This is a genomic window from Klebsiella sp. GG_Kp173, from assembly GCF_040062415.1.
Classification (GTDB): domain Bacteria; phylum Pseudomonadota; class Gammaproteobacteria; order Enterobacterales; family Enterobacteriaceae; genus Klebsiella; species Klebsiella quasipneumoniae.
On sequence record NZ_JBEAFZ010000001.1, the window covers coordinates 1 to 56,860 of the forward strand.

Genomic DNA, 56,860 nt, shown 5'->3' on the forward strand with positions numbered 1-56,860 from the left:
GATGGTAGTGTGGGGTCTCCCCATGTGAGAGTAGGGAACTGCCAGGCATCAAATTGCAGTAAGCCGGGGTGACAACCGGTGGTCATAAAGCGAAAAAATTCGGTGGAGCGGTAGTTCAGTCGGTTAGAATACCTGCCTGTCACGCAGGGGGTCGCGGGTTCGAGTCCCGTCCGTTCCGCCACTTATTAAGAGCCCTGAGCATTTGCTCAGGGCTTTTTTGTTTCATATGTTCCCGATTATTGCTAAATCAGCAAAAATCCTCTGCATTAATCGCTCTTTTTCCCCTCCACACCATCCGCCATAATTTCATCCGTTAACCGAAATGAACAAATAACGAGGAAAAACATGGCAATCCCTGCATTTGGTCTTGGCACCTTCCGTCTGAAAGAAGATGTTGTTATCGCATCCGTAAAAACCGCGCTGGAGCTGGGCTATCGTACTATCGACACCGCGCAAATCTATGACAACGAAGCCGCGGTGGGTCAGGCTATCGCTGAGAGCGGCGTGCCGCGTGATGAGTTGTTCATCACGACCAAAATCTGGATCGAGAACCTGAGCAAAGACAAACTCATCGCCAGCCTGCAAGAGAGCCTGCAGAAGCTGCGCACTGACTATGTTGATCTGACGCTGATCCACTGGCCGTCACCGAACGATGCGGTGGCTGTTGAAGAGTTTATGGCCGCTCTGATGGAAGCGAAGACGCTCGGCCTGACCCGTCAGATCGGTATCTCCAACTTCACTATTCCACTGATGGAGCGCGCGATTGCCGCCGTTGGCGCTGAAAACATTGCTACCAATCAGATTGAACTCTCGCCGTATCTGCAAAACCGTAAAGTCGTCGATTGGGCGCGTGAGCACGGTATCCATATCACCTCTTATATGACCCTGGCCTACGGTAAAGCACTGAAAGATGAGGTGATTGCCCGTATCGCGGCGAAACATAACGCGACTCCGGCGCAGGTTATCCTGGCATGGGCGATGGGCGAGGGGTACGCGGTAATCCCGTCCTCGACGAAGCGTGAGAACCTGGCCAGCAACCTGAAGGCGTTGGATCTGCAGCTGGATGATGAAGATCGCCAGGCGATCGCTGCGCTGGATTGCAACGATCGGCTGGTGAGCCCGGAAGGTCTGGCGCCGCAGTGGGATTAATCTCCCGCTTCCGGCATGCCTATCAGAGGGTACTACGACAGCTCCTTCGGGAGCTGTTTTACGTGTTCGCTTAGAAAATCAATAAACGCCCTGATACGTGTACTGACGGCTCTGTCGCTGTAGTACACCGCACTGAAGGGCATCTCCACCGGCAAGCGTTTGTCGGCCAGTAGTTCAACAAACTCACCGCTGGCTATCTCTTTATCCACCATATAATCCGACAGACAGGCAATACCGTTGCCGGTCAGACACAGTTGTTTGAGGGTTTCCCCACTGTTTGATGACACCGCCGCCTCAATCTCTAACAACTGACCATCGCAACAGGAGACTGGCCAGGTGTTCAGAGAGACGGGTTCAGTGAAGCCCAGACACTGATGTTGTTTCAGATCTGACGGATGCTGCGGCACACCGTAGCGCGAGACATACGCTGGCGAGGCGACGATCTTACGATAGCTGGTGAACAGCGGTCGGGCGCGCAGGCTGGAATCCGTTAAGGTTCCGGCCCGTATCGCTACATCCACTTTCCGTTCAATCAGGTTAATAAACGTCTCTGAAGAGACGAGCGACAGCGTCATTTCCGGGTAACGCTCGCGAAACGGCTTCACCAGCGGCATGAGAAAATGCAGCATCACCGGCGTCGCGGCATCCACCCGCAGCAAGCCCCGCGGCGTCGTGCGCGTTTCCAGCAAGTCATTTTCTGCCGCCGCCATCTCCTGCAATACCACCTGCATCCGCCGAAAATAGCGCTCGCCTTCCTCTGTCAGACTGAGCTGGCGGGTGGTCCGATTAAGCAGGCTGACACCAAGCTTTGATTCGAGCTTTTTGACTGCCCGGCTGACGGCAGAGTTGGCCTGACCCAGCTGTTCGGCTGCCCGGCTGAAACTCCCGCTTTCCACTACCGCCACAAAGATGGCGATCTCCTCGGATGTGGCTCTCATTATTGCACCTGTAGCAAAATTCTATTGATACTTTGATAGTTTTTGTTATTTATACAACCCTTCATACTACGTGTCATCTTAATCCTGATGCTACGGAGTAAATTATGCCACTGGCGCTATTTGCCTTAACCATCGGTGCCTTTGCAATTGGCACCACTGAATTCGTGATTGTCGGCCTGGTCCCGACGATTGCCCAACAACTCTCTATCTCTCTACCTTCTGCGGGACTGCTGGTCTCTATCTACGCGCTGGGCGTGGCGATCGGCGCCCCGGTGCTGACGGCATTAACCGGGCGTATGCCGCGTAAACAGCTGCTGCTGGCGTTGATGGTCCTGTTTACGGCGGGTAATGTGCTGGCCTGGCAGGCTCCAGGCTATGAAACGCTGATCCTGGCGCGCCTGCTGACCGGCCTGGCGCACGGCGTGTTCTTCTCTATTGGCTCGACAATCGCCACCAGCCTGGTGGCAAAAGAGAAGGCAGCCTCGGCCATCGCCATTATGTTCGGCGGCCTGACGGTCGCGCTGGTGACCGGCGTTCCCTTTGGCACCTTTATTGGTCAGCATTTTGGCTGGCGGGAAACCTTCCTCGCGGTATCGATTCTGGGTGTAATTGCGCTTGTCAGCAGTCTGATTCTGGTGCCGAATAATATTCCGGGCCGCGCCAGCGCCAGCCTGCGCGATCAGCTGAAAGTCTTAACCCATCCGCGCCTGCTGATGATCTATGCCATTACCGCGCTGGGCTATGGCGGCGTGTTTACCGCTTTTACCTTCCTTGCGCCGATGATGCAGGAGCTGGCCGGCTTCAGCCCCTCAGCGGTGAGCTGGATCCTGCTGGGCTATGGCGTCTCGGTGGCTATCGGCAACGTATGGGGCGGCAAACTGGCCGATAAGCATGGCGCCGTCTCCGCGCTGAAGTTTATCTTCGCCGCGCTGGTTGTGCTGCTGCTGGTGTTCCAGCTGACCGCCAGCGTTCACTATGCCGCGCTGGCAACGGTGCTGGTGATGGGCGTTTTCGCCTTCGGCAACGTGCCGGGTCTGCAGGTCTATGTGGTGCAAAAAGCAGAGCAGTATACCCCGGGGGCTGTCGACATCGCTTCCGGTCTGAATATCGCCGCCTTCAACGTCGGCATCGCGCTGGGATCGATCGTCGGCGGACAGACGGTTGAGCGGTACGGTCTGGCGCAGACGCCGTGGATTGGCGCGGTGATTGTGCTGGTCGCTTTGCTGTTGGTGGTCCTGAGCGGGCGTTTAGATAAATTGCCGCGCCGTTCGGCAGCGCTTTCTCCCGAAGGCTAAGGGTTTCTCGCAAATTGCATTGAAAGTGTATGGGAAAATCCCTATAACAGAAGAACCAGTCGTCGTCGGGCTGGTTTCTGTTATCGAGGATTAATGCCCAAATTGCGAAAGAACACCTACGCCATGCGCTATGTCGCCGGACAACCTGCGGAGAGAATATTGCCTCCGGGGGCGTTTGCGGGCGTGAGTCCGGTTTATCCCGCCGGCACGCCGTTAAGCAGCGATGAGAAGATCCGCGTGCTGGTGTGGAATATCTTCAAACAGCAGCGAGCAGAGTGGCAGTCGGTCCTTAAGAATTTTGGCAAAGACGCGCATTTGGTCCTGTTACAGGAGGCGCAGACGACGCCGGAGCTGGTCAGGTTCGCGACCACCAACTATCTGGCCGCCGATCAGGTGCCTGCGCTGGTGCTGCCCCAGCATCCTTCCGGCGTGATGACGCTGGCTTCCGCCCATCCTATCTATTGCTGCCCATTGCGCGAGCGTGAACCAATTTTGCGTCTGCCTAAATCAGCATTAGTGACCGTTTATCCGCTGCCCGATGCGCGGTTGTTAATGGTGGTCAATATCCATGCCGTCAACTTCAGCCTTGGCGTCGACGTCTACAGCAAACAGCTGCTGCCGATTGGCGATCAGATTGCCCATCACAGCGGGCCGGTGATTATGGCCGGGGACTTCAATGCCTGGAGCCGGCCGCGAATGAACGCGCTGTACCGCTTTGCACGCGAGATGTCGCTGCGTGAAGTTCGTTTCTCTGACGACCAGCGCCGTCGCGCGTTTGGTCGCCCGCTCGATTTTGTGTTCTACCGTGGGTTAAGCGTGCACGATGCTTCCGTGCTGGTAACCCGCGCCTCCGACCACAACCCGCTACTAGTCGAATTCAGTCCCGGCAAGCCTGATTAATTTAAGGTTGGTCAGGCCTGCCATGGGGCAGGCCTGTGCATGCATAGTGCTGCCTTTTATTACTCAAAAAACCGTAAGGACAAGACAACATGACAACACGCTCTCACCATGACAACGTTGAAAAGCAGTTCGGCTCCCAGGCCAGCGCCTATCTGACCAGCGCCGTACACGCCTCTGGTCGCGATCTGCAGCGGCTGGCGGAACGTCTGGCTGATTTTCCGCAGGCGAAAGTGCTGGATATGGGCTGCGGGGCAGGGCACGCCAGCTTTACCGCGGCGGGACAGGTTGCCGAGGTTACCGCCTATGATTTATCGAGCCAGATGCTGGAGGTCGTTGCCGCCGCGGCAAAGGAAAAAGGTTTTAGCAATATCGTGACCCAGCAGGGGTATGCCGAAACGCTGCCGTTCGCTGATGCCAGCTTTGATATCGTTATCAGCCGCTATTCCGCTCATCACTGGCATGACGTTGGCCAGGCACTGCGCGAGGTGAAGCGTGTTCTCAAGCCGGGTGGGGTGATGATCGTGATGGACGTGATGTCGCCGGGCCATGCGGTGCGTGATGTCTGGCTGCAGACCGTGGAAGCCCTGCGCGATACCTCGCACGTGCGTAATTATTCCAGCGGCGAGTGGCTGACGCTGGCGACGGAGGCGGGGCTGGTGATTAATCGGCTGTTGACCGATCGCCTGCCGCTGGAGTTCAGTTCGTGGGTGGCGCGGATGCGTACCCCTGAGCCGCTGGTGGAGGCGATTCGTTTATACCAGCAGAGCGCCTCGGCGGAGGTGAAAGCCTACTTTGAGTTACAGCAGGATGGTTCCTTTACCAGCGATACCATCATGTTTGAAGCGCATAAAGCGGTTTAATACGGACAACAAAAAAGGCACCGGGGGAAGTCGGTGCCTTTTTATCGAACCCTGACGTATCAGGACTCTGGTCGATCGCTGTTTTTCACAAACAGGGTTAGCTGATCGCCAGGCCGCAGATTGTCGGTATCGCTGTTCCAGCGCATGACGTCGCGAATATTAACGCCATGACGTTTGGCGATGCTCGACAGCGAGTCACCTTTGCGAACGCGATAGGTGATGCTATCGCTGTTATTCGCCAGACGCTGCGCGCTGCTGCCGGCGCCGATAACCAGGTTCTGTCCAACCTTCAACCCAGAGCCGCGCAGGTTATTCCACTGCTGCAGATCGCGGGTTGTCACACCGAGACGGGAAGCAATCCCGGAAATGGTGTCGCCGGAACGCACCTTATAGCTTCGGCTGGTCAGCGGCGTATTATCCGCGAGCTGCGTCGGCTGTACGGCGGCAATGTCGCCAGAGGCCAGCGATTCACGCAGTTGGGCTGCGTGCTTCTGCGGCACCATGACGTACTTTGGCCCGCTAGCGCCCAGCGTTGACCCCTTTACGCCGGCGTTGAAGGTCTTCAGCTTGCTGACCGGCATACCGGCCATATCCGCGAGCTGAGAAATCTCAACCGGACTGTCGAGGCGAACGCGCGCCAGCGCACGGCTTTCATCAGCCGTAGGCAACTTTACGCCGTAACGTTTGCTGTTTTTGAGGATGTCGCTCAATGCCAGCATTTTCGGTACGTAGACTTTCGTTTCATGCGGCAGAGACAGCGACCAGAAATCGGTGGGTTTGCCACGCGAACGGTTCGCTTTTACTGCCTTCAGGACCCGACCTTCGCCGCTGTTATATGCCGCGACCGTTAACAACCAGTCGCCGTCGAACATTTTGTTCAGACGTTGCATCATGTCCAGCGCCGCGGTTGTCGATGCGACAACGTCACGACGCGCATCGTAACTGCGGGTCTGTTTTAAACCATAATTGCGCCCTGTGCTCGGAATGATCTGCCAGATGCCTGCGGCATTGGCGCCAGACGTCGCGTGTGGGTCAAAAGCGCTCTCCACTATGGGTAGTAATACCAGTTCCATTGGCATGTTACGTTTCTTAACCTGCCCGGCTATCCAGTACATATACGGCTCTGCCCGTAAAGTTACATCGTGGAGATAGCTCTTATTTCTTAAGTACTTCTGTTTTTGCTCGCGAATCCGGGGGTTATCCGGTATTCCCATCTTTAGCTCGTCGCCTATGGAAGTCCACAGATCCTGGTCTTGCGCGTAGAAGGTTCCATCATCTAACCAGCGCGCTTGACTTGTGAACTTGCCTGCTTCCCCTTGACCAGCCGCAGAAAGGCTCTGTGCTCGCTGTTCGACGGTGCCATCGTGCTTAGACGCCTGGCACCCCACCAGCAGGACAGAGGCGAATAATATCGCTCGTGCCTTCATGTGTGTGTCAATAGTTGCTTAAAAGACGACCAAGGATAACGGCGAAGTTAGCCGATGACAAGAATTAAATGTCAGAATTCGTCTTTCTTTGACCTTAACCACGCAAATCGCGCCACAGAGTGTTGCAATTTTGTTTCTTTGTTAATTTTATCAATTAAATCAACATCATTTACGCGTAAAAATAAATTTATACGCCGCTCGTTTTTCAGAATTACGGGTAGTGTCTTTTGTTTTTTTGCACGTAACTCATTAACTTTATGATAGTAATCGTTTATGTCCCTATCATCAGGCAGGATACTCAACGCAAACTTCATATTCGCTAACGTATATTCATGTGCGCAACATATAATGGTTTCTGCAGGAAGGGCGTTAATTTTCATAAATGATTGATACATTTGCTCTGCGGTGCCTTCGAACAGCCTTCCGCAGCCGCCGGAGAACATTGTGTCGCCGCAAAACAGATAAGGTTCGCTGTAGTAACAGATATGTCCTAATGTGTGACCTGGCGTGGAGAAAATGGAAAAATCGTGACCCAGAATTGACAACCGATCGCCATCGTCTACTACCTGAGTAACCCCCTTATCCTGGGTTTCTGCCGGCCCGTAAACCACCAGAGAGGGGAATTTTTCACGTAATTGTTTTACGCCGCCGACGTGATCCTGATGGTGATGGGTCAGTAAAATGGCCTCGGGCTGCCAATGGTTTTCCTCGATTGCCGCCAGAATCGGCGCGGCCTCGCCCGGGTCAACGATGATGCAGCGGCCGTGATTCTCAATGAGAACCCAGATGTAGTTGTCCTGAAACGCGGGAATACTGATAAGATTCATAAATTACCTCTAAAGCGTAGCGGAAGGTGGCAATGAAGCCGGCAAGGATACCTCATACAGTGACAGCGCCTGAGCATTGGTCCAGTATGCCGTGGGGCGAATACTATCGCGAAACGCTTGAACAGCAGATGAAGCCATGGCTGGCTAAATTATATGGCTTTCATCTGCTTAAGATTGGCAATCTGAGCGCGGAAATCAATACCGAAGCTTGCGCCATCTCGCACCAGGTGAATGTCTCGCTGGCGGGAAACCCAATGCAGGTCCGGGCCGACCCGCTGCATTTGCCCTTTGCCGAAAAGTCCGTCGACGCCTGCCTGCTGGCGCATACCCTGCCGTGGTGCAGCGATCCGCATCGCCTGCTGCGGGAGGCCGATCGCGTCCTGATCGATGATGGCTGGATGATCCTGACCGGGTTTAATCCGGTGAGCCTGATGGGGTTGCGTAAACTGGTGCCGGTCCTGCGCAAAGGCACGCCGTACAACAGCCGTATGTTTACGCTGATGCGCCAGCTGGACTGGCTGTCGCTGCTCAACTTTGAAGTGCTGCATTATGGGCGTTATCAGGTTTTACCCTGGTCGCGGCATGGCGGCAAACTGCTGAGCACCCATCTGCCGGCGCTGGGCTGTTTGCAATTGATTGTCGCTCGCAAACGGACCATACCGCTCACCCTTAATCCGATGAAGTCAGGGAAAGCGAAAACCCAGCTGCGGCCAGCAGTAGGCGCCACCCGGCAGTGGCGCAAGGGGCAGAATTAGCTCTCCGGCTGGTAGCCGATGTCGTCCTGAGTGGGATGGGAGGCCGCCGCGCGGGCCAGCTCGTCGCAGCGTTCGTTTTCTGGATGGCCGGCGTGGCCCTTCACCCATTCCCATTTGATCTTATGCTGGCCAAGCGCGGCGTCCAGCCGCTGCCAGAGGTCGACATTCTTTACCGGTTTTTTCTCTGCCGTTTTCCAGCCGCGCTTTTTCCAGTTGTGGATCCACTGGGTGATCCCCTGGCGGACATACTGGCTGTCGGTGCTGAGCACCACTTCGCAATGCTCTTTTAACGCTTCGAGAGCGACGATCGCCGCCATCAGTTCCATGCGGTTATTGGTGGTCAGACGGTAGCCGGCGCTGAAGGTCTTTTCGTGCTGGCGGTAGCGCATGATGGCGCCGTAACCGCCGGGTCCTGGATTTCCCAGGCAAGAGCCGTCGGTGAAAATTTCTACCTGTTTGAGCATCTCTGGTAGACTTCCTGTAATTGAAATCGATTTGTAAACGATAAGTCTGACATAAATGACCGCTATGAGCACTGCAATTACGCGCCAGATTGTTCTCGATACCGAAACCACCGGTATGAACCAGATCGGGGCGCACTACGAAGGACACAAGATCATTGAGATCGGCGCCGTGGAGGTGATCAACCGCCGCCTGACCGGTAACAATTTCCACGTCTATCTGAAGCCCGATCGGCTGGTGGATCCGGAGGCGTTCGGCGTGCACGGGATCGCCGATGAATTCCTGCTGGATAAACCCACCTTTGCCGATGTTGCCGATGAATTTATGGATTACATCCGCGGCGCGGAGCTGGTGATCCATAACGCCTCGTTCGATATCGGCTTTATGGATTATGAGTTCGGTAAGCTGAACCGCGGCATTGGAAAAACCGAGACCTTTTGTAAAATCACCGACAGTCTGGCACTGGCGCGGAAAATGTTCCCCGGCAAGCGCAACAGTCTGGATGCGTTATGTTCGCGCTACGAAATAGATAACAGCAAGCGTACGCTGCACGGGGCATTACTCGATGCCCAGATCCTCGCCGATGTCTATTTGATGATGACCGGCGGCCAGACGTCGATGGCGTTCTCTATGGAAGGCGAAAGCCAGCAGCAGGCGGGAGAGATGGGCATTCAGCGCGTCGTCCGCGCCGCCAGCCAGTTACGGGTAGTTTATGCCTCTGATGAAGAACTGGTGAACCATGAATCCCGCCTCGATCTGGTACAAAAGAAAGGCGGAAGCTGCCTGTGGCGTGCCTGATAACCACTCAAATGGATTAAAAGTAGGCGGTTGGGCGATTTTTGCAGCAAACGATTCAAAACGGTAGAAAAAGCGTTGACGGGGTAGAGGGGAATCCGTAATATTCGCCTCGTTCCCAACGGAACAAAAACGCGGAGCGGTAGTTCAGTCGGTTAGAATACCTGCCTGTCACGCAGGGGGTCGCGGGTTCGAGTCCCGTCCGTTCCGCCACTATTCAGAAAGCCTGAATCAGCAATGATTCAGGCTTTCGTCGTTTTCGTCGCCGAATTTCAGCGCGCCTCTTGTTCCTCCTGCATACACTGCATGAATACCCGCATCGCAGGACTGATTGCTTTCCCGGCGTGATGGGCGCAGAGCGCATGGATCGTCAGCGGCGTCTCGCTGAACGGCAGCTCGACCAGCGTCCCGCGTTTGAGTTCCTCCTCTACCGCAAAGCGCGGCAGGAAGCTCACCCCAAGATTGCCCGCCACGCACTGTTTGATGCTTTCAATACTCCACAGTTCGATGGTGTTCTCCATGGTAATGCCGCGCTGGCGCAGGGTACTTTCAAAAATCTGCCGGAACACGCACTGGGGCTCGTTGATGATAAAGCTCAATGGGATATGCTGCCGCGGGCGCAGGAAGTCGACCGGCGCCTGATCGACTGACGCGACCAGCGCCAGCGGCTGCGGGCCAAGTTCCATCATGGTGAGCGCATCATCGTTGCCAACCCGGTAAAACACCCCCAGGTCGACTTCGTCAGCGAGCAGCGCATCACGGATGCTATAGCAATTGAGCGACTGCAGTGACAGGCGGACCTTCGGGGCGCGTTGCTTAAAACGCTGCAGCACCGGCGGCATTTTGTACGCCAGCAGGGTTTCACCAGTGGCGACGCGAAGTTCGCCGCCGGGTTCATCGTCCTGGCGCGCCGCCTGGCGAATCGACGCCATCACTTTGGTCAGATCGTAGACGTGCGGCAGGACATTCTTACCCGCGGCGGTGAGACACATCCGCCGGCCAATTTTCTCAAACAGCGGGATAGCAAGCTCCTGCTCAAGCTGCTGGATATGAAAGGTTACGGTGGACTGGGTGCAGCACAGTTTCTGCGAGGCGCGCAGAAAGGATCCTTCTTCGACAACCGTTTTGAAGGTGATAAAGCGTCGCAGATCCATATTTCCTCTTTATATCGACATTCTCGAATTCAGAATGAAAAAACATTCATTTTTTTAAATTATCAGCTTCGGGTACTGTCTGCCAGTCAAGAGGAGAAAACACGTGACACCTACCCTGATTAGCGCCTTTTTAACTTACACCCTGATCACCGCCCTGACGCCCGGGCCGAATAATATTCTGGCGCTGAGCAGCGTCACCGCGCACGGCTTTCGACGGAGCATGCGGGTTCTGGCCGGCATGAGCCTGGGGTTTGTGATCATCATGCTGATTTGTGCCGGGCTGACGTTCACTCTCGTTACCCTGGATGAGGGGATAACCTCCCTGCTACGCTGGGTCGGCGCGGGGTATATCCTGTGGCTGGCCTGGCACATTGCCCGCAGCGACCCGGCCAGCGGTGGGCAGGAGGAGCGGCCTGTCAGCTTCTGGGCCAGCCTGGGGCTGCAGTTTGTGAATGTAAAAATTATCCTGTACGGCATCACGGCCCTGTCGACCTTTGTTCTCCCGGTGACTCGCGAGCCATTCTGGATGGTGATGATAAGCCTGTTGCTATCAGTAATAGGCGTTGCCGGCAATCTTTGCTGGGCGCTGGCCGGTCAGCTGTTTCAGCCGGTGTTCGAACGCCATGGAAGAGGGTTAAATCTGCTGCTGGCGCTGCTGCTGGTCTGGTGCGCGGTACGAATGTTTATGGAATGAATTAAGGGAGCGTAACGCTCCCCTGCGGTTATTTATCCTGCGGCAGGGCGGGTTGCCCTTCATTTACCCAGGTCATGAAGATTCGGTAGCCGATGGCCAGCAGGGTGGCGCCGAGGAACATACCGAGAATGCCGTTAGAGGCCATTCCGCCGAGGGCGCCCAGCAGGACTACCGGCATTGGCGCGTCGACTCCGCGCCCCAGCAGCAGAGGTTTGAGCACGTTATCGGCCATACCGGCGACGATCAGCAGGATGGTGTAGAAGATATCCATTCCGGTACTGTGGGTGCCGAGACTCCACATTAGCGCAATGGCCGGGGCCGTCACCAGGATCACCGGCACCTGGGCAATGCCGAGGATCAGGGCCAGAATAAAGAAGATCCCGACGGCGGGAATGCTGGCCATCAGCATGATCACGCCGACCAGCAGCGCCTGGATCAATGCCACCCCGATGACGCCCTGGGCGACCGCGCGGATGGTGCTGGTACACAGGCGGGTGAGGGTCACGCCTTTATTTTCATCGGTAATACGGATGGCAATACGCTGGGCGCTGATGGCGCCCGCTGCGCCCCAGGCCATCATAATGCCCGAGACGATAAACGAAATAATAAAGCCAATCAGTCCGCCGCCCATGCTGGCTAATATGCTGAGGAACTGTTTGGCAATATCGCCGATTTGCGAACGGTAATTGCTGAGCAGTCCCGGGAGATCCACGGAAGCCCGCATCCACAGGGCGCTAAGCCGCTCGCCAACGATCGGTAAAGAGGCAATTCGTGAAGAGGGCGGGGGAATGGTAAAGCTCTGGCTGCCCATCTTGTCAATCATGGCGCTGGCGCTTTCCGCCAGCGAGGTGATCATTAGCACCGTGGGGATAACAATCAGTAAAATACCTAACAGCACCAGCGCCACCGACGCCAGTCCCTGTTTGCCCGCTAACAGTCTGGCAAAATACTGATGTAAAGGATAGAGCGCCACGGCCAGAATCAACGCCCAGAGCATCATATTGACGAAGGGAGAAAAGACGGTAAAACAGAATGAGGCCAGCGCCAGAATAAGACCGAACCGAATAAACATATCGAGAAAGCGGGTGACCAGCCGTTTTTCTATTAACTGAAGATTATTATTATCCATTTTCCATTACGCTCATTAAATATTCATACGCCAACGCTCAGCCGGGTTCAACAAAACAAGCTGGCAATAGAAAACTCATGATTTACAAAGCAGAAGTGAATTGAAAATGATCTCCGCCCGTTTGGTTGTGGGGTCTTTTAATGAGTGTAGAACAGAAATGAAAGGCGCCCTGTAAATATTCTGTTGGGCGCTGCAAGAGGAAATTCCGCTTTCTTTTCCCGCAGAAGGGGGGGAAGAAAGCGGAGGGGGATTAATCCAGAGTAAAAGGATCGGCATCGCGCCAGGCGGGAAATTTTTCACGATATTCCTGGAGGGCGCTCAGCGACAGTTCGGCGTCAAGACGAGTGGCCTGATGCGGATCGGCGGTGGCGACAATCTCCCCCTGGGGACTGATAACCCGGCTATCACCGCGGTAATGATGACCGTTGCCGTCGGTGCCGACCCGGTTACAGCCGGCGACGTAGGCCTGGTTTTCAATCGCGCGGGCGACCAGCAGCGACTGCCAGTGCAGGGAGCGCGGCGCCGGCCAGTTGGCAACATACAGCGCCAAATCATAGTCGTTCAGATTACGCGACCATACCGGAAAGCGCAGGTCGTAACAGACCAGCGGCAGGATACGCCATCCGCGCCATTCAAAGACCACGCGTCGGTCACCAGCCTCATAATGATGGTGTTCATCGGCCATACGGAACAGGTGCCGTTTATCATAATGGTGCACCGTACCGTCGGGCTCGACCAGCAGGAAGCGGTTAACAGCGCCGTGTTCGGTTTGCAGCGCTGCGCTGCCGGCAATCAGCGCCTGGGTTTGCGCGGCCCGGGCATGCATCCACTCCACCACCTCGGCCTCGGGTAAAGACTGTTTTGCCGCTTCCATCGCAAAGCCGGTGGTAAACATCTCAGGTAAAACAATGATATCACGCCCGACAATCCCTTCCAGTTGGCGATCAAAATGGCGCAGGTTGGCAGGGCCGTCCATCCAGACCAGCGGTTGTTGCAACAGCGTAATTTTCAGGCCAGGCACAATGGTCAACTCCATTCTCATGAGGGGGTTAGGTTAACTGTAACACCATATCAGCCTCGCGGCGGTCAGCGGAATATTTTGTTAAAAAAATGCTACTGACAGAAGCCACGGAGGAGGGGGGGACGAAAAAAAGGCGGGGAAAATTCCCCGCCCGGCGTGTGATGTGGTGATTGTTTTATTATGCGGCTTCAACGTTGCGAACTTTTTCCGGCAGCTTTACCGGCTTTGTCGCCAGCTCCTCTGGCGCAAAGTCGTCGACGTTAATGCTGCGCAAGCGACTGTGCTCTGCGCGGGTCAGAATAGCGGCTTCTTCCTGATTTATTAATCCTTTGGCCAGCGCGTTGTGTGCCAGCTCATCCAGACGGGTGAACGGCAGGTTTTTACCCAACTCTTTGCAGATCCGCTGATGGATAGGATCGGCCGCCATCACTTCCAGCAGGGCCTCTTCCAGCAGACCAACCGGGTTATGCTCGCTCGGCGTCAGGTACTGACCGCGACCGATGCGGGAGCGGGTGGCGCTGGGCACCTGCAGAATTTTAGCGACTTTATGGTCCAGCTTATCCGACGGCGCATGATGATGACGACCGGTCGGGAAGATGACCAGCCGCATTGCGCCAGCCACCAGACGGTTGGGGAAGTTTTTCAGCAGATCGTCGATGGCCTGCTCGGCCTGATGCAGCGCATCCTGCACCCCCCAGTGAACCAGCGGCAGATCGGCTTCATTGCGTCCTTCATCGTCATAGCGTTTCAGCACCGCCGAGGCCAGGTACAGCTGGCTTAACACATCCCCCAGACGCGCGGAGATACGTTCGCGACGCTTGAGACTGCCGCCCAGCACCGCCATCGACACGTCTGACAGCAGCGCGAGGTTGGCACTCAGACGGTTCATTTGCTGATAGTAACGACGGGTGGCGTCACGGGTCGGCGCGCTGCTGGTGCGTCCGCCGGTCAGGCCCAGCCAGAAACTCCGTACTTTGTTACTACCGACGTGGCCGATATGTTTGAACAGCAGCTTGTCATAGGCGTTCAGGTCGTTGTTCTGCGCGGCAGCCATCTCCTCCAGCACGTATGGATGGCAGCGGATCGCACCCTGACCGAAGATCATCATGCTGCGGGTCAGAATGTTCGCCCCTTCCACGGTGATGGCGATAGGCGCGCCCTGATAGGCCCGGGCGAGGAAGTTGCCTTCGCCCAGCATAATGCCTTTCCCGCCGGTAATATCCATTGCGTCGATAATGGAGCGCTGGCCGCGGTGGGTGCAGTGATATTTCACGATCGCGGAGAGCACCGCCGGTTTCTCGCCGAGCATAATGCCGTAGGTGATAAGCGACGCCGCAGCGTCCATTACATAAGCATTACCGGCAATGCGCGCCAGCGCCTCTTCAATCCCTTCCATTTTACCGATCGAGATTTTGAACTGGCGGCGAATATGGGCGTAAGCCCCGGTAGCCATAGCCACCGATTTCAGGCCGCCGGTGGAGTTGGACGGCAGAGTAATACCGCGTCCCACCGACAGACATTCAACCAGCATGCGCCAGCCCTGACCGGCCATCCCCGGCCCACCAATGATGTAATCGATCGGCACGAAGATATCTTTGCCGCGGGTTGGGCCGTTCTGGAACGGGACGTTAAGCGGGAAGTGGCGACGGCCAATTTCCACGCCCGGGGTGGAGGTCGGGATCAGCGCGCAGGTGATGCCCAGCTCTTCTTCTCCCCCCAGCAGACGATCCGGGTCAGAAAGTTTAAACGCCAGTCCCAGCACGGTGGCGATAGGCGCCAGCGTAATGTAGCGTTTGTTCCATGTCAGGCGCATACCCAGCACCTGCTGGCCCTGCCAGTCACCCATGCAGACCACGCCGGTATCCGGGATGGCGCCGGCGTCAGAGCCCGCTTCCGGGCTAGTGAGAGCGAAGCAGGGGATCTCCTGCCCGCGCGCCAGACGCGGCAGATAATGGTTTTTCTGCTCTTCGGTACCGTAATGCTGCAGCAGCTCGCCCGGCCCCAGTGAGTTCGGGACGCCGACGGTGATCGCCAGAATGCCGGAGACGCCAGAGAGCTTCTGCAGCACCCGCGACTGGGCATAAGCGGAGAACTCAAGCCCGCCATACTCTTTCTTAATGATCATCGCGAAGAAGCGATGCTCTTTCAGATACGCCCACAGCTCCGGCGGCAGATCGGCCATTTCGTGGGTGATGGCGAAGTCGTTGGCCATCCGGCAGGCTTCTTCCACCGGGCCGTCGAGGAAGGCTTGCTCTTCGGCGGTCAGACGCGGCTGCGGATAGTTATGCAGCTTGTGCCAGTCAGGGTTGCCGCGAAACAGATCCCCTTCCCACCAGGTGGTCCCGGCGTCGATGGCTTCTTTTTCAGTACGCGACATCGGCGGCATCACCTTGCGGAAAGCGCGAAACGCCGGTGCGGAAATCATGGATTTACGCATAGGCGCAAAGTTAAACGGTAACAGAATGATCGCCAGCGGCAGCAGCAGCCAGATATTCCACAGACCGGCCGCGCCGAGCGCTGCGGTCCAGGCGAGCAAGATCACGCTGCTGAGCAGCAGGCTGACCCGGTGATAGAAGAGCGCACCGAGTAAAACAACGGTTGCAACAATACTCAAAATCATCATAGAGAAATGCTCCCTGTGCTTGTAGGAGGTCTGACCACTTGTGATGTATTGGTTGTAGTGCATGCTTTTTTATTTAGCAATGTGTTTACAAAATAATTACAACCTTGCTCACATTGTTGTATGCAAAAGCGGCACATAAAATCAAAAGGGCGGGGGATAACGCTGCCTGCTGCTTCTCGCTTCGGCGGCTATCCGGTACACTGCCAGGGTTATTCCACTCATACTGAAGGATTATCCTCATGTACCAGGATCTTATTCGTAACGAACTGAACGAAGCCGCGGAAACGCTGGCTAACTTTCTGCAGGACGAAGCCAATATCCATGCTATCCAGCGTGCCGCTGTCCTGCTGGCGGATAGCTTTAAGGCGGGTGGTAAAGTGCTGTCCTGCGGTAACGGCGGTTCCCATTGCGATGCGATGCATTTTGCGGAAGAGCTGACCGGACGTTATCGCGAAAACCGCCCGGGTTATCCTGCCATTGCGATCTCCGACGTCAGCCATCTCTCCTGTGTGAGCAATGATTTTGGCTATGAGTATGTATTCTCCCGCTACGTTGAATCCGTCGGCCGCGCGGGCGATGTGCTGCTTGGCATCTCCACCTCCGGCAACTCCGGCAACGTTATCAAGGCCATTGAAGCCGCGCGGGCGCAGGGGATGAAAGTGATCACCCTGACCGGTAAAGACGGCGGTAAAATGGCCGGTAGCGCCGATGTTGAAATTCGCGTGCCGCACTTTGGCTACGCCGACCGCATTCAGGAGATCCACATCAAAGTGATCCATATCCTGATTATGCTGATCGAAAAAGAGATGGCGAAAGGCTAACAGGCAGGTGAGTGTGTACTGTTGACGGCGGCCTCGCTTTGGCGCCGTCGTGATTTGTGATGGTGAGGTGATCTATGTGCGAACTGCTCGGGATGAGCGCCAATGTGCCAACAGATATCTGTTTTAGCTTTACCGGGCTGGTACAGCGCGGAGGCGGGACGGGGCCGCATAAAGACGGCTGGGGCATCACCTTCTATGAAGGCAAAGGCTGTCGCACATTCAAAGATCCGCAGCCGAGCTTTCAGTCGCCGATCGCGAAACTGGTCCAGGATTACCCGATTAAGTCCTGTTCCGTCGTCGCGCATATTCGTCAGGCCAACCGCGGGATGGTGGCCCTGGAGAATACGCATCCGTTCACCCGCGAGCTGTGGGGGCGCAACTGGACCTACGCGCACAACGGGCAGCTCAAAGGCTATAAATCGCTGAAAACCGGCAATTTCCACCCGGTAGGTGAAACCGACAGTGAAAAGGCCTTCTGCTGGCTGCTGCACCGCTTAACCGAGCGCTACCCGCGTACGCCGGGCAATATGCTGGGCGTATTTAAGTATATCGCCACCCTGGCGGGGGAGCTGCGTGAGAAAGGGGTGTTCAATATGCTGCTGTCGGACGGACGCTATGTGATGGCGTTCTGCTCGACCAACCTGCACTGGATCACCCGGCGGGCGCCGTTCGGCGTGGCAAAACTGCTGGACCAGGATGTGGAGATCGACTTTCAACGCGAGACCACACCCAACGATGTGGTCACGGTTATCGCCACGCAGCCGCTGACGGCCAATGAAACCTGGCATAAGATCATGCCAGGCGAGTGGGCGTTATTTTGTCTCGGGGAGCGTATAGTTTGAGGCCAGCTGCGGCTGGACAACCTCGTGGCTGAGCGGCTTGCTCACCACATAGCGGCCGTCGGTCACTGATACGATCGGCGGTTTGTGGGTCTGCTGGAAATAATCATAGCCAGGCTTTAGCTGTTTCCAGAAATCCGCATAGTAGGAGTATTTGTGGCGTTCCATATTGGCGTTGGTCATGCGGAACGGATAGATACTCACCTGCACGCTTGGCTGACCGAAGACTAAGGCGCCGGTCACGAACTGGAAGATCTCATCGATCCCGCGGTCGGTCATGGCGTAGCAGCCGATAGAGACGCAGTCGCCGTGGATCATCAGGTATTTCCCTTCATAACCATGGGCGCGATCGTAGGCGTTCGGGAAGCCGATATTAATCGCTTTATAGAAGCGGCTGTCGGGTTTGAGCTGGCTGCGGGTGACGTTATAGAACCCTTCCGGGCTCTTGAAATCGCCCTGGCGCTGTTTCGGGCCCAGGCCACCGGAGTAGTTGCAGATCCGATAGCTGTCGAGGAGCTGGTAGGTCTCACCCATTTTGACGTAAAGGTCGAGCATGCGCTCTTCTTTAAAGATCTCAATGTAAACCGGTGAACCCATTAATTGCTGCTTATATTCTTTGCTAACCGGCGTCGTCGGGCTGTTGCTGCTGAGCAGCCCGGCAAATGACACGCACGGCAGCAGAAGCATCGCAATAAATAATGCGATTTTGCGCATACTGCTTGTTCCTTGATAAAACAAAATAGCCACATTGCCAGGACGGCAAGAGAGACCCGAAATCAGAGTTTTCTGGATTTAGAGCGCTCACATTAGCATCACGGCATTTTTTCGCAAGGGCGACGTGGCGGCGTTTACAATTCCGCCTCACTTTATACCCTGACGGCGACGAAAACACAGTGAGAACTTTGCGCAATAGCTCGCATTTTAGAAGCACTTATCGCCCCTTGCGCTACAGCCGCCGCTCACGAAATGTTACACTTGCGCCGGTTCATCACCAGAGTAAGAAAGGATGCTTCTCTTCCGTCCTGAGCGCTACTGGCGCCGTTTTGCCCTTTCTTCTCTACCATTCTGTCAATAAGCTGGCCCCGGCCTGCGTCGGGGTTGAGGTTACGGATACCTGCTAACGATATGATTAAAATCACGAAGGGGCTGGATTTGCCCATAGCTGGCATGCCATTACAGCAGATTTCTTCCGCGCCAGCGGTGAAGCGCGTCGCGCTACTCGGCGAAGAGTACGTCGGCATGCGTCCCGCCATGGCGGTCAAAGAAGGCGATCGGGTCAAAAAAGGTCAGATCCTGTTCGAAGATAAAAAGATCCCCGGCGTCTGCTTTACCGCCCCGGCGAGCGGGGTCGTCAGCGCGATCCACCGCGGTGAACGGCGCGTGTTGCAGTCGGTGGTGATTGATATCGAGGGCAATGACGCGGTGGCGTTTACCCGTTACGCCGCGGACGCGCTGGCTGAACTGCCGCGCGACACCGTGCAGCAGCAGCTGTTGGCGTCGGGCCTGTGGACGGCGCTGCGCACACGGCCGTTCAGTAAAACGCCGCAGCCGGGCAGCGTGCCGGCCGCTATCTTTGTTAACGCCATGGATACCAATCCGCTGGCGGCGGAGCCGCAGCCGATTATTCTGGCCGAACGGGCCGCTTTCGACGCCGGCCTTACCGTGCTGACGCGTCTGACCGACGGGAAAGTCCACGTCTGCCAGCCCAGCGGCGGTAAGCTCGGCGGTCATCCAGCCGGCCAGGTCTGTTTTAACCAGTTCACCGGGCCGCACCCGGCGGGGCTGCCGGGAACGCATATTCACTTTCTGGAGCCGGTGAGCCTGAATAAGCAGGTCTGGCACCTCAATTATCAGGATGCGATCGCCATTGGTAAGCTTTTCCTTGAAGGTGAGCTGAACTGCGAGCGGGTGATTGCGCTCGGCGGCCCGCAGGTGAAGTCGCCGCGGCTGGTCAAAACGACGCTGGGCGCCAGTCTGGACGATCTGCTGGCGGGCGAGCTGGAGGAGGGGGAAAACCGCGTCATTTCCGGCTCGGTACTTAGCGGTACCCGCGCCCACGGCCCCCACGCCTTCCTCGGGCGTTTCCATCTGCAGGTGAGCGTAGTTCGCGAAGGTCGGGAAAAAGAGCTGTTTGGCTGGGTGATGCCGGGCAAAGAGAAGTTCTCGATTACCCGCACTACGCTAGGCCATTTCTTCAGGCGCAAGCGCTTTCATTTCTCCACCGATACCCACGGCGGCGAGCGGGCGATGGTGCCGATCGGCAACTACGAACGGGTGATGCCGCTGGATATCCTGCCGACCATACTGCTGCGCGATTTGCTGGCCGGGGACACCGACAGCGCTCAGGCGCTGGGCTGTCTGGAGCTGGATGAAGAAGATCTGGCGCTCTGCACCTACGTCTGCCCCGGGAAGTATGAATATGGCCCGGCGCTGCGCAGCGTATTAACCCGGATTGAGCAGGAAGGATAAGAGATGGGCTTAAAGCATCTGATTGAAAAACTTGAGCCGCATTTCACGCACGGCGGCAAGCTGGAAAAATATTACCCGCTGTATGAGGCGGCGGCGACCATCTTCTACACTCCAGGCCAGGTCACCCGCGGCGCGGCGCACGTGCGCGACGCCATCGACCTCAAGCGGATGATGATCCTCGTGTGGTTTGCCGTATTCCCGGCGATGTTCTGGGGGATGTACAACGTCGGGCTGCAGACCATTCCGGCGCTACATAAGCTTTACGGCGCCGAACAACTGCAGCAGGCGATCGCCAACAACTGGCACTATAGCGTCGCCCAGTGGTTAGGGGTGAGCTTCAGCGCCGACGCCGGCTGGCTGAGCATGATGACCTTAGGCGCGGTCTTCTTCCTGCCTATCTATATCACTGTCTTTATCGTCGGCGGCTTCTGGGAAGTGCTGTTCGCTATCGTGCGCAAGCATGAGATCAACGAAGGCTTCTTTGTCACCTCGATTCTGTTTGCGCTGATCGTCCCGCCCACGCTGCCGCTATGGCAGGCGGCGCTGGGGATCTCCTTCGGGGTGGTGATCGCTAAGGAGATTTTCGGCGGCACCGGGCGCAACTTCCTCAACCCGGCGCTGGCGGGGCGCGCGTTCCTGTTCTTCGCCTATCCGGCGCAGATCTCCGGCGACCTGGTGTGGACGGCAGCGGACGGTTTCTCCGGCGCGACGCCGCTCTCTCAGTGGGCCAGCGGCGGCGGTGAAGCGCTGGTTAACGTCGCTACCGGCATCCCGGTGAGCTGGATGGACGCCTTCCTCGGCAATATTCCGGGCTCGATTGGCGAAGTTTCAACGCTGATGATCCTGATTGGCGGAGCGATCATCCTCTTTAGCCGCGTCGCGTCCTGGCGCATCGTCGCCGGGGTAATGATCGGCATGATCGCCACCGCCACCCTGTTTAACGTTATCGGCTCCGACACCAACCCGATGTTCGCTATGCCATGGTACTGGCATCTGGTGCTCGGCGGCTTTGCCTTCGGCATGATGTTTATGGCGACGGACCCGGTATCCGCCTCGTTTACTGATAAAGGGAAATGGAGTTACGGCGTGCTGATCGGCGTGATGTGCGTGCTGATCCGCGTGGTGAACCCGGCTTATCCGGAAGGGATGATGTTGGCGATCCTCTTCGCCAACCTCTTCGCACCGCTGTTCGACTACCTGGTGGTGCAGGCCAATATTAAGCGGAGGAAGTCGCGTGGCTGAGAAGAAAAGTAACGATAGCATCGGCAAAACGCTGCTGGTGGTGCTGGTGCTTTGTCTGGTCTGCTCCATTGTAGTAGCGGGCTCGGCCGTGGGGCTGAAATCCCGCCAGCAGGTGCAACGGGCGCTGGATAAGCAGCGTAATATCCTGGCGGTGTCCGGCCTGATGCAGCCCGGCATGGATGCTGATGCGGTCGCCGACACCTTCGCGGCGCGCATTTCGCCGCGACTGGTGAATCTGGCGACCGGTGAGCTGCTGGAGAAAGACCCGTCAAAATTCAATCAGGCCCAGGCGCTGAAGGATCCGCAACAGAGTATGGCGCTGGACGCCAGCCAGGATCCGGCCGGGATAAAACGCCGCAGCAACCTGGCGGAAATCTACCTGGTGCGTGACGCGCAGCAGAAGATTGAGCAGGTGGTGTTGCCCATTTATGGCAATGGCCTGTGGTCGATGATGTACGCCTTCGTAGCGCTGGATGTCGATGGCCGCACGGTGAAAGGCATTACCTACTATGACCAGGGGGAGACTCCGGGGCTGGGCGGCGAAGTGGAGAACCCGAACTGGCGCCAGCAGTTTGTCGGCAAGCAGGTGCTGGATGACAACGGCATGCCGGCGCTGAGAGTGGTCAAAGGCGGCGCGCGCGCTGGTGACCTGCATGCGGTTGATGGCTTATCGGGCGCCACGCTGACGTCAAATGGCGTACAGCACAGCTTCGATTTCTGGATGGGTGAACTGGGCTTTGGTCCGTTCCTGAAAAAGGTGCGTGAAGGAGGGCTGAACAATGGCTGAACAGAGCGATATGAAAGAGGTGAAGCGCGTGCTGGTGGGCCCGCTCATTGCCAATAACCCCATCGCCCTGCAGGTGCTGGGCGTCTGTTCCGCGCTGGCGGTCACCACTAAACTGGAAACCGCCTTCGTGATGACCATTGCGGTAACCCTGGTGACGGCGTTCTCCAGCATGTTTATCTCGATGATCCGCCACCACATTCCCAACAGCGTGCGCATCATCGTGCAGATGGCGATCATCGCCTCGCTGGTTATCGTGGTGGATCAGCTACTGCGGGCTTTCGCCTATGAGACTTCCAAGCAGCTGTCGGTATTCGTCGGGCTTATCATCACCAACTGCATCGTGATGGGCCGCGCCGAAGCTTACGCTATGAAGTCGCCGCCGCTGGCCAGCTTTATGGACGGTATCGGCAACGGTCTCGGCTACGGCGCGATCCTGATTATCGTCGGCTTCCTGCGCGAGCTTATCGGCAGCGGCAAGCTGTTCGGGATCACGGTGCTGGAGACGGTGCAGAACGGCGGCTGGTATCAGCCGAACGGCCTGTTCCTGCTGGCGCCGAGCGCGTTCTTCATTATCGGTTTACTGATTTGGGCTCTGCGTAGCTGGAAGCCTGAACAGCAGGAAAAGGAGTAATCGATGATGGCTCATTACATTAGCCTGTTTGTCCGCGCGGTGTTCGTTGAAAACATGGCGCTGGCCTTCTTCCTCGGGATGTGTACCTTCCTCGCGGTGTCGAAAAAGGTCTCCACCGCCTTCGGCCTCGGCGTTGCGGTGACGGTGGTGCTGGGTCTTGCCGTACCGATCAACAACCTGGTGTATAACCTGGTGCTGCGCGACGGCGCGCTGGTGGAAGGGGTGGACCTCAGCTTCCTGAACTTCATCACCTTTATCGGGGTGATCGCCGCGCTGGTGCAGATCCTCGAGATGATCCTCGATAAGTACTTCCCGGCGCTATACAACGCGCTGGGGATCTTCCTGCCGCTGATTGCAGTTAACTGCGCGATATTTGGCGGTGTGTCGTTCATGGTGCAGCGTGATTACAACTTCCCGGAATCCATCGTCTACGGCTTCGGCTCCGGCATCGGCTGGATGCTGGCGATCGTGGCGATGGCGGGGATCCGCGAAAAGATGAAGTACGCCAACGTGCCTGCCGGCTTGCGCGGGTTAGGGATCACCTTTATCACCACCGGGTTGATGGCGCTGGGCTTTATGTCCTTCTCCGGCGTGCAGCTATAAGGGCGAATAAGTATGGAAATTATTCTTGGCGTCGTGATGTTCACGCTGATTGTGCTGGTGCTATCGGGGCTTATCCTGGCAGCGCGCTCAAAGCTGGTGAACGCGGGCGACGTGGTTATTGAGATCAATAACGAAGCGGATAAGCAGATCCGCACCCCGGCGGGGGATAAGCTGCTGAACACACTGTCGAGCAACGGGATTTTTGTCTCCTCCGCCTGCGGCGGCGGCGGCTCCTGCGGCCAGTGTCGGGTGACTATTAAAGAGGGTGGCGGCGATATCCTGCCGACCGAGCTTTCGCATATTACCAAACGTGAAGCCAAAGCCGGCTGCCGTCTGGCCTGCCAGGTCGCGGTGAAGCAGAACATGAAGATTGAGCTACCGGAGGAAATCTTCGGTGTGAAAAAATGGGAGTGTGAAGTTATCTCCAATGATAACAAAGCCACTTTCATTAAAGAGCTCAAGCTGCGGATCCCGGAGGGGGAGGTGGTGCCGTTCCGCGCGGGGGGCTATATTCAGATCGAATGCCCGCCGCATAAAGTGGCCTATGCTGACTTCGATGTTCCGGATGAATACCGCTCGGACTGGGACAAGTTCAACCTGTTCCGCTACGTCTCCGAGGTGAAAGAGCCGACCCTGCGCGCCTACTCGATGGCTAACTATCCGGAAGAGAAGGGTATCATTATGCTCAACGTGCGCATTGCGACGCCGCCGCCGAAGGTGCCGGATGCCCCGCCGGGGATCATGTCGTCCTATATCTGGTCGCTGAAGCCGGGTGATAAGGTGACGATTTCCGGGCCGTTCGGCGAGTTCTTTGCCAAAGAAACCGACGCCGAGATGGTGTTTATCGGCGGCGGCGCCGGGATGGCGCCGATGCGTTCGCATATTTTCGACCAGCTCAAGCGCCTGCACAGCACACGCAAAATCAGCTTCTGGTACGGAGCGCGCTCGCTGCGCGAGATGTTCTACGATGATGAGTTTGAACAGCTGGCGCGGGATAACCCGAACTTTACCTTCCACGTCGCGCTCTCCGATCCCCTGCCGGAAGATAACTGGACGGGGCATACCGGCTTTATCCATAACGTTCTGTACGAGAACTATCTGCGCGATCACCCGGCGCCGGAAGACTGCGAGTTCTACATGTGCGGGCCGCCGGTAATGAATGCCGCGGTGATTAAGATGCTGAAGGATCTGGGCGTCGAGGACGAGAATATTCTGCTCGACGACTTTGGAGGCTGACGATGCTGACGGTGTTTGTCGCAACCTTTGTGATTTTTGCGCTGGTGATCCTCGGGATGTCGCTGGGCTACCTGGTGAAGCGCAAGAGCATTCAGGGAAGCTGCGGCGGGATCTCCTCGCTGGGGCTGGAGAAAGTCTGCGACTGTCCTGAGCCCTGCGACGCGCGTAAGAAACGTCTCGCCCGAGAGGCGCAGCGCCAGCAGCGGCGCATTTTGTAATCTTTGGCCATTTTGGCCCGGAGGCGCTGCGCTTGCCGGGCCTGCTGCTTCGGTTTTGTAGGCCGGGAAAGGCGTCAGCCGCCACCCGGCAACAACATGCCAGCAACGTGAGGCCGCTTTCGCGGCCTTTTTTCTCCCTTTGCGCCCTTACTGCCAGCTTTTCGCCTGCGCCGGGGAATCAACCATCACGCCGTCAGCGCCCAGCGCCTTCGCCGTACGGTAATCTTCCGCACTGTTGATGCCGAAGAAGATAATGTGCGCTTTGCCCTGCGAGCGGAAGCAATCCATCGCCTCTTTATCCCAGGTGAGCGTCGCCGGGGAGATCCCTTCCCCAAGGGTGAATTTCTCCACCACCTCTACCTTGCGCTTCAGCTCCAGCCCATACCACTGTTCGCCTTCGCGCTGGCTGGCAGGCTGGCACTGATGGCTGAGCGAAATACTGGCGAGCCTGGTGCGGGTTTCGCTACGGGTGACGAAGCGGGGAATAGCCGGCGGCAGCGCGGCGATATAGCGGTCTTCGGTGGAATAGACCCGTACGCGATTGAGGCTGTGCGTGGCTTTTAACACCGCAAGCAGGCGCTCGCCCATCACGGTCGGGTCGGCATCCGGAGATTTAATGTCGATGTAGAAAAACGTGTGCGGCCATTGCTGCAAAACGGCTTGCAGCGTGGGAATGGTGGCCTGCTTGCCGCGCCAGGGGTGGCTGTCATCACCCCATTTCCAGCCGGCATCGACTTTCGCCAGCTCGGCGGCGGTCAAACTGGAAACTTTGCCCTTGCTATTGGTCAATGTGGAAAGATCGCTTGACCGGTAGAGCACCGGCACGCCGTCGCGGCTTAACTGCACGGTGACCCAAATGGCCTCAGCGTTATTCTCCAGCGCCAGCTTGATCGCTGGCAGGGTATTTTCCGGCGCATCGCCGGTGCCGCCGCGGTGGGCAATCAGCTGTGGGTCTGCCCAGGCGCTGGCGGTGGCCAGCAGGCAAAGTGCGGTAAGTATTTTCTTCATGATTACACCTTCCAGACTCATCGGTTAACTTTATGAAAATAAACATAATTCATTGCATTTTTATGTTTTTACCGCTTTTTTAGCCGATGAAATAAAAAAAGCATCAAATTCGCAGCGAGTTTTGCTATGCTGTATGGGTATACAGTGTTGAGTCTGACGATGCGTAAAATTATCCATGTCGATATGGACTGTTTCTTTGCGGCGGTGGAGATGCGCGACAACCCGGCGTTGCGCGATATCCCCCTCGCAATAGGCGGCAGTCGGGTACAGCGTGGCGTGATTAGTACCGCGAACTATCCTGCGCGCAAGTTTGGCGTGCGCAGCGCTATGCCGACGGCGACAGCGCTCAAGCTGTGCCCGCATCTCACACTGCTTCCCGGCCGCTTCGATGCCTACAAAGAAGCCTCGAACCATATCCGCGAAATTTTCTCCCGCTACACCTCGCGCATTGAGCCGCTGTCGCTGGATGAAGCCTATCTTGACGTCAGCGACAGCGTGCATTGTCACGGGTCGGCCACCCTGATAGCCCAGGAGATCCGCGAAACCATTGAACGGGAGCTGCGCCTCACCGCCTCGGCGGGGGTCGCGCCGGTAAAGTTTCTTGCCAAAATCGCCTCTGACATGAATAAACCCAACGGCCAGTTCGTTATCGCTCCCCATCAGGTGGCTGAGTTTGTGCGGGCGCTGCCGCTGGCGAAAATACCCGGCGTCGGGAAGGTATCGGCAGCGAAGCTGGAAAATATGGGCCTGCGTACCTGTGGCGATGTGCAGAACAGCGATCTGGCCATGCTGCTTAAGCGCTTCGGTAAATTTGGCCGTATTTTGTGGGAGCGCAGCCACGGGATTGATGAGCGGGAAATCCATAACGACCGGCAGCGCAAGTCGGTGGGCGTGGAGCGCACCCTGGCGGAAGATATTCACGAATGGCCGGAGTGCGAAGCGATAATCGAAAACCTCTACCCGGAGCTGGAGCGCCGGCTGGCGAAGGTTAAACCGGACCTGCTGATCGCCCGTCAGGGGATTAAACTGAAATTCAATGACTTCCAGCTGACCACCCAGGAGCACGTCTGGCCGCGGCTGAACAAAGCGGATCTGATTGCCACCGCGCACAAGGCCTGGGATGAGCGCCGTGGCGGACGTGGCGTGCGTCTGGTTGGGCTCCACGTAACGCTGCTCGATCCGCAGCTGGAAAGACAGCTTTTATTAGGGATTTAACCATGCACATTCGCCCTTACCGCGACAGCGATTTGCCACTGCTCTGCCAGATCTTTCTGCGCGCGGTGCGGGAAACGGCCAGCCGGGACTATACCCCGGCGCAGATTGCGGCCTGGGCGCAGGTGGATGAGACGCGCTGGCGGCAAAAGCTGGCTGATTCAATCGGGCTGGTGGCGGAAGTAGAGCATCAACCGGTTGGCTTTATCACCGCCATCGGGACGCATATCGATTTACTCTTCGTCTCGCCGGATCATGGCCGGCAGGGTATTGGCGGCGCGCTTATCGAGGCGCTCTGCGCTCAGTATCCTGCGCAAATCCTGACGGTGGACGCCAGCATTACGGCGAAACCCTGTTTTACAGCCCATGGCTTTAAGGTGGTGGCTGAGCAGCGGGTAGCGGCGCGCGGAGAGTGGTTTATTAACTACCGGATGGAAAGCGCGGGTCGCTAAGGTGAGGCGGGTGAAAAACCGGCGGCGGACTGCCGCCGGTGGTAGTGCTTATTTAGCCGGAATGGCTTTCAGCAGCTCGGTCAGCAGCGTCCAGTACTGGCCGACGCTTTCGATATGTACCTGCTCATCCGGAGAGTGTGGACCAGTAATGGTCGGCCCGATGGAGACCATGTCCATTTCCGGATACGGTTTTTTGAACAGGCCGCATTCCAGACCGGCGTGGATGATCTGGATGTTCGGCGTCTTGTTGAACAGACGCTGATAGGTCTCGCGCACCAGGTGCATCACCGGCGAATTGGCGTCCGGTTGCCAGCCAGGGTAAGCGCCTTTGGCTTCGGTTTTCGCCCCCGCCAGCTTACCCAGAGAATCCAGCATGCTGACCACGTAGTCTTTGCCGCTGTCGATCAGCGAGCGGATCAGGCAGTGGATCTGTACGTTGTCATCGGTCATGGTGACGACGCCGACGTTCAGCGAAGTTTCCACTACGCCTTTCGCCACGTCAGAGTTGCGGATAACCCCGTTCGGCGTGGCGTTCAGCAGACGGATGAAAGTGTCGCGGGAAGCCTGAGTCAGCGCCGCTTTGTCGTTATCGACCGCTTCCAGGAGCACCACCAGGTTCTTCTCTTTGGCCTCCAGCTCGTTTTTCAGCAGCGCCTGGTAAGTATTCACCAGCGCTTTCAGCGCATCGGCTTTATCCGCGGCGACGGCGACAGTAGCGTAAGCTTCACGCGGGATGGCGTTGCGCAACGTGCCGCCGTTGAAATCGACCAGACGCAGATCCAGCTCATCGGCGTGGCCGGCGAGGAAGCGCGACAGCAGCTTGTTGGCGTTACCCAGACCAAGGTGAATATCACCGCCGGAGTGGCCGCCTTTCAGCCCTTTTAAGGTGACTTTAAAGCTCTGGAACCCGGCCGGAATCGCTTCGCGGGTCAGCGCCAGGTTAGAGGTGAAATCGATCCCGCCGGCGCAACCCATGTAGATTTCGCCTTCTTCTTCGGAGTCGGTGTTGATCAGGATATCGGCCTGCAGCCAGTTGGCCTGCAGACCGAAGGCACCGTCCATGCCGGCTTCTTCGGTCATGGTCAGCAGCACTTCCAGCGGGCCGTGAGCGACGCTGTCGTCGGCCAGTACCGCCAGTGCGGACGCCATCCCGATACCGTTGTCCGCGCCCAGCGTGGTGCCGCGCGCTTTCACCCATTCGCCGTCAATGTACGGCTGAATCGGATCTTTGGCGAAGTCGTGGATGGTGTCGTTATTTTTCTGCGGCACCATATCGAGGTGCGCCTGCAGCGCTACCGGCTTACGGTTTTCCATACCGGCAGTCGCGCCTTTACGAATCAGAATGTTGCCAACCTGGTCGCGTTCCGCATGTAAGCCTTTTTCTTTTGCCCAACCCATAATGTGCTCGGCGAGCTGTTCTTCGTGATAGGACGGGTGCGGGATGGAGCAAATCTTGGCAAAAATATCCCAAAGCGGCTGCGGGGATAGTTGAGACAGTTCAGACACGGTAAGTCTCCTTACAGACTCCTGCATACAGCGGTTGCAGGACGAGGGTTAGCGTTAAAATACACAACAAGCCCGGGCTTGCGCGATGGGGTTGAGAATACCACTTTCCACCGCCGCAGGTAGTGTAAACAACGCAAAAAGCGTTGCGCAAACCGCTTAACACTGGTTTTTAGTGCGTCAGATCTCTATAATCTCGCGCAACCATTTTCCCCCTCGAACATTATTTAAGCCGTATTACACAGGCTGGGACACTTCACATGAGCGAAAAATACGTCGTCACCTGGGACATGTTGCAGATTCACGCCCGCAAACTGGCCAGCCGTCTGCTGCCGGTTGAGCAATGGAAAGGCATTATTGCCGTTAGCCGCGGCGGACTGGTACCGGGAGCGTTACTGGCGCGTGAACTGGGCATTCGTCATGTTGATACCGTATGCATCTCCAGCTACGACCATGATAACCAGCGCGAGCTGAAAGTGCTGAAACGTGCGGAAGGCGATGGCGAAGGCTTTATTGTTATCGACGATCTGGTGGATACCGGCGGGACCGCTGTGGCGATCCGCGAAATGTATCCCAAAGCGCACTTTGTCACCATTTTCGCCAAACCGGCAGGCCGTCCGCTGGTTGATGATTACGTGGTTGATATTCCGCAGGATACCTGGATTGAACAGCCGTGGGATATGGGCGTGGTGTTTGTACCGCCTATCGCAGGTCGTTAATTCTTCAGGACAGTGCTATTTACCACGCCCGGCTTGCCGGGCGTGGTTTTTTTTATCCTTTAGCAGGTTACAATATCCGGAGTGGCACTACGACGGAGACTGCACATGTCACAGGCTAACCTTAGCGAAACGCTGTTTAAACCTCGCTTCAAACATCCAGAAACCTCTACGCTGGTGCGCCGGTTTTCTGCCGGAAAACCCCAGGCGATGCAGTCAGCGCTGAGCGGCAATCACGTCGATCACTGGTACCGTCTGATCAATCGCTTAATGTGGATCTGGCGCGGCGTAACCCCGCAGGAGATCCTCGATGTGCAAGCGCGCATTGTGATGAGCGAGGCCGAACGAACCGATCCCGAGCTGTTCGATACCGTTATCGGCTATCGCGGCGGCAACTGGATTTTTGAGTGGGCGAAAGAAGCCATGCAGTGGCAGCAAAAGGCCGGGCAGGAAGCCGATCCTTTGCTGAGCGGCCGCCACTGGCTGCATGCTTCGAACTTGTACAGCATTGCCGCTTATCCGCATATCAAAGGCGATGAGCTGGCGGAACAGGCGCAGGCTTTAGCCAACCGGGCGTATGAAGAGGCCGCCCAGCGACTGCCTGGCGCCCTGCGCGAGCTGGAGTTTACTATCCCTGGCGGCTCGCCGATAACCGGCTTTTTGCATATGCCGAAAGGCGAGGGGCCGTTTCCGACGGTGCTGATGTGCGGGGGGCTGGACTCGCTGCAGACCGATTATTACAACCTGTATGAAAACTACTTCTCACCGCTCGGCATTGCCATGCTGACCCTTGATATGCCCTCCATCGGCTTCTCATCAAAATGGACGCTGAATCAGGACACCAGCCTGCTGCATCAGCACGCGCTGCGCCATCTGGAAAATGTGCCGTGGATTGACCATACCCGAGTCGCCGCCTTCGGCTTCCGCTTTGGCGCCAATATCGCGGTGCGTCTCGGTTACCTGGAGCCGCAGCGGCTGAAGGCCGTAGCCTGTCTGGGGCCGGTGGTCCACGGTCTGCTGGTGGATCCCCTGCATCAGGGGCGCGTGCCGGAGATGTATCTCGACGTGCTGGCCTCGCGGCTGGGCATGCATGACGCATCCGATGAAGCGCTGCGCGTGGAGCTCAATCGCTATTCGCTCAAAACCCAGGGACTGCTGGGGCGCCGTTGCCCGACGCCGATGCTCTCCGGCTTCTGGAAGGATGATCCGTTCAGCCCTGAAGAGGAGTCGCGGTTAATCACCTCGTCATCTGCCGATGGCAAACTGCTGGAGATCCCGTTTAACCCGGTGTATCGCAATTTTGATCACGCATTGCGACAGATCGCCCGCTGGATCAATCATAGATTTGGTTAATTTATTGCTAAATTCTATTGGTTTGGTAAAACAGTTGCATCACTAAAGGAGATCGCAATGACGTTACCGAGTGGACACCTGAAAAGTAAGTTGATCAAGAAATTCACGGCGCTAGGGCCTTACATTCGCGAAGAGCAGTGCCATGACAACCGTTTCTTTTTCGATTGCCTGGCAGTTTGCGTCAATGTTAAGCCCGCGCCGGAGAAGCGTGAATTCTGGGGCTGGTGGATGGAAATGGAAGCACAAGAGTCACGTTTCACCTATAGCTACCAGTTTGGTCTGTTCAATAAAGAAGGGTCATGGCAGGCGGTCGACATTGACGACCCGGAAGTGAGCGACAGACTGGAAAAAACGCTGCGCGAATTTCACGAGCGCGCGGCAGCGCTGCTGACCACGTTTAATCTGAAGCTGGAACCGGCCGACGATTTCAGCGAGCCGGTTCGTCTGCGGGCTTGATTGATCTACGGATACGATTTCTCCACGCCCGTGCGGCGTGGAGGAGCGTGACGAAGACGTTGCCGCCATACCCCTACGCTCAACCCCGCCATCTGACTCACACTACCTGCGGCTGCAGCTTGCCGGCCATCGCCTGCTGAATAATCGGGATCGGAGTCAGTAAGTGCTCGCGCATCAGCGCGCTGGCCTGTTCAGCGTCGCGCGCCAGAATAGCGTCCACCAGAGTCTGATGCTGGACATGCTTATCTTCCAGCATCTCCACCGACAGCACAGTGGTGCGCAGCCAGATGAAGCGGTAGCGGGCCGCCAGGTCGAACAGCCGTTCGCGCATCTGCAGCAGATACTGCGAACCGCAGCCGGCGACGATGGCGGTGTGAAATGCCTGATGGCGCTGGTCCCATTCATCGAGTAAGTGCTCACTCGCTTCGCACGACTCCAGCTTGTTGAGCAGATGGGCGCGAGCCAGCAGCTCGGCTTCCCACTCATCGCCGCCGCGCTCAATGGCGAGGCGCACCAGCATGGCTTCCATGTTGGCGCGCGCGTCGAAGATATCGAGAAGCTCCTGTTCCGACATGGGCGCTACCCGATAGCCTTTCTGATTGACCACCGTCACCAGCCGCTCGGCCACCAGCTGCGAAAGCGCCTCGCGCAGCGGACCGACCCCCAGGGCATAGCGCGAGGTCAACAGGCTCATCCGCAGCTTCTCATCGGGTTGGTAGACCCCGCGGATGATGTCGTTTTTTAACCAACGGTATCCGTCAATGGCCGTCGCTTGGGGAATGGCGGTCATGTTCTTACTCCTGAATACTCTTCCCGGCGGGCGCCGGGAAGAGGGTTAACGCGTATTTTGCAGCGGCAGTTTTTGCCACAATACCAGCTTTTTCCAGCGCGACATAATCGGTACCGTACAAATAATTCCCAATGCTAACAGGCCGGTAGAGAGCACCTCCAGCTGCTGCGCCGGACGGAACAGCATCACCACCAACACGAAGGTGATAAAGGCGATCACCAGCCAGGTCAGGTACGGATAGAGCCACATTCTGAGACGGATCTCGCCACCTTGCGCCTGAAGGATTTTACGCATCCGCAGTTGCGAAACGGCGATCACCAGATAGACCAGCAGAGCGATGGCGCCGGAGCTGTCGATGAGGAATTTAAACACCTTGGCAGGCGCGTAGTAGTTCACCACCACGGTGAGGAATGCCGCGCCGGTGGAGAGGAGCACCGCCACGTACGGCGTTTTGCTGCGGTTGGTCCGGCCCATGATGGCCGGCGCATCGCCGCGGCGGCTCAGGGAGTAGAGCATCCGCGAAGCGGTATACAGCGCCGAGTTCAGACAGCTGGTGACCGACAGGAGGATCACGCCGTCCATAATCAGCTTGGCATAGGGAATATGCAGCAGCTCGAGCACCGAGCGGTAGGAGCCGATGCTCTTCAGCCCCGGCATATTCCACGGGATGAGGGCGACGACGATAAAGATCGAGCACAGATAAAAAATAGAGATACGCCAGATCACCGAGTTGGTGGCGCGCACGATATGTTTATCCGGAGTATCTGATTCGGCGGCGGCAATGGTGACAATCTCCGCGCCCATAAACGAGAACATGGTGATCAGCATCGCGCTGAGCACCGCGCCGAAGCCGTTGGGCATAAAGCCGCCGTGATCCCACAGCCGCGAAATGCCGCTCACCTCGGCATAGGGATAAAAACCGGTAATGGCGACCGCGCCCAGTACGATAAACGCCAGAATAGCGACCACTTTGCACAGCGCCAGCCAGAACTCGAATTCGCCGTAGTTTTTGACGCTCAGCAGGTTACTGCCGGTGAGGGCGAGGGTGATGACCAGGGAGAACAACCACACCGGGACGCCCGGCACCCATGAATGCAAAATAATCGCCGCGATATTGGCTTCCAGCGGAATAACCAGGACCCAAAACCACCAGTACAGCCAGCCGATGGTATACCCCGCCCAGCGGCCGATGGCTTTATCAGCATAGGTGGAAAAGGAGCCGGTATCCGGCGTGGCGACCGCCATTTCGGCCAGCATACGCATAATCATCACCACCAGCAGCCCGGCAAACAGATAGGCCAGCAGCACCGCCGGGCCCGCCTCGGCAATGGCGACGCTGGATCCGACAAATAAACTCGCGCCGATCACCCCGGCGATAGATAACATTGTGACGTGGCGCGACTTCAGTCCCGCCCCTAAATCCTGTGATTGCGACAGTTGCCCCATCATTTACCCTCTCGAAGTGTGTCACCTGGGAGAGCGCCCCGACATTCCCGCGCCGGGGCACGCGTATAATTATTGTTTTGCAGGTCTCGTCTTCATTCCCTTACTAACGTACTTCGTGTCCGCATATCTGTTGTTTTATGCCTGTTTCGCCTCGGTAAAGCAGTCGGCGATGATCTTCAGCCCCTGCTCGATCTGCGCCTCTTCGATGGTCAGTGGCACCAGGATGCGCAGTACGTTGTAGTACGGCCCGCAGGAGAGCAGGATCAGGCCTTTGTCGCGCGCGCGGGCGACGATATCCGCCGTGAGTCTTGCATTCGGTCTGCTGTGGTCGCCCTCTTCAAACAGCTCGATGGCGATCATCGCTCCCAGACCGCGGACATCGCCGATCTCCGGATGATTTTCAGCGATCGCCAGCAGGCCCTGGCGCAGGGTATCGCCGAGCTGGTTGGCTTTTTCCAGCAGGTTTTCCTGCTCGAAAATCTGCAATACCGCCAGGGCGGCGGCGCAGGCGATGGGGTTGCCAGCGTAGGTGCCGCCCAGTCCGCCGGGGGCGATGGCGTCCATCACTTCCGCGCGGCCGGTGACGCCCGCCAGCGGGAAACCGCCGGCGATGGATTTGGCGAAGGTGGTGATATCCGCCGCGACGCCCATCTGCTCCATGGCGAACAGGGTACCGGTGCGGCCCGCGCCGCTCTGAACCTCATCGGCGATGAGCATAATGCCGTGCTCGTCGCACAGGGCGCGCAGGCGCTGCATAAAGGCCGGGGAGGCGGCATAGAATCCGCCTTCACCCTGCACCGGCTCGATAATGATGGCGGCGATATCTTCCGGCGCGGCATCGTTTTTGAAGATGCGATGGATGCTGGCGATCGCCTCGTCATCGCTGACGCCGTGCAGCGCGCACGGGTAGAGGGCGCGATAGACGTGGCCCGGCATTAAGCCCATACCGGCGGAGTAAGGATTCACTTTACCGGTCAGCGACAGGGTGTAGTGGGTACGGCCGTGATAGGCGCCGGTGAAGGCGATAGCGCCGCTGCGCCCGGTTGCCGCGCGGGCGATCTTCACCGCGTTCTCCACCGCTTCCGACCCGGTGGTGACCAGCAGGGTTTTCTTGGCGAAATCACCTGGCACCTTCTGGTTCATCTTTTCGCACAGCGCCAGGTAGGGCTCGTAGGCCAGCACCTGGAAGCAGGTATGGGACAGCTTTTTCAGCTGGTCCTCCACGGCGGCGACAATCTGCGGATGCAGGTGGCCGGTATTGAGCACCGCGATACCGCCGGCAAAATCGAGATATTCCCGCCCTTCGACGTCCCACACCCGGCAGTTCTCCGCGCGCTCGGCGAAGATAGGATGGATCTGGCCGACGCCGCGCGGGACCGCGTCGCTGCGACGCGCCATTAATGCTTTATTGCTGTTCATCCGACACTCCTGTTAAAGGCCAATACACATGTATTTGATTTCTAAGTAGTCTTCGATACCGTACTTCGACCCTTCGCGGCCGAGGCCGGAGGCCTTAACGCCGCCGAACGGAGCGACTTCGGTGGAGATAATGCCGGTATTGATGCCGATGATGCCGTACTCCAGCGCTTCGCCGACGCGGAAAACGCGGCTCAGATCGCGGGCGTAGAAATAGGCGGCGAGGCCGAACTCGGTATCGTTGGCCTGGGCAATGACGTCGGCTTCATCTTTAAAGCGGAACAGCGGGGCCAGCGGGCCGAAGGTCTCCTCTTTCGCCACTTTGGCGCTGTCGGGAACGTTGACCAGGATGGTCGGCTGGAAGAAGTTGCCGCCCAGGGCGTGCGGTTTGCCGCCGGTGACCACCTTCGCGCCTTTGGCGATGGCGTCGGCAATGTGTTCTTCAACTTTGGCGACGGCTTTCTCGTCGATCAGCGGGCCGGTGGTGACCCCGTCCTGCAGGCCGTCGCCAATGCGCAGTTTTTCCACCGCCTGCTGCAGCTTCTCGGCGAAACGTTCATATACCCCGTCCTGGACGTACAGGCGGTTGGCGCAAACGCAGGTCTGCCCGGCGTTGCGGAACTTCGACGCCAGCGCCCCCTCGACGGCTTTGTCGAGGTCGGCATCGTCGAAGACGATAAACGGCGCGTTGCCGCCCAGCTCCAGGGAGACTTTTTTGATGTCTTTCGCGCACTGCTCCATCAGCTGGCGGCCAATCTCGGTCGAGCCGGTAAAGGAGAGCTTGCGCACCAGCGGGTTACTGGTCAGTTCGCCGCCGACCGCGCCGGCTGAGCCGGTGACCACGTTGAACACCCCGGCGGGGATCCCGGCGCGATTCGCCAGTTCGGCCAGCGCCAGCGCAGAAAACGGCGTCTGGCTGGCCGGTTTCAGGACCATGGTGCAGCCCGCAGCCAGCGCCGGGCCCGCTTTGCGGGTGATCATCGCCGCCGGGAAGTTCCACGGGGTGATGGCGGCGGTAACGCCGATGGGCTGCTTAATCACCAGCAGGCGCTTGTCGGCCTGGTGGCCAGGAATGGTGTCGCCGTAAATGCGCTTACCTTCTTCGGCGAACCACTCAATAAAGGAGGCGGCGTAGCTGATTTCACCTTTGGCTTCCGCCAGCGGTTTCCCCTGCTCGAGGGTCATCAGACGAGCGAGATCGTCCTGATTCTCCATCATAAGATCGAACCAGCGGCGCAGAATGTTCGCCCGCTCTTTGGCGGTGAGGGCACGCCAGGCGGGAAGGGCGCGGTTAGCGGCCTCGATCGCTTGTCGGGTTTCGTCGGCGCCCATTTTCGGCACGCTGCCGAGCTGCTCGCCGTTGGCCGGGTTGGTCACCGCAATCACGTCGCCGTTGGGCGCATCGCGCCACTGACCATCAATCAGCGCCTGCTGGCGAAACAGAGTCATATCGTTGAGTTGCATAATCGCTTCCTGTCTTCAGGGGGTTAACGGGTAAAAGCGGCGTGTAGTGTCTCCACGCTACGTGCCGCACGCAGCGTGCGTCCGGGATTGCTCTGGCTGGCCAGCAGGGTCTGCACCTTGCTGACGATATGCGCGCCGATCGGGATAGCCGACGTCGCCGCCGGCGACGGCGCGTTACAGGTGTGAATGGAACGCGCGGTGGTGACAAAGAGAAAATCGTCGATCAGTTTGCCCTGCGGCGACACCGCCTGCGCCCGCACGCCGGCCGGCCACGGGCGTAAATCGCTGAGCGTCAGGCTCGGGCAGTATTTCTGCACCAGCCGCAGATAGCCGCTTCTGCACAGCGAATTCTTCATTTCGCCCAGTCCGGAGCGCAGGTTGTTTTGCAGCACCCGGCGGATGCCGGGCGAGGTGAGGATCTCCAGGGTATCGGCCAGCGAGATATCACGCTTGCGATAGCCTTCGCGCTTCAGGGCCAGCACGGCGTTGGGGCCGACGGTGACGCTGCCGTCGATCATGCGGGTCAGGTGGACGCCGAGGAACGGCATCGCCGGATCGGGGATCGGATAGATCAGATGGTTGACGATCTGATTGTGCTGCGGGGCAAGCTGGAAATACTCCCCGCGGAACGGGCAGATGATAAACCCGGGATCGACGCCGAGCATTTTCACCAGCCGATCGGCCATCAGCCCGGAGCAGGTAATCAGCGTCGAGGCCTCATACTCACCGCCCTGACGGGTACGGATCACCACGCCGCTGGCGTGTTCTTTCAGGGCGCTGACTTCGGCATTGTAGACGATGGCGCCGCCTTTCGATTCGAAGTTCTTCGCCATCGCCGCCGCCACGTCGCGGTAGCTGACGATGCCGCTGGAAGGGACGAAGATCCCGCCGAGCCCGCTGATGTTCGGTTCGCGCTCGCGTAGCTCCCCGGCGCTTAGCCACTCGCGCTGCAGGCCGTTGGCGGCGGTGCGATCCCACAAGGCTCGCATCCGCTCCATCTCCAGCGGCGAGGTGGCGACCAGCATCTTGCCGCAGACGTCATAGCGGATGCCGTTCTGCTCGCAAAAGGCCTTGGTAGCGCGGTTGCCGGCGAGGCAAAACTGCGCCTTGAGGCTGCCGGGGGTGTAATACACCCCGGCGTGGATCACGCCGCTGTTGTGGCCGGTCTGATGGCAGGCCGGGCCGGACTCTTTTTCCAGCAGCGCAATGCGGGCGTCCGGGTAAATCTCAATTAACTGCATGGCGGTCGACATGCCGATGATGCCGCCGCCGATAATCACGAAATCATACATCCGCTCAATTCCTTCGCCTGAAAACCCTTATTGATGAGTCTGGTAATGATTCGTGGAATACGCAAAGTAGCCGCGCTGGCGCATCAGCTCGCGGCGCAGGTCCGGGTGCGGCGTAAAGCGGTCGCGGCCGTGCAGCCAGAACAGGTTGTTAATCAACAGAAATTTGCCTACCGGCACCGGTATAGAAAGAATGTTTTTGCTGGTCTCCAGCGCGTCGGAGAGGCGGCTCAGCCAGGTGCCTTCTTCGAAATCTTTCGGCTGGACGAACTGGTCGATATAGCGCATCACCGGGCGACCCAGCTGGTCGACGTCGAACACCGGGTGGAAAACATCTTTGCTGACGTTTTTGCTCGGCGGCGCGGCCCAGCGCATCGGGCGGCGGGCGAGCGGGTCGCGGAAGAATTCGTCGAGGTGCTCCCAGTCGTCGAGATGCAGCAGCAGGGAATTGCCGCCCTGCATGTTCTGCTCGTCGATCTTCATCATCAGCACGTAGTCGGTTTGCTCTTCGACGTAGGTACCGTCGTTGTGCAGCTCCATCACCCGGTGCGGCTGGCGCAGGTAGCTGTCGGAATTATCGACGTTTTTCACCACGAAGCGGGCGTAATACTGGCCGCTCATGGCGTCGAAGTTGGAACGGCCAATCAGGTGGGCGACGGCGGTGGCCAGCTTGACCATCTCTTCGGCCTGGCTGACGTTATCGATCCCTTCGCCGTTGATCAGCAGCGCGCCTTCCGCGCGATCGAGCAATGTTTTGATCAGCAGCGGCTGCAGCTGGTTGCCGCACAGATCGTCGAGGATCTTGCCCACCTGGAAGCGTAAGAAAGATTTGTACTCCAGCGCCTGCACCGGCCACTGCGCGACCTGCTGCAGAAACTGGGTGGTGGTGTCCGCGGAAAAGGTGAGCTCCAGCAGGCGCGGCGACTGGGCGGAAGGGGAGACGGTAAAGCCAGGGTATTGCTGGGCTAACGGCGCGGGTGTCGGTTTTACTGCGGTCAGGGCGTTCATCAGGATCGTTCCTCGCTGTAAGGTCAGGGTGATGTTCATTTCGTAGCCATAAATTAAAAATATCTACATTTTTATAAAATGCGTACGAAATAGCCTTTTTGTTTCCATTTTGTGATCTGGCAACAATTATTTAACAATGCGGGAGGGGGATAAGGTGGTGGTGAAAGTTGAGGAATAGAGCGAGCGGCGGATAGCGCAAAAAATGGGGGTAGGCTGACGGGAAATCGTAATACCGGTCACAGTTTTTAATCTGCACAATACCCTTACCAGATGAAGGTGTTAATATTCAGCCGGTAAATACCTTTCAATGCTCACCGAGGCTTCGATGCTGGAGAATGTCATTATCAGATAATCAGCTTCCCGACCTGCCCAGGCCGGACTGATTATCGCTGCGCTTAAACCTTACGCACACACCTGCGGGTGTAGGCATGTTTTCGCACATGATAATGAACAGGTTTCAGTATGAATTTATCCCGTCAGGAACAACGGACCTTACACGTACTCGCCAAAGGTGGCCGTATTGCGCACGTCCGCGATACCTCCGGCCGCATTACCGCCGTCGAATGCTACACCCGGGAAGGGCTGTTGCTGAGCGACTGTACCCTCGCGGTCTTCAAAAAGCTCAAAACCAAAAAGCTGATTAAGTCGGTGAATGGCCAGCCGTACCGGATCAACACCACCGGTTTGAATAACGTTCGCGCACAGGCGGACAACCGCTGATACAGCGACCCGGGCAGGGTCGCTGCCCGGGCGTATGGCTCTCAAGGAGAAACACCCATGATCGATATCCCTCGCATTTTTACTATCAGTGAAAGCGAACACCGTATTCATAACCCTTTTACCCCGGAAAAGTACGCCACGCTGGGACGGGCGCTGCGAATGGCGCCGGGCACCACCATTCTTGACCTCGGCAGCGGCTCCGGCGAGATGCTCTGTAGCTGGGCGCGCGATCATCAGATCGTCGGCACCGGGGTGGACATGAGTCTGCTATTCAGTCAGCAGGCGGCCGCCCGGGCAGAGGCGCTCGGGGTGAGCGACCGGGTGACCTTTGTGCACCAGGATGCCAGCGGATATGTCGCCAGCCAGCCGTGCGATATTGCCGCCTGCGTGGGGGCAACGTGGATCGGCGGCGGAGTGGCAGGCACGATTGCGCTACTGAAGCAGAGTCTTAACCCAGGCGGCATGCTGCTTATCGGCGAGCCATGGTGGCGCAAACGCCCCGCCACGGCGGAAGAGGCGGTTGCCTGCGGCGCGCAGTCACCCGATGACTTCCTGACGCTGCCGGCGCTGGTCGCTCACTTTGGCGAACTGGGCTATGACGTGGTGGAGATGGTGCTGGCCGACCAGGAGGGCTGGGATCGTTATGAAGCGGCGAAATGGCTGACGATGCGCCGCTGGCTGGAGGCCAATCCGCACGATGACTTCGCGCCGGAGGTTCGCCAGCAGTTGACCACTGCGCCGCTACACCACGTCACCTGGACCCGGGAATATCTCGGCTGGGGCGTGTTTGTCCTGATGGCGCGTTAACCGGCATGTCGGTAGCGTCGTAAGGCGCTACCGACCATCTTCAGACCTTCAGTTCGTCGTAGCTGACCATGACGTGCTGGCGAAAGGCGGGCCGTGCGGTTAGCCGTGCATAATACGCCGCAAGATGGGGGAGGGGACGACGGGTGATATCGATTGCAAAGTAGCGGTACAGCACATGGCCAAACTGGATATCGGCCAGGGTGAAGGTATCGCCCACCAGATAGCGACTGCCGGAGAGACGTGCCTCGGCAATCGCCAGCTTTTGCTCCAGGGCCGTCACCGCCGCGGCGATGGCCTGCGGATCCCGCTCGGCGGCGGGCGTGCGCACCACGCGCCAGAACACCGGCGCCGTAAAGCCGAGGGCGATATTCTGCTTTGACCACTCGGCCCAGCGATCAACCTCAGTACGAGCCAGCAGTTCGCCCGGCCAGAAGGCGTCGTCGGCGTAGCGACTGGCTAAATAGCGAAGGATCGCGCCGGTTTCCCACAGCGGCGGATTTTCGTCATCCTGCAGCACTGGCACCGTACGATTGGGATTGAGCTGATAAAACGCCTCGCTGTCGGTACCGCCATAGCGATGCCCCACGTCGAACCGGAGATAGTCCAACCCAAGCTCGCCAACACACCACATCAGCGCCTGCACGTTAGAGGAGGTTTTTCGGCCCCAGATGGTCAGCATCGGGATCTCCAGAGAATAATGAAAGAAGGAGCATAGCAGGTTGGGTTGAAAAGAGGAGGGGGCACAAAAGAAATGAACCACCTCGCCGCGCAGGGGGCGGACGCGCTGGTCAGATGTTCAAACCAGGGGCGTAGCTGAGCCAGCTATTCAGTGCACAGTATAAGAGGAAGAAACAGAGGGCAGCAGTTTGCCCTCTGTTTACTTGTGTGGTTTTGTACTAAGGTGTGGCGCTAAAAAACTCGCCAAACTTGACGGCCAGCCAGCCGACAGGCGTCGTGGCGCCGCCGACGATATTGGTGATCTCGGCCATCCCTTCCGGCACTGGAATATGCGAGTTCACCGCCGCCTGAGTGTATTCTTGCGAAATGTCCGTCCCGACATACAGGATGCAGGTCACGATCAGGGTTCCGGTTATGAACATGCGGAACATATTTCGTTTACAGAACGGCGTGACCATTGCCAGCAGGAACATTAATGAAGCCAGATCGACAAAGGGCAGTACGCGGTTGCCGGGCAGAATGATAGACAGCACCACAGCCATAGGGATTAACAGCAGACCGGTCGCCAGTACCGAAGGTTCACCGATCAGTAACGCCGTATCCATCCCGATGTAAAAATCGCGCCCCGGGAATTTAGCCTTCAGTTTTGCTTCAGCGGCATCACGGACAATCAACAATCCCTGCACCAGAATTTCAATCATTTTAGGCAGTAGCAGCATGGCGGCTGAAACCTTAATGGCCAGTGAAACGGCAGCAGAAACGTCATATCCCGCCAGGAAGGCCAACAGCAGTCCCAGCACAAATCCCAGGGTAAGAGGCTCGCCAAAAACGCCGAATTTTTTATTAATACTTTCCGGATCGAAATTGATTTTATTGATAAGCGGGATCTTATCAATGATGTAATTACAGGCAATGCCAAACGGCACGTAAGCTATACAGGTAAGATGTGGGAATGATATCCCTTTAAGATTATAGTTTTTTTGTAAATATGGAGCCGTTAAATCTGCCGCCAATAGCGTCAACACAAAAATAGCGAATGTAATACCGACCGAAAGCCAGTAATTTCCCGTTCCGGCATAGACCACAGACCCCATGATCAGGAAAATCCAGTAGTTAAAAATATCGATATTCACCGTTTTGGTTAATTTCAACAGAAGCATAGCCAAGTTGATGACGATAAAGCCCACCACGACGGGCAGCATCAGCGGCGAACCCCAGCCAATGGTCGATGCGGTAGGCCAACCGGTATCAACGACCGTTAACTGCAGGCCGATACGCTCAACCATCGCCTGCGATGCGGGGCCCAGATTTGTCAGCAGCAGGCCAATCACCAGCCCCACCCCTTCAAAACCAATGCCTACCAGCATTCCTGCTTTAAATGCCGTACCGATTTTAACGCCAAAGCAAAGCGCGATAATAAAGAATATTACTGGCATCATTACTGATGCCCCCAGACTAATAATGCTGTTGATAATATCCATAATGATTCCTTAAAAGGCGGGCGAATTGGGCACGAGTTAACCCGTGCCCATTGGGCCCTGTTAATACCTTTAATGGTTCTTTTAGTATTTAACTGAGTTTCTTTAAAAGGATCTCAGCGAAGAGTTTGGGCGAATTACTGAATGCGTCAATGGTACTCCCGGCAATATGCGGCGTAATGGTCACGTTATTCAGTGTATAGAATGCACTGTCGTCAGGGAGTGGCTCGTCATCAAAGGTATCAAGCGCGGCGCCCATGATTTGCCCGGATCTGAGCGCATCAATCATCTCTTTTTCATTGATTAACCCGGAGCGTGCCGTGTTAACAATGATGGCACTGCGCTTCATTAGCGCGAAATGGTGTGCGTTAATCAGATTTTCGGTTTCCGGCGTCAGGCGAGCATGTAACGAGATAACGTCGGCGCGTTGTACCAGTTCGTCCAGAGAATCGACTTTCTCATAACGTTCATGGTCTGCAACGTACTTATCGTAAAAGATAATCTCCGTGCCAAAGCCGCTGAGAAATCCCGCAACCAGTTGGGCAATATGACCGAGGCCAACCAGCCCCACGACTTTTCCGCCAAGCTCCGGGATCGCCTGATGGTTCGGACTGTCTTTACGCCAGTATTTGTCACGGAGGGCATCGTGTGAACGGGCGATATTGCGCATTTCCGTCAGGATCATGCCGACCGTGAATTCGGCGACGCTGCGAGCGTTACGCCCCGGTGTGTTTATCACCTCAACGCCCCGGGCGTTCGCCACCTGAAGATTCACGTTTTCCACGCCACCGCGGAGCACGCCTAGATATTTCAGCTTTGGTAGTTTATCGAACACCGCAGTATTGACGGGGGCAAACTGAGTGATCAGGATGTCAATATCATCCGTTCCCTGAAGCAGCGCTTCCGGTAAGGCCACGGCTTCTGCTCCTTCCTGTTCAACCCGCAGATTATCTTCCTGAAGTTTCTCAACGGAGTCATGTGACCACTCGCGTATTTCTACTTCAATTCCCTTATCCCTGAGCGCTTTCAGTCCTGATTCCATCATCGCTGTATTGATAAACAGATCGGCAATTGCCAGACATTTCATAATGATTCTCCCTAGATTAACGCATCAACATACCGCCGGTAACGTCCAGAGTTGCTCCCGTCATATAGCTGGTCTTAGGAGAAACCATGAAGACTCCGATGTCGGCAATTTCTTGCGGCTGGGCCACGCGGCCCACCGGAATACGACTGACGTAATAGTCAGGGTTTTGCTCAATGTTCTTACGGATCATCGCAGTATCCATGATCCCGACGGCGATATTGTTCACATTGATTTTTTGTTTGGCGACTTCCCGCGCCAGAGAGATAGCAAAGGCGACCAGGCCGGCCTTACTTGCCGCGTAGTGCGCATGTCCCGTCGTGGAGCCGTGGAACGCGGCCTGCGAGGTAATATTCAGAATGCTGCCCATCTGGTCATGCTGCAGGCAGTGATTTACAAACAGCTGGCTGAGATGGAAGATGGCTTTCAGATTGACATTCATCACCAGATCCCAGTCCTGCGGGCTGATCTCGGTGACGTAGCCGCTCAGCCAGATCCCGGCGTTATTCACCAGAATGTCGGCTTTGCCCAGTCTGTCGATACAGGTGGCAAACAGATTTTCCCGGCTCTGCTCGTCAGAGAGATCGGTTTTGACCGCGATGATCTCTACGTTCGCGCTGGCCTTCACCGTTTCGATCAGCCGTTCGGGATGCTCTTCCTCACGCATATAGGTAAAGCAGATATTGACGCCTTCTTTGGCGAGAGAAAGAACAAACTCTTTCCCCAGGCCGGTTGCGCCGCCTGTCACGATGGCCGTACGATTCGTTAAATTCAGATCCATTTTTTCCTCACTTAGTGCGCGATGTAGTTGCTGCAGCTTTTCCACGGCGACTGCATTTCTGATAACAGGTTTTTATAAAGCTGGTATTTGGTCTGGTAGACCCGGTGGTTTTCCGGATTAGGGGAGACGGTGCGTGAGACATGGACCATGTCGTTTGAGGCCGCAAATACCTCCGCAAACCAGCCCACCATGACGGCGGCGGTCATCGCGGTACCCAGGGTCCCGTGCTCTTTGACGTCAACGATTTCCAGCGTGGCCTGGAAGATATCGGCGAATATCTGCAGCCAGACCGGGGAGTTCGTGACACCGCCAGCAATACGAATAGTGCGGCTTAACTTCGGGTTAATATTGCGTAAGCGCTCGGTGTGGTAGAGATGGCTGAAGGCCACGCCCTCATATATCGCCCGCAGAAAATGGGCTTTTTTATGGAAGCTGTTGACACCGATAAAGCCGGCCGAGGCGTCGGGAATGGTGTTAGAGCCAAACACGAACGGAAAGAACAGCAGGTGACTTTCATCCGGCGTCGTTGATGAAACCAGCTTATTGCACAGGTCATAGACCGACGATCCTTGTTCGGCGGAGGTTTTCCGATCGCTCTCCATAAAGTTGTTAATAAACCACTCCAGGTTGCTCGCGGAGGTGGGGCTGGCCTCGGTGATGAGCCATTTACCCTCAATGGGATAAATGGAGGTCATAAACAGATCTTTATCAATAACCGGGTGGTCGGTAACGTATTCGTTTATGCTCCAGGTGCCGGTGACGATCGCCATCTTATCGAGACTGTTAATCCCCGAGGCAATGGAAGAGGCCGAGATATCAAACACCCCGCCAGAAACCGGCGTACCTGCGCATAAACCGGTCAGACGGGCCACGTCGTCAGTGATTTTTCCGCAGCATTCTGTTGAGCGTTTGATGGGGGGTAATTTGTCCCGCAGTTCATCAAGTCCCCACCATGCCAGTAGTTCATCGTCATACTGGCAGTCACGTACGTTGATCAGGTTGGTCCCTGAGATATCGGTCAGCTCAAGAAAAGCCTCTCCGGTCAGGTAAAAACGGATCAGGTCCTTGACCATAAAAATATAACGCGCTTTTTGCAGCGTCTCGGGCTCGAACTCCTTCAGCCATGCCAGCAGGGCGACAGGTTGTCCGGCCCAGATGGACTGCATTGTTTTTGGCAAAATGTCGGTAAGGAATTCTGGCGAGCGTTGCCATCTCTCAACGTACTCTTTTGCCCGGCTATCGGTGGATATAATGCCGTTACGCACCGGGTGACCTTCTTCGTCGACCAGATACAGACCGTTACCATGACCGGTGACGGCCACTCCTTTTATCTGGCTGGCGTCGATACCTGATTGCGCAATCGCTTTTTTAATCACTTCGACATTAGCGGCCCACAGCTCATCGATACTGCGCTCTGTGTGGAATTCCCGGGGTGTCAGCATCTGCGTGGATTTTGAGGCGATGGCGAGCACCTGTCCTTTACGGTCATAGATGGCTGCCTTGGTGACGGTTCCACCATTGTCGATGCCCATGACGTATTCATCTTTCATTCGCGTGGACTCCTTATTGGTTACCATAAGCCGGGCTCGCTGGTGGTTATCCCTTTAAATCCGGCATGGAATATTTTATCTACAAGGTATTTGCGCTTAACAAAGCCTCCGGCGATAAATACCACATTAAAGCCTTTCAAATTTCGGCTAATCAACTCCAGACACTGGCAGGCATATTCAGCAGGTAAGATTTCAATTGCGTCCGGTGGACTGTGTTTAACAATATCGAGCGACTGATCAAGCGATCGCGAGTCGATAAGTAAAACTCGATATACGGTCAGCAATCCCTCTTTTTTTGCGTAGCGTAGCGCGGAGAGATTGGAAGAAATAACACCATCAACCTTGTAATAATTTTTCAGCAGATTGATCCCCGCCTGATCCGGTTTGAAGCCGCCCAGTAATTCAAGGTGAACGAGGACCTTCTTACCGCTTTGATGGCATTTGCCAATCAGCGACTGCAGATTTCCGATATTCGCTTCGGATAGCAGTACATATTCTGACTGGCAGGATAATGCTTTCTCAAAGTATTTATACTTCCTGATGGAAGGGATGATGGTGTTATTTGAAATCATATTAATTTCCGATGTTATTTAGCCATGTAGAGGCTGTATGCATCTTCCGCTGTTGCGTTTTCATGGATGATGGCATTCAGGCCTGCTACCACTTTCGCCGGCTGCGGATCCTGGGTAATGTTCCGTCCCACAGCCACGCCTTTCGCACCCATCTGCATACAGTGCTGAACAAATTTGAAGTAACCGTCGATGCCGGTTTTTGGCCCTCCTAAGGCAAGCACCGGCACGCCAGCAGCTTCAACGATCAGTCGGTCCTCTGGTGAACCGGTAAAACGCGTTTTGATGACGTCCGCGCCCAGCTCCACCGCTGCGCGGGCCGATGCAGCGATGATGGCCGGATTGTTAGAGTCATCGCTGGTGACGGGATAACCATACGGGAGCGATTCGACAATCAGCGGTACGTTCCAGCGATCCGCTGCCTGCGCGAGTTGCATCGCCATAATGTGGGTTTTTTCTTCATTGAAGGCGCCGGGGAAGGTCATGCAGACCACGCCCTCGGCAGCGACTTTAAGCGCATCTTCGACGGAAAAAACGGGGGTAGTATCGGGAACGGTATTGTCAAAGATACTGACCGTGCTGTCGACGCGTAAGACAACGGGAACGCTGTTTAATGCTTCCCGATAATTCTTCAACATGCCGTACGTGACGAGCGCACAATCCAGGCCGTGTTCCACCAGAGCAGGGAGCTGATTTATCGTATTATCAATACCATTTGTTTTCGTGGAAAAATAGTAGCCATCCAGCGCTAAGGTCACGGATTTACCATCTTTTGCGAATATTCTTGCGAGACGACGTTCTTTAGACATTTATTTACTCCTGAGATAAAAAACAAAAAAAAGCCCTCAGAGACTCGCGTCTCTGAGGGCTTTCTGTTCACATACCCTTTTGATAATGGTTCGGGATTCCAAAGCATTATCAATGCAATTTTTTAGCAAAGTGAGAAAGGTTTAACTTTTTTAAATTAAATCTGTTCTCTTGCGTGATTAAATAACTAACACACGCGATAACTTATTGTCCAGTTGGTATCGTTGAAATGAGAGATTCATCACATCAATATGTTGTATTCCATGAGAAGTGCCGGGTTAAATACAGAAACAGAACCTTTAAAAACCAGGCAATAATGCATCCGGTCAAGGGTGAGAACGCCAGGCGTTTATTTCATCCGCATGAAGATCGCATCCATGCATGCCTATGCCTGCAGGTCGTCATCTACAACGCGCATTTATTCCTGTCCGGATGGCGTACAAAAACGCTATAGCAATGTTGTCGGCATGGCGATCTGTCCTTACTGATTTCATCCTGCCGCCCGGGCAAATTACTCGTCCGCTTTGTGCGCCCAGGCAGGCATCGCCGTCAGATAACGTTTTGCCCGTTTCCGGGATTCCGCTACGCCCACCTTTTGCCAGGAGTCGAGAAAAGCCGCCAGACCGGATACGGCCTCTTCCCAGGATTTCAGATTACCGTCGCTGTCGCTGCAATACGCGCAATATTTATCGCTGGCCCCTTGCGCATCAGGTGCGGACATCGGCATTCCGCAGGCCTGGCAAAAACTTTCGTGCTGTGTCATAGATCGCTCCTCCTGTCGTTTGGTTGTCTACTAAACATACAGAATTTACGCGTGGCGCTTAGCGTTTCAGATCAATAGATCCTGCCGTAACCGTTGTTGGGGATCTTCTGCCGGGGAGTGCGGGAGGGATAACGGGAACTTACTCCGTATCGCACAGCTATCGCCTCCCTTATTTTTTATTGATGCAACGGTTGATCGCAGGCCGCGAGTATGGATTCATGCATCGCTTCGGAAAGTGTCGGATGCGCAAAGATCATCGACAGGAGACTTTCGTCTGTGGCCTCCAGGTGACGGGCGATGCCAAAGCCCTGGATCTGTTCCGTGACCTGTGCGCCAACCATATGCGCGCCCAGCAACTCGCCGGTTTCAGCATCGAAAATCGTCTTCACAAAACCCTCTGTCTCGCCGCTGGCCAGCGCCTTACCATTGCTCTGATAAGAGAACTTACCGATCCTGACGGGCCGTCCCCTGGCCAGAGCCGTTGATTCCGTCAGGCCCAGACTGGCAACCTGAGGCCGGGCATAAGTGCAACCGGGCACATAGTCGCGATCAAGCGGATGGGCGCCTTCGACACCGGCCAGTGTCTCAACGCAGATCACGCCTTCGTGGCTGGCCTTGTGCGCCAGACACGGCGGGCCGGCTACATCGCCGATGGCATAAAGCCCGAATACGTTAGTGCGACAAGCCGCGTCCGTCTTGATAAAACCGCGGTCTAACTCAACGCCCAGCGCTTCCAGCCCCAGATCTTCAATATTCGGCTGTACGCCGACCGCCAGCAGCACACGTTCGACATCCTGGGAATATTCGCCGCTGGTGTTTTTCAGTGTGCAGCGCACCCCGGTATCGGTGAGCGGTACTTGCGTCACCAGGGTCTGGGTATGGACCTGAATACCGCGTTTTTCGAATGACTTACGCACTGCTGCAGACACCTCGGCATCTTCCACTGGCAAAATCTGCGAAGCTAGCTCGACCAGCGTTACTTTACAGCCCAGATCGTTATAAAGGCTGGCGAACTCGACGCCAATCGCCCCTGAACCGATGATTAAGAGCGACTTGGGTAATCGCTTAGGCCGCAGCGCCTCGAAATAGGTCCAGATATATTCGCCATCTGGTGCGATGCCTGGTAATGCGCGTGGTCGGGCGCCGGTTGCCAGGATCACGTGATCGGCCCGGTAATCGCGCGCCTCCCCTCGGGCATCCTCGACCGTGATTTGCCCCTTCCCGCGCAGCCGCGCGGTGCCATCAATGACCTGCACGCCATTTTTCTTCAACAGGTACGCAACCCCTGCGGTGAGCTGTTGCGATACGGTACGGCTAAACTGCACCAGTTTTTGCAGATCGACGTTCACCTCGCCCACGCTGATGCCCAGCTGACTGGCATGGGTGATAGTGTGCGCAACCTCAGCGCCATGCAGCAGCGCCTTGGTTGGAATGCATCCCCAGTTCAGGCAGGTGCCGCCCAGATGCTGTTTTTCCACTAATGCGGTACGAAACCCTAGCTGACCGGCACGGATGGCGGCAACGTATCCCCCAGGACCACCGCCGATGATCAGCACATCGTATTTATCGTGCATAGCTCGTCTCCTGGATAAACATCAAGGTCGGGGTTTCAATCAGTCGCTTGAGTTCCCGGAGAAAAGCCGCACCTGCCGCGCCATCGATGACCCGGTGATCGCAGGATAGCGATACCGTCATTTGGTGGCGCGCGACGATTTGCCCGTCGCGTACTACCGCCCGGAGCTCGCCGGCGCCAATGGCGAGGATTGCGCTTTGCGGTGGATTGATGATGGCGTCAAACTGCCGGACGCCGAGCATTCCCAGATTTGACACGCTAAAGGTCCCGCCCTGGAACTCTTCCGGCTTCAGCGTGCCCGCTTTGGCTCTGGTCACCAGCGAGTGAATTTCGTTCGATATGTCGCTAATCGATTTCCGGTTCGCCGAGCGAACAATAGGGGTAATTAGCCCGGCGGGCAGCGCAACGGCCACCGAAATGTCGGCATCAGCAAAGCGGCGGATACTTTGTGTCGCTTCATCAAACTGGATGTTGACGTCAGGCACGGCCACCAGAGCCAGGGCGCAGGCCTTCACCAACAGGTCATTAACCGAAATCTTGACGCCGGGTACTTCGCGGTTAATGTCCTGACGTAACGCTAACAGTCGTTCCAGATCGAGATCGACGTTCAAACGGAAATGGGGAGACTGTTGCTTGGACGTTTGCAGGCGAGAAGCGATAGCCCGCCGCATACCGGACATCGGGATGCTCTCAAAGGGTGCCGGGGCACTCTCCTGCACAGGGCTGGTCTGCGGTTGCTCGTCGAGTAACAACGCCGCAGCCAGCACATCATCGCGACTCACCCGACCGCGTGAACCGCTGCTTCGGCAGTCATGTAAGTTGATACCCAGTTTGCCGGCCAGACGGCGCGCCAGCGGGGTAGCCGATACCTGGCTATCATCGGCATGCGAGCGGGGCGCTTTGCTGCGACGAACGGGGGGCGTCGGAGAGGCCAGACGACCGCCGGCGGCCACGATCGCGCTTTCCAGATCAGAAACAGAGATACGCTCCCCGCGCCCGCTGCCGCGGACTTTTTTCAGGTCGACACCCCAGCGGGCAGACAGTCTTAACGCATGGGGCGTGGCATTAACCTGAGTCACATCGGTCACGCCTTGCAGACTGACGGGGATATCGGTCTGCCCAACAGGGGGCTCCGGACTGTTGGATGGCGGCGAAACAACGGAAGGTGGCTTAGCGCCTGCCTGTGCCGCTACGTCCGGCACGGCAGCCTCCGTGCCAGGGACTGCGGGTTTCACCGTCGCCAGGCTGGCAGCAAATGCGTCCAGTTCAGCATCGCTGACCGAGGCGTCAGCCGCCAGAGCCAGCACGGCGCCTACCTGAAGCGTCTCACCCTCCCGGGCGATTATCCGGCGTAATGTACCTGCAAAAGGTGCCTCCAGCACATTGACGATTTTACTGGTTTCAATCTCACAGATTTCCTGCCCTCTGGTGAAATCGTCACCCTCCTGGATTGCCCACCGAGCGAGCAAGCCTTCCTCCATGGAAAGCCCCCACTTTGGCATTTCAAGCGTCTTGATTTCGCTCATAGGTTAATCCTCCAGCACTTGACGGACGGCGGCTTCGATACGTTCAACGCCAGGGATCCAGAGTTTTTCGAGAGCAGGGGAGAACGGGACCGGCGTGTGTGGCGGCGTCACCAGCAGAACGGGCGCTTTGAGGAAATGGAATGCCTGGGACGCAATCAGCGCCGCGACATCATGAGCAAAACCGAAGCGTGCAGCGGATTCGTCGACAATCACGACCCGCCCCGTGGAAGCCACCGATTCCAGAATCCCTTCCTCATCCAGCGGCGAAATGGTTCGCGGGTCGACCACCTCGACCGAGATCCCCTCTTTGGCCAGCTTGTCCGCCACCTGGTTGGCTTTATGCACCATTGCCGACAGCGCAATGATGGTGACGTCCTCCCCTTCGCGAGTGTAGTTGGCTACACCTAGCGGGATGGTATAGATCTCGTCCGGTACCTCGCCCTTGAGGTCGTACAGCATTTTATGCTCGCAGAATACCACCGGGTCGTCGTCGCGAATGGACTGGATTAACAGACCCTTGACGTCATAAGGCGTCGAGGGCACCACCACCTTCAGTCCAGGCGTGGTGGCAAAAATATTATAGGGTGACTGTGAATGCTGGGCTGCGGCAGAAAACCCCGCGCCGATCATCCCTCGCATCACCAGCGGGGCCCTGGCTTTGCCACCAAACATGTAGCGGAACTTAGCCGCCTGGTTGTACAGCGCATCGTGACTCACGCCAAAAAAATCCATGAACATCAATTCCGCGACCGGCCGCAAACCCGTCGCTGCGGCGCCGGCCGCCATACCGATGATGGCCGACTCGGTAATGGGCGTGTCGATCACCCGATCGGAGCCGAACTGCGTCCACAGCCCTTTAGTGACACCAAGCACACCGCCAAAGGCTTCTATTTTCGCCTCTTCGGGCGCATTTCCGCCATGACCGCCACGCAAGTCTTCACCGATGAGCACCACGCGTTCATCGCGTTCCATTTCCTGAGCCAGGGCTTCCTTGACCGCTTCACGATAGGTTTTTATTGTCATGGTTATCACCCTCAGTATGAGACGTACACGTCTGTCAGCAGGTCTTCCGGAGCCGGGTAGGCAGCGGCGCGGGCCTTCAATACGGCATCGTTGACCAGGGCTTCTACTTCCTCGTCAATCGCCGCCAGTTCTTCCTTGGTGATATGTTGCTTGACCTTAGCGGTGAAAATCTTCAGCGGATCATGTTGTTCACGCAGGCGTTGCACTTCACCTTCCGCGCGATATAGCGCGGGATCGCCCTCAAAATGACCATGCCAGCGGAAGGCTTTGGCCTCAATGACGCTTGGGCCACCGCCTTCTCGCGCACGCTTGACCGCCTCTGAGGTTGCCTCATAAACGGCAAAGAAATCGGTGCCATCGACGGTCACTGCCGGCAGGCCGAAGCCAGCGGCGCGCCGGGCGATATCACGCCCACCCACGGCGTAGTCATGGCCGGTCCCTTCGCCGTAACCGTTATTCTCGAAAATAAAGACGGCTGGAAGCTGGAGCACGACGGCCATATTGATGGCTTCAAAGACCAGGCCCTGATTAGAACCACCATCGCCCGTAAAAGAGACACCGACGTTGCCGGTTTTTAGCGTCTTTGCCGTTAGCGCGGCGCCGATGGCCAGGGGAGGGGCTCCCCCAACGATAGCGTTCGCCCCCAGCATTCCTTTCGACAGATCGGCAATGTGCATCGACCCGCCCTTACCGCGACATAACCCGCTGTCCTTACCGAATATTTCGGCCATCATGCCGTGAATGTCGCAACCTTTAGCAATACAGTGGCCATGTCCACGGTGTGTTGAACCAATAAAATCTGCGCTCGTTAAATTTTCGCAGACCCCCACCGCGATGGCCTCCTCACCGGTGTAAAGGTGAATGAAGCCCGGAATATCACCGCTGGTATTTTCCTGATGCAACCGCTCTTCAAATGTTCTGATCTCCCGCATCTTGCGGTAAGCCTGCAATAACGCCTGTTTGCTGAGCATCGTTTAATTCTCCTCAATAAAGGTCACCCAGGCGGGGCCAACAGACAGGGCGGATAACCCTGGCCACACCCATGCAATGAATCTACGAGCGGTTAAAGGGAGTGCGAAGCCACCTTCATGGGGGGGGAGGTGGGGGTTTTCATGCTTGAGGTCAAACTTTCTAAATTTTGTGTAGCAATAAAGTTTGGCTGCCCCATGTCATCCCGGGGGCTGGCGTACAATTGAAAAAAACAAAGCGAGTAGACACCACGGATGAAGCCATTGGATTTAGAAGGTCGCCAATCACCCTCACTGGTCTCCGGGCCATTGCGGCTGACGCGAGGCTTGCCGCTAATCCTGACCAAATTCGTCCCGCCTCGCTCCTCAATACAATTGCTGGAGCGCCCCCGGCTGCTTCAGCTTCTCAGTCCCGTTCAGCAGTGCCGGCTGGGCGTCGTCTGCGCCGGCGCTGGATTTGGCAAAACCACTCTGTTGGCGCAATGGCATCAGCAGATGGTCGCCCAGGGCGAACGTATCGCCTGGCTGAGCCTCGATGAGGATGATGATGACGTATGGCAGTTTATTCCTTATCTGCTGCAAGCATTGCGTCCACTCTATGCTGACTGGGACGCCGATTTCTGGCGTGACATGGAAGAACAGAAGCTCTCCAGCTCCGAGCAACTGCTGGCCGGGCTCATTAACCAGCTACACTACTGCCCGCATGACGTGTACCTGATTATCGACGACTTCCACGTGATTAACGATCGTGGGGTCTATGAAGCGCTGGGGTATTTAATCAAGCATGCGCCTGCCGCCTTGCATCTGATCATTGGCAGCCGTTTCCACCCGAATCTTGCGCTGAGCCAGCTGCAGGCCCAGGACCAACTGGTGGAGATCTATGATCGAGACCTGCAATTCACGCTCGAAGAAACAAAACACTATTTTAGCCGTACGGTTGCGCTACCCCTCAGCAACCACCATGCACAGCGGCTACAGTCCGTGACAGAGGGCTGGATTGCAGGGATGAAGATCGCTTCATTGTCGGCAGAATTACAGCATGATCCCGAGCATCTGTTGCGCAATATGCATGGAGGAACACGGTCCATTGCCCGCTATCTGAAAGAGGTGGTACTGGACCCGCTACCGGAAGAGGTTCTCGATTTCCTGGTAAAAACGTCCTTCCTCAGCCGGTTAAATGCCGAACTATGCAATGCAGTGACTGGACGTGATGACAGTCAAGCGATGCTGGCATGGATTGAGCGACACAACCTTTTTTTGTCAGCCCTTGACGAACAGGGCTACTGGTTTCGCTACCATCCTCTGTTGCAGGAAAATCTTCGGGCCATGCTGCAGCAGAACAACGCTATTGATCGCAAACAGCTACATGAATTAGCCAGTCATTGGTTCGTCGAACAGAAGCTGTGGTCTGAGGCGGTACGCCATGCGCTCAGCGCAGGCAAGCCGGTGCATAGCCCCGTGCAGGATGGCGCAAGCGCTCAGTCACTGGCGGAAGAAGGGGATATCGATACCCTGATCTCATGGATGCATCATTTACCGCCCAGCACCGATCCTTCGCGCATTGACCTGCAAATTAACCTGGCCTGGGCACTGGCGCATTATTTCCACTTTGATGAGTCGAGGCAGCTGCTTGATAACCTCGATCAGATGGTACTTCATCATCGTGAGGATTTAACTCGCAGCACCTGGTGTAAATTGCGCGTTGTGCGGGCAATTTGCGAAGCCTTTGCGGAAAACATCCCGGAGAGTCTGGCTATTGTTCAGCCGTTGCTGGCCGAAGTGCCCTGCGGTGACACCTGGGTTGATGGTCTGATATGCAATATTCTCAGCTATTGCCATGTTGTTAACCAGCGCTATCACGACGCGCTGGAGGTTCAACAGCATATGCCCTCTCCGGAAAGTCCTTTAGATAATCTGTTTGTCTCGGTTTATCGCGCGTTTATCATTGCCCAGTGCCATCTTTGTCAGGGCGATCTGGGAAAAGCCGGGTGGTATGCAGAGAAAACGTTGCGCCAGGCTGAATGTTATACCGGTACCCAGTCGACCAGTGGCGCGACGCTGGCGCCGCTGCTGGCGGAGATAGCCTATGAATGTCAGAGGGGTGACTCGCCCGAGCATCTGTTAGCCGACCGGCTCGAATTCATCGACCGATTCAGTCCACCCGACGCGCTGAGTCGTTGCTATACCTATCTCGCGCGTCAGGCCCTGGACGGCGATATGCCGTATGAGGCCGAGCGATTGCTGGAGCATGCGCAGCGTCTTGCGGTGTCTCGCGGCTGGCAACGGCTCCAGGCCATGATGTTAGCCGAGCAGGTGAGGGTGCGACTGCAGCACGGCAATGTCACAGGCGCAGAGCAACTGCAACGACAACTCGAACAAATGGCCGCCAGCTTCAGAATGGATGCCGAACATCCCTGTCAACGCGCTATCGTTCTGTCTGCATCCCTTAGCCACTGTCGCCTTCTTCTCGCCACAGGCCAGGCGCCGCAAGCCTGTATTCTCCTGGCTGACATGGTCTCTGATCAGGAAAGCCGGGGGGACGGGTTAACCGCAGCGCGTCTGCGTACGCTCTGGTCATTAGCCTTGTGGAACAGCGGCAAAACTGCCGCTGCGCGCACGACATTTCAGCCAGTCGTGCAGCTGGCTGAACAACAGCATCTCACGGGCCTCTTTCTTGACGCTGGCGATACCTTGCAACCTTTGCTTATCGGTATGAACGATTCCTCTTCGGCTTGGACAGAGGAAAGGGGAGTGCAGGGACCCTGGGCAGACAAGCGCGCGCCTGCAGACAGAACACCGTTTAATAGTGGAAGCCCCGATATTCCTGGGGAGCTCAGCGAGCGAGAGTTTCAGATATTACAACTGATCGCTGAAGGTCAGATGAACAAAGAAATCGCTCGCTCCCTCGCTATTTCTGCCGAGACGGTCAAATGGCATATCAAAAACATCTACGCGAAGCTTAAAGTGAATAGCCGCACTCAAGCGATGAGCCGGGCGCTGGAGATGAAATTACTGGATTAATGGTTTGAACAGGGGGGCAGTTTTGATGTCCTTGCTCAGCGATAAGTGCGTTGAGTTTAAGGGGGTGACGCAAGGGGAAAGCAACCCTGGTGTAAACCCAGAGAGGCTTTTATCTTGATGTAGAGTGGTACTGTTTTCCGGGAGGAGATCAGTTCTTCATGTCCTGAAATTTCATGAAAGCCATTGCCGTGGCAACACCTAAAACCAATGTTATTTCCAATAAGGAAAACTTTTTTATTTGTTATTTCCATTTTTCATTTTTCATTTTTCATCGTCCTTTTTATTTTCACGTAATTGTTAATCAGCAATAATAAAAAAGTGACCAATATTATCTCTGAAATTAAAAAAACCATTTTTCAGTTATGAACACCTGATGAACACACACCTTAGGTTGAACTTTAAGTCATTATTGAATTAGTTAAAATTAATATAATAACTGCATGTTATTATTACCACTCTATCCATGCACTGTATAACAAACCATATCCCACAAATCTAAATTATTAGATAGAATAGAATATCTG

53 protein-coding genes and 2 tRNA genes are annotated in these 56,860 nt (G+C 56.5%); 26 read left to right on the top strand and 29 right to left on the bottom strand.

The genetic code is table 11. The annotated features are described in order from the left end of the window. Positions 1-104 precede the first annotated feature (104 nt). Positions 105-181 (top strand) — tRNA-Asp (locus ABLU50_RS00005). A 164-nt stretch (positions 182-345) separates the two neighbouring features. After that, complete coding sequence (gene dkgB / locus ABLU50_RS00010) at positions 346-1,149, top strand: 2,5-didehydrogluconate reductase DkgB (RefSeq protein WP_087832614.1); 804 nt, start codon at positions 346-348, stop codon at positions 1,147-1,149. 32 nt (positions 1,150-1,181) lie between these two features. On the opposite strand, the gene yafC is transcribed toward dkgB, so the two are convergent. Continuing rightward, positions 1,182-2,087: a DNA-binding transcriptional regulator YafC gene (gene yafC, locus ABLU50_RS00015; RefSeq protein ID WP_004204612.1), complete on the bottom strand. Its 906-nt coding sequence runs from the start codon at positions 2,085-2,087 to the stop codon at positions 1,182-1,184. A gap of 104 nt (positions 2,088-2,191) precedes the next feature. Here yafC and ABLU50_RS00020 point away from each other — a divergent pair, with 104 nt between their 5' ends. The 3 genes from ABLU50_RS00020 to ABLU50_RS00030 all read left to right on the top strand — a co-directional run bounded on the left by ABLU50_RS00020 (position 2,192) and on the right by ABLU50_RS00030 (position 5,142). Further along, entirely contained in the window at positions 2,192-3,382 is a 1,191-nt protein-coding gene (locus tag ABLU50_RS00020) for an MFS transporter (RefSeq protein ID WP_032455586.1), read from the top strand. Between the two features lie 102 nt (positions 3,383-3,484). Continuing rightward, the gene (locus tag ABLU50_RS00025; RefSeq protein WP_004204614.1) at positions 3,485-4,282 is read left to right on the top strand and encodes an endonuclease/exonuclease/phosphatase family protein; all 798 of its coding nucleotides are present in this window, start codon (positions 3,485-3,487) and stop codon (positions 4,280-4,282) included. A gap of 89 nt (positions 4,283-4,371) precedes the next feature. Then, a complete protein-coding gene (locus ABLU50_RS00030; protein ID WP_069603742.1) occupies positions 4,372-5,142 on the top strand; it encodes a class I SAM-dependent methyltransferase in 771 nt (256 codons plus the stop codon). A 59-nt stretch (positions 5,143-5,201) separates the two neighbouring features. On the opposite strand, the gene mltD is transcribed toward ABLU50_RS00030, so the two are convergent. Together mltD and gloB are read right to left on the bottom strand one after the other, a co-directional pair. Further along, complete coding sequence (mltD, locus tag ABLU50_RS00035) at positions 5,202-6,569, bottom strand: murein transglycosylase D (protein WP_057213518.1); 1,368 nt, start codon at positions 6,567-6,569, stop codon at positions 5,202-5,204. Between the two features lie 71 nt (positions 6,570-6,640). Next, positions 6,641-7,396, bottom strand: coding sequence for a hydroxyacylglutathione hydrolase (gloB, locus tag ABLU50_RS00040; RefSeq protein ID WP_087832613.1), 756 nt, complete (start codon positions 7,394-7,396; stop codon positions 6,641-6,643). Between the two features lie 32 nt (positions 7,397-7,428). On the opposite strand from gloB, the gene ABLU50_RS00045 reads away from it, so the two are divergent. Further along, positions 7,429-8,151 carry a class I SAM-dependent methyltransferase gene (locus tag ABLU50_RS00045; protein ID WP_004204619.1) on the top strand — a complete coding sequence of 241 codons (723 nt, stop codon included), beginning with the start codon at positions 7,429-7,431 and terminating at the stop codon, positions 8,149-8,151. Here the strand turns inward: ABLU50_RS00045 and rnhA are convergent. Continuing rightward, positions 8,148-8,615 (bottom strand): ribonuclease HI, encoded by a 468-nt coding sequence (gene rnhA, locus ABLU50_RS00050; RefSeq protein WP_004204620.1) that lies wholly within the window; start codon positions 8,613-8,615, stop codon positions 8,148-8,150. The two genes, ABLU50_RS00045 and rnhA, sit on opposite strands and share 4 nt — an antisense overlap. Positions 8,616-8,679: 64 nt before the next feature. Between rnhA and dnaQ the strand changes: the two genes are divergently transcribed. Further along, positions 8,680-9,411, top strand: a complete 732-nt coding sequence (dnaQ, locus tag ABLU50_RS00055; protein WP_004204621.1) for a DNA polymerase III subunit epsilon — start codon at positions 8,680-8,682, stop codon at positions 9,409-9,411. A 133-nt stretch (positions 9,412-9,544) separates the two neighbouring features. Further along, positions 9,545-9,621: transfer RNA gene (locus tag ABLU50_RS00060), tRNA-Asp, on the top strand. Between the two features lie 59 nt (positions 9,622-9,680). Here the strand turns inward: ABLU50_RS00060 and ABLU50_RS00065 are convergent. Continuing rightward, positions 9,681-10,562, bottom strand: coding sequence for a LysR family transcriptional regulator (locus ABLU50_RS00065; RefSeq protein WP_012968890.1), 882 nt, complete (start codon positions 10,560-10,562; stop codon positions 9,681-9,683). A 103-nt stretch (positions 10,563-10,665) separates the two neighbouring features. Here ABLU50_RS00065 and eamB point away from each other — a divergent pair, with 103 nt between their 5' ends. Continuing rightward, the gene (eamB, locus tag ABLU50_RS00070; protein WP_064170758.1) at positions 10,666-11,256 is read left to right on the top strand and encodes a cysteine/O-acetylserine transporter; all 591 of its coding nucleotides are present in this window, start codon (positions 10,666-10,668) and stop codon (positions 11,254-11,256) included. Positions 11,257-11,284: 28 nt separating this feature from the next. On the opposite strand, the gene ABLU50_RS00075 is transcribed toward eamB, so the two are convergent. The 3 genes from ABLU50_RS00075 to fadE all read right to left on the bottom strand — a co-directional run bounded on the left by ABLU50_RS00075 (position 11,285) and on the right by fadE (position 16,029). Then, the gene (locus ABLU50_RS00075; protein WP_048294202.1) at positions 11,285-12,385 is read right to left on the bottom strand and encodes an AI-2E family transporter; all 1,101 of its coding nucleotides are present in this window, start codon (positions 12,383-12,385) and stop codon (positions 11,285-11,287) included. A 250-nt stretch (positions 12,386-12,635) separates the two neighbouring features. Then, positions 12,636-13,406, bottom strand: a complete 771-nt coding sequence (locus ABLU50_RS00080; protein WP_087832618.1) for an amidohydrolase — start codon at positions 13,404-13,406, stop codon at positions 12,636-12,638. Positions 13,407-13,584: 178 nt separating this feature from the next. Further along, the gene (gene fadE / locus ABLU50_RS00085) at positions 13,585-16,029 is read right to left on the bottom strand and encodes an acyl-CoA dehydrogenase FadE (protein WP_057213524.1); all 2,445 of its coding nucleotides are present in this window, start codon (positions 16,027-16,029) and stop codon (positions 13,585-13,587) included. Positions 16,030-16,268: 239 nt separating this feature from the next. Here fadE and lpcA point away from each other — a divergent pair, with 239 nt between their 5' ends. Further along, positions 16,269-16,850: a D-sedoheptulose 7-phosphate isomerase gene (lpcA, locus tag ABLU50_RS00090; protein WP_004145825.1), complete on the top strand. Its 582-nt coding sequence runs from the start codon at positions 16,269-16,271 to the stop codon at positions 16,848-16,850. 74 nt (positions 16,851-16,924) lie between these two features. Then, on the top strand, positions 16,925-17,692 hold the full coding sequence (locus ABLU50_RS00095; protein WP_004204630.1) for a class II glutamine amidotransferase: 768 nt from the start codon (positions 16,925-16,927) through the stop codon (positions 17,690-17,692). Here ABLU50_RS00095 and dpaA read toward each other — a convergent pair. Then, complete coding sequence (dpaA, locus tag ABLU50_RS00100) at positions 17,663-18,403, bottom strand: peptidoglycan meso-diaminopimelic acid protein amidase (RefSeq protein WP_032455591.1); 741 nt, start codon at positions 18,401-18,403, stop codon at positions 17,663-17,665. The two genes, ABLU50_RS00095 and dpaA, sit on opposite strands and share 30 nt — an antisense overlap. A 411-nt stretch (positions 18,404-18,814) precedes the next feature. Here dpaA and ABLU50_RS00105 point away from each other — a divergent pair, with 411 nt between their 5' ends. The 7 genes from ABLU50_RS00105 to nqrM are packed head-to-tail and all read left to right on the top strand — an operon-like array spanning position 18,815 to position 24,875. Continuing rightward, positions 18,815-20,158 carry a Na(+)-translocating NADH-quinone reductase subunit A gene (locus ABLU50_RS00105; protein WP_087832612.1) on the top strand — a complete coding sequence of 448 codons (1,344 nt, stop codon included), beginning with the start codon at positions 18,815-18,817 and terminating at the stop codon, positions 20,156-20,158. A gap of 3 nt (positions 20,159-20,161) precedes the next feature. Beyond that, positions 20,162-21,400, top strand: coding sequence for an NADH:ubiquinone reductase (Na(+)-transporting) subunit B (locus ABLU50_RS00110; RefSeq protein ID WP_048323072.1), 1,239 nt, complete (start codon positions 20,162-20,164; stop codon positions 21,398-21,400). Then, positions 21,393-22,187: a Na(+)-translocating NADH-quinone reductase subunit C gene (locus tag ABLU50_RS00115; protein ID WP_087832611.1), complete on the top strand. Its 795-nt coding sequence runs from the start codon at positions 21,393-21,395 to the stop codon at positions 22,185-22,187. The genes ABLU50_RS00110 and ABLU50_RS00115 overlap by 8 nt, the downstream gene beginning before the upstream one ends. Further along, positions 22,180-22,818: an NADH:ubiquinone reductase (Na(+)-transporting) subunit D gene (locus tag ABLU50_RS00120; protein ID WP_002889716.1), complete on the top strand. Its 639-nt coding sequence runs from the start codon at positions 22,180-22,182 to the stop codon at positions 22,816-22,818. Before ABLU50_RS00115 ends, ABLU50_RS00120 begins: the two co-directional genes overlap by 8 nt. Before the next feature lie 6 nt (positions 22,819-22,824). Then, positions 22,825-23,421: an NADH:ubiquinone reductase (Na(+)-transporting) subunit E gene (nqrE, locus tag ABLU50_RS00125; RefSeq protein WP_004177335.1), complete on the top strand. Its 597-nt coding sequence runs from the start codon at positions 22,825-22,827 to the stop codon at positions 23,419-23,421. Between the two features lie 12 nt (positions 23,422-23,433). Then, positions 23,434-24,657: an NADH:ubiquinone reductase (Na(+)-transporting) subunit F gene (gene nqrF / locus ABLU50_RS00130; protein ID WP_004204637.1), complete on the top strand. Its 1,224-nt coding sequence runs from the start codon at positions 23,434-23,436 to the stop codon at positions 24,655-24,657. Positions 24,658-24,659: 2 nt separating this feature from the next. Further along, entirely contained in the window at positions 24,660-24,875 is a 216-nt protein-coding gene (gene nqrM, locus ABLU50_RS00135; protein ID WP_004204638.1) for a (Na+)-NQR maturation NqrM, read from the top strand. A 147-nt stretch (positions 24,876-25,022) separates the two neighbouring features. Here the strand turns inward: nqrM and ABLU50_RS00140 are convergent, their stop codons facing one another. Further along, the gene (locus ABLU50_RS00140) at positions 25,023-25,883 is read right to left on the bottom strand and encodes a glycerophosphodiester phosphodiesterase family protein (RefSeq protein ID WP_065903443.1); all 861 of its coding nucleotides are present in this window, start codon (positions 25,881-25,883) and stop codon (positions 25,023-25,025) included. Positions 25,884-26,042: 159 nt separating this feature from the next. On the opposite strand from ABLU50_RS00140, the gene dinB reads away from it, so the two are divergent. Both dinB and ABLU50_RS00150 read left to right on the top strand, forming a co-directional pair. Then, entirely contained in the window at positions 26,043-27,098 is a 1,056-nt protein-coding gene (dinB, locus tag ABLU50_RS00145; protein ID WP_004204641.1) for a DNA polymerase IV, read from the top strand. A gap of 2 nt (positions 27,099-27,100) precedes the next feature. Beyond that, on the top strand, positions 27,101-27,547 hold the full coding sequence (locus tag ABLU50_RS00150; protein ID WP_065903446.1) for a GNAT family N-acetyltransferase: 447 nt from the start codon (positions 27,101-27,103) through the stop codon (positions 27,545-27,547). Between the two features lie 48 nt (positions 27,548-27,595). Here the strand turns inward: ABLU50_RS00150 and pepD are convergent, their stop codons facing one another. Beyond that, positions 27,596-29,053, bottom strand: a complete 1,458-nt coding sequence (gene pepD, locus ABLU50_RS00155; RefSeq protein WP_065878128.1) for a cytosol nonspecific dipeptidase — start codon at positions 29,051-29,053, stop codon at positions 27,596-27,598. Between the two features lie 257 nt (positions 29,054-29,310). On the opposite strand from pepD, the gene gpt reads away from it, so the two are divergent. From gpt to crl, 3 genes are all read left to right on the top strand, one after another. Beyond that, on the top strand, positions 29,311-29,769 hold the full coding sequence (gpt, locus tag ABLU50_RS00160; RefSeq protein ID WP_002889733.1) for a xanthine phosphoribosyltransferase: 459 nt from the start codon (positions 29,311-29,313) through the stop codon (positions 29,767-29,769). A 105-nt stretch (positions 29,770-29,874) separates the two neighbouring features. After that, positions 29,875-31,119: an esterase FrsA gene (gene frsA / locus ABLU50_RS00165; protein ID WP_042937964.1), complete on the top strand. Its 1,245-nt coding sequence runs from the start codon at positions 29,875-29,877 to the stop codon at positions 31,117-31,119. 57 nt (positions 31,120-31,176) lie between these two features. Then, positions 31,177-31,575, top strand: coding sequence for a sigma factor-binding protein Crl (gene crl, locus ABLU50_RS00170; protein ID WP_002889793.1), 399 nt, complete (start codon positions 31,177-31,179; stop codon positions 31,573-31,575). Positions 31,576-31,672: 97 nt separating this feature from the next. On the opposite strand, the gene csiR is transcribed toward crl, so the two are convergent. The 6 genes from csiR to glaH all read right to left on the bottom strand — a co-directional run bounded on the left by csiR (position 31,673) and on the right by glaH (position 38,988). Further along, positions 31,673-32,365: a DNA-binding transcriptional regulator CsiR gene (gene csiR / locus ABLU50_RS00175; protein ID WP_064794568.1), complete on the bottom strand. Its 693-nt coding sequence runs from the start codon at positions 32,363-32,365 to the stop codon at positions 31,673-31,675. Between the two features lie 45 nt (positions 32,366-32,410). Further along, complete coding sequence (gene gabP, locus ABLU50_RS00180; protein WP_064794585.1) at positions 32,411-33,811, bottom strand: GABA permease; 1,401 nt, start codon at positions 33,809-33,811, stop codon at positions 32,411-32,413. A gap of 135 nt (positions 33,812-33,946) precedes the next feature. Continuing rightward, a complete protein-coding gene (gene gabT / locus ABLU50_RS00185) occupies positions 33,947-35,230 on the bottom strand; it encodes a 4-aminobutyrate--2-oxoglutarate transaminase (RefSeq protein WP_043521478.1) in 1,284 nt (427 codons plus the stop codon). Between the two features lie 12 nt (positions 35,231-35,242). Continuing rightward, positions 35,243-36,691, bottom strand: coding sequence for an NADP-dependent succinate-semialdehyde dehydrogenase (gabD, locus tag ABLU50_RS00190; RefSeq protein WP_043521477.1), 1,449 nt, complete (start codon positions 36,689-36,691; stop codon positions 35,243-35,245). Between the two features lie 23 nt (positions 36,692-36,714). After that, positions 36,715-37,983 (bottom strand): L-2-hydroxyglutarate oxidase, encoded by a 1,269-nt coding sequence (lhgO, locus tag ABLU50_RS00195; RefSeq protein ID WP_017901317.1) that lies wholly within the window; start codon positions 37,981-37,983, stop codon positions 36,715-36,717. A 27-nt stretch (positions 37,984-38,010) separates the two neighbouring features. After that, complete coding sequence (glaH, locus tag ABLU50_RS00200) at positions 38,011-38,988, bottom strand: glutarate dioxygenase GlaH (protein ID WP_025999352.1); 978 nt, start codon at positions 38,986-38,988, stop codon at positions 38,011-38,013. A 462-nt stretch (positions 38,989-39,450) separates the two neighbouring features. On the opposite strand from glaH, the gene ABLU50_RS00205 reads away from it, so the two are divergent. Together ABLU50_RS00205 and ABLU50_RS00210 are read left to right on the top strand one after the other, a co-directional pair. Then, complete coding sequence (locus ABLU50_RS00205; protein ID WP_002889848.1) at positions 39,451-39,708, top strand: YjhX family toxin; 258 nt, start codon at positions 39,451-39,453, stop codon at positions 39,706-39,708. 57 nt (positions 39,709-39,765) lie between these two features. Then, positions 39,766-40,515 (top strand): class I SAM-dependent methyltransferase, encoded by a 750-nt coding sequence (locus tag ABLU50_RS00210; protein ID WP_004204668.1) that lies wholly within the window; start codon positions 39,766-39,768, stop codon positions 40,513-40,515. Positions 40,516-40,555: 40 nt separating this feature from the next. Here ABLU50_RS00210 and ABLU50_RS00215 read toward each other — a convergent pair whose 3' ends face one another. The 12 genes from ABLU50_RS00215 to ABLU50_RS00270 all read right to left on the bottom strand — a co-directional run bounded on the left by ABLU50_RS00215 (position 40,556) and on the right by ABLU50_RS00270 (position 53,318). Further along, on the bottom strand, positions 40,556-41,194 hold the full coding sequence (locus ABLU50_RS00215) for a glutathione S-transferase family protein (RefSeq protein WP_087832610.1): 639 nt from the start codon (positions 41,192-41,194) through the stop codon (positions 40,556-40,558). A 217-nt stretch (positions 41,195-41,411) separates the two neighbouring features. Continuing rightward, the gene (locus tag ABLU50_RS00220; protein ID WP_004204671.1) at positions 41,412-42,674 is read right to left on the bottom strand and encodes a PTS transporter subunit IIC; all 1,263 of its coding nucleotides are present in this window, start codon (positions 42,672-42,674) and stop codon (positions 41,412-41,414) included. An 88-nt stretch (positions 42,675-42,762) separates the two neighbouring features. Then, on the bottom strand, positions 42,763-43,758 hold the full coding sequence (locus tag ABLU50_RS00225; RefSeq protein ID WP_087832609.1) for a 2-hydroxyacid dehydrogenase: 996 nt from the start codon (positions 43,756-43,758) through the stop codon (positions 42,763-42,765). 16 nt (positions 43,759-43,774) lie between these two features. Then, positions 43,775-44,536, bottom strand: coding sequence for an SDR family oxidoreductase (locus tag ABLU50_RS00230; protein WP_004204674.1), 762 nt, complete (start codon positions 44,534-44,536; stop codon positions 43,775-43,777). Between the two features lie 11 nt (positions 44,537-44,547). After that, on the bottom strand, positions 44,548-46,086 hold the full coding sequence (locus ABLU50_RS00235; protein ID WP_040215249.1) for an FGGY-family carbohydrate kinase: 1,539 nt from the start codon (positions 46,084-46,086) through the stop codon (positions 44,548-44,550). Positions 46,087-46,106: 20 nt separating this feature from the next. Then, complete coding sequence (locus ABLU50_RS00240; protein ID WP_087832608.1) at positions 46,107-46,658, bottom strand: glycerol-3-phosphate responsive antiterminator; 552 nt, start codon at positions 46,656-46,658, stop codon at positions 46,107-46,109. A 14-nt stretch (positions 46,659-46,672) separates the two neighbouring features. After that, positions 46,673-47,464 carry a phospho-2-dehydro-3-deoxyheptonate aldolase gene (locus tag ABLU50_RS00245; protein WP_032455606.1) on the bottom strand — a complete coding sequence of 264 codons (792 nt, stop codon included), beginning with the start codon at positions 47,462-47,464 and terminating at the stop codon, positions 46,673-46,675. A gap of 509 nt (positions 47,465-47,973) precedes the next feature. Next, a complete protein-coding gene (locus ABLU50_RS00250; RefSeq protein WP_004204679.1) occupies positions 47,974-48,225 on the bottom strand; it encodes a zinc ribbon domain-containing protein in 252 nt (83 codons plus the stop codon). Positions 48,226-48,401: 176 nt separating this feature from the next. Next, positions 48,402-49,799 (bottom strand): dihydrolipoyl dehydrogenase, encoded by a 1,398-nt coding sequence (gene lpdA / locus ABLU50_RS00255; protein WP_087832607.1) that lies wholly within the window; start codon positions 49,797-49,799, stop codon positions 48,402-48,404. Further along, positions 49,789-51,324 (bottom strand): 2-oxo acid dehydrogenase subunit E2, encoded by a 1,536-nt coding sequence (locus ABLU50_RS00260; RefSeq protein WP_087832606.1) that lies wholly within the window; start codon positions 51,322-51,324, stop codon positions 49,789-49,791. Before ABLU50_RS00260 ends, lpdA begins: the two co-directional genes overlap by 11 nt. A 3-nt stretch (positions 51,325-51,327) precedes the next feature. Beyond that, on the bottom strand, positions 51,328-52,347 hold the full coding sequence (locus tag ABLU50_RS00265) for an alpha-ketoacid dehydrogenase subunit beta (RefSeq protein WP_014907996.1): 1,020 nt from the start codon (positions 52,345-52,347) through the stop codon (positions 51,328-51,330). A gap of 11 nt (positions 52,348-52,358) precedes the next feature. Continuing rightward, positions 52,359-53,318, bottom strand: a complete 960-nt coding sequence (locus ABLU50_RS00270) for a thiamine pyrophosphate-dependent dehydrogenase E1 component subunit alpha (RefSeq protein ID WP_012737450.1) — start codon at positions 53,316-53,318, stop codon at positions 52,359-52,361. Between the two features lie 252 nt (positions 53,319-53,570). On the opposite strand from ABLU50_RS00270, the gene ABLU50_RS00275 reads away from it, so the two are divergent. Further along, positions 53,571-56,336, top strand: coding sequence for a LuxR C-terminal-related transcriptional regulator (locus ABLU50_RS00275; protein WP_087832605.1), 2,766 nt, complete (start codon positions 53,571-53,573; stop codon positions 56,334-56,336). The last annotated feature ends 524 nt before the right edge of the window (positions 56,337-56,860 follow it).

Excerpts from the sequence above, each read along its gene's own strand:
- dkgB (WP_087832614.1), top strand. The coding sequence starts at position 346 with ATGGCAATCCCTGCATTTGGTCTTGGCACCTTCCGTCTGAAAGAAGAT.
- yafC (WP_004204612.1), bottom strand. The coding sequence starts at position 2,087 with ATGAGAGCCACATCCGAGGAGATCGCCATCTTTGTGGCGGTAGTGGAA.
- ABLU50_RS00020 (WP_032455586.1), top strand. The coding sequence starts at position 2,192 with ATGCCACTGGCGCTATTTGCCTTAACCATCGGTGCCTTTGCAATTGGC.
- ABLU50_RS00030 (WP_069603742.1), top strand. The coding sequence starts at position 4,372 with ATGACAACACGCTCTCACCATGACAACGTTGAAAAGCAGTTCGGCTCC.
- mltD (WP_057213518.1), bottom strand. The coding sequence starts at position 6,569 with ATGAAGGCACGAGCGATATTATTCGCCTCTGTCCTGCTGGTGGGGTGC.
- gloB (WP_087832613.1), bottom strand. The coding sequence starts at position 7,396 with ATGAATCTTATCAGTATTCCCGCGTTTCAGGACAACTACATCTGGGTT.
- ABLU50_RS00045 (WP_004204619.1), top strand. The coding sequence starts at position 7,429 with ATGAAGCCGGCAAGGATACCTCATACAGTGACAGCGCCTGAGCATTGG.
- rnhA (WP_004204620.1), bottom strand. The coding sequence starts at position 8,615 with ATGCTCAAACAGGTAGAAATTTTCACCGACGGCTCTTGCCTGGGAAAT.
- dnaQ (WP_004204621.1), top strand. The coding sequence starts at position 8,680 with ATGAGCACTGCAATTACGCGCCAGATTGTTCTCGATACCGAAACCACC.
- ABLU50_RS00065 (WP_012968890.1), bottom strand. The coding sequence starts at position 10,562 with ATGGATCTGCGACGCTTTATCACCTTCAAAACGGTTGTCGAAGAAGGA.
- ABLU50_RS00075 (WP_048294202.1), bottom strand. The coding sequence starts at position 12,385 with ATGGATAATAATAATCTTCAGTTAATAGAAAAACGGCTGGTCACCCGC.
- fadE (WP_057213524.1), bottom strand. The coding sequence starts at position 16,029 with ATGATGATTTTGAGTATTGTTGCAACCGTTGTTTTACTCGGTGCGCTC.
- lpcA (WP_004145825.1), top strand. The coding sequence starts at position 16,269 with ATGTACCAGGATCTTATTCGTAACGAACTGAACGAAGCCGCGGAAACG.
- ABLU50_RS00095 (WP_004204630.1), top strand. The coding sequence starts at position 16,925 with ATGTGCGAACTGCTCGGGATGAGCGCCAATGTGCCAACAGATATCTGT.
- dpaA (WP_032455591.1), bottom strand. The coding sequence starts at position 18,403 with ATGCGCAAAATCGCATTATTTATTGCGATGCTTCTGCTGCCGTGCGTG.
- ABLU50_RS00105 (WP_087832612.1), top strand. The coding sequence starts at position 18,815 with ATGATTAAAATCACGAAGGGGCTGGATTTGCCCATAGCTGGCATGCCA.
- ABLU50_RS00110 (WP_048323072.1), top strand. The coding sequence starts at position 20,162 with ATGGGCTTAAAGCATCTGATTGAAAAACTTGAGCCGCATTTCACGCAC.
- ABLU50_RS00120 (WP_002889716.1), top strand. The coding sequence starts at position 22,180 with ATGGCTGAACAGAGCGATATGAAAGAGGTGAAGCGCGTGCTGGTGGGC.
- nqrE (WP_004177335.1), top strand. The coding sequence starts at position 22,825 with ATGGCTCATTACATTAGCCTGTTTGTCCGCGCGGTGTTCGTTGAAAAC.
- nqrF (WP_004204637.1), top strand. The coding sequence starts at position 23,434 with ATGGAAATTATTCTTGGCGTCGTGATGTTCACGCTGATTGTGCTGGTG.
- nqrM (WP_004204638.1), top strand. The coding sequence starts at position 24,660 with ATGCTGACGGTGTTTGTCGCAACCTTTGTGATTTTTGCGCTGGTGATC.
- ABLU50_RS00140 (WP_065903443.1), bottom strand. The coding sequence starts at position 25,883 with ATGAAGAAAATACTTACCGCACTTTGCCTGCTGGCCACCGCCAGCGCC.
- dinB (WP_004204641.1), top strand. The coding sequence starts at position 26,043 with ATGCGTAAAATTATCCATGTCGATATGGACTGTTTCTTTGCGGCGGTG.
- ABLU50_RS00150 (WP_065903446.1), top strand. The coding sequence starts at position 27,101 with ATGCACATTCGCCCTTACCGCGACAGCGATTTGCCACTGCTCTGCCAG.
- gpt (WP_002889733.1), top strand. The coding sequence starts at position 29,311 with ATGAGCGAAAAATACGTCGTCACCTGGGACATGTTGCAGATTCACGCC.
- frsA (WP_042937964.1), top strand. The coding sequence starts at position 29,875 with ATGTCACAGGCTAACCTTAGCGAAACGCTGTTTAAACCTCGCTTCAAA.
- crl (WP_002889793.1), top strand. The coding sequence starts at position 31,177 with ATGACGTTACCGAGTGGACACCTGAAAAGTAAGTTGATCAAGAAATTC.
- csiR (WP_064794568.1), bottom strand. The coding sequence starts at position 32,365 with ATGACCGCCATTCCCCAAGCGACGGCCATTGACGGATACCGTTGGTTA.
- gabP (WP_064794585.1), bottom strand. The coding sequence starts at position 33,811 with ATGGGGCAACTGTCGCAATCACAGGATTTAGGGGCGGGACTGAAGTCG.
- gabT (WP_043521478.1), bottom strand. The coding sequence starts at position 35,230 with ATGAACAGCAATAAAGCATTAATGGCGCGTCGCAGCGACGCGGTCCCG.
- gabD (WP_043521477.1), bottom strand. The coding sequence starts at position 36,691 with ATGCAACTCAACGATATGACTCTGTTTCGCCAGCAGGCGCTGATTGAT.
- lhgO (WP_017901317.1), bottom strand. The coding sequence starts at position 37,983 with ATGTATGATTTCGTGATTATCGGCGGCGGCATCATCGGCATGTCGACC.
- glaH (WP_025999352.1), bottom strand. The coding sequence starts at position 38,988 with ATGAACGCCCTGACCGCAGTAAAACCGACACCCGCGCCGTTAGCCCAG.
- ABLU50_RS00205 (WP_002889848.1), top strand. The coding sequence starts at position 39,451 with ATGAATTTATCCCGTCAGGAACAACGGACCTTACACGTACTCGCCAAA.
- ABLU50_RS00210 (WP_004204668.1), top strand. The coding sequence starts at position 39,766 with ATGATCGATATCCCTCGCATTTTTACTATCAGTGAAAGCGAACACCGT.
- ABLU50_RS00215 (WP_087832610.1), bottom strand. The coding sequence starts at position 41,194 with ATGCTGACCATCTGGGGCCGAAAAACCTCCTCTAACGTGCAGGCGCTG.
- ABLU50_RS00220 (WP_004204671.1), bottom strand. The coding sequence starts at position 42,674 with ATGGATATTATCAACAGCATTATTAGTCTGGGGGCATCAGTAATGATG.
- ABLU50_RS00225 (WP_087832609.1), bottom strand. The coding sequence starts at position 43,758 with ATGAAATGTCTGGCAATTGCCGATCTGTTTATCAATACAGCGATGATG.
- ABLU50_RS00230 (WP_004204674.1), bottom strand. The coding sequence starts at position 44,536 with ATGGATCTGAATTTAACGAATCGTACGGCCATCGTGACAGGCGGCGCA.
- ABLU50_RS00235 (WP_040215249.1), bottom strand. The coding sequence starts at position 46,086 with ATGAAAGATGAATACGTCATGGGCATCGACAATGGTGGAACCGTCACC.
- ABLU50_RS00240 (WP_087832608.1), bottom strand. The coding sequence starts at position 46,658 with ATGATTTCAAATAACACCATCATCCCTTCCATCAGGAAGTATAAATAC.
- ABLU50_RS00245 (WP_032455606.1), bottom strand. The coding sequence starts at position 47,464 with ATGTCTAAAGAACGTCGTCTCGCAAGAATATTCGCAAAAGATGGTAAA.
- ABLU50_RS00250 (WP_004204679.1), bottom strand. The coding sequence starts at position 48,225 with ATGACACAGCACGAAAGTTTTTGCCAGGCCTGCGGAATGCCGATGTCC.
- lpdA (WP_087832607.1), bottom strand. The coding sequence starts at position 49,799 with ATGCACGATAAATACGATGTGCTGATCATCGGCGGTGGTCCTGGGGGA.
- ABLU50_RS00260 (WP_087832606.1), bottom strand. The coding sequence starts at position 51,324 with ATGAGCGAAATCAAGACGCTTGAAATGCCAAAGTGGGGGCTTTCCATG.
- ABLU50_RS00265 (WP_014907996.1), bottom strand. The coding sequence starts at position 52,347 with ATGACAATAAAAACCTATCGTGAAGCGGTCAAGGAAGCCCTGGCTCAG.
- ABLU50_RS00270 (WP_012737450.1), bottom strand. The coding sequence starts at position 53,318 with ATGCTCAGCAAACAGGCGTTATTGCAGGCTTACCGCAAGATGCGGGAG.
- ABLU50_RS00275 (WP_087832605.1), top strand. The coding sequence starts at position 53,571 with ATGAAGCCATTGGATTTAGAAGGTCGCCAATCACCCTCACTGGTCTCC.